We start from the raw sequence: 56,812 nt of genomic DNA on the forward strand, positions 1-56,812 counted from the left end.
AGCCCGGGTTGTCGAGCTCTTGAACCAACGCGGCAATGAACGCCTGGATGGTGTCTTCATTGCGTTTGAAGAAATGCCACTGGCCGGCCTTTTTGCTGATGATCAGGCCGGCGCGTTGCAAGGTGGCAAGGTGCGCAGACACGGTCGATTGCGAAAGCCCGGTGCGCTGATCGATTTGCCCGGCGCATACGCCATGCTCATGGCAATGTTGCTGGGACGGAAAAAACGCCTCGGGGGTCTTGAGCCACACGAGAATGTCGCGGCGGACCGGGTGGGCCAGGGCTTTGATGATTTCGTCGAGGTCGATGTTCAGGGTCATTTTGAGAGTGCTGCGGTGCGTCTCGGTAGCGAGAACCATATATCGTTGTATCGCGATGTACAAATATCCAGAGTGACTAAGTACGGCATAAATCGGTATATCGGGTTATGACGATATAGAGGTGACCCTGGCGCTAAACCGGCGTAGGCTTGCAGCCATGAACTACCTCGCACATCTTCATGTTGGCGGTCAGCGTCCAGCGCAACTGCTTGGCAGCCTGTACGGTGATTTCGTCAAAGGAACCCTGGCCGGGCGTTTTGCTCCGGAGCTGGAGGCTTCGATTCGCCTGCATCGACGCATCGATGTCTTTACTGACCAGCACCCTTTGATCAAGGCAGCATTGGCCCGGTTCACTGAAGGCAATCGGCGCTATGCCGGGATCGCGCTGGATGTGTTCTTCGACCATTGCCTGGCCCGCGATTGGGCTCAGTATGCCGATGAGTCGCTGGATGACTTTACCGGCAAGGTCTATGGTCTGTTGGCTGCCGAGCCCGACTTGCCAGAGCGGCTGGCGTTGGTGGCACCGCGCATGGCGGCGCAGGACTGGTTGGGGTCATACCGCGATTATGAGGTCGTTGAGGCGGCCTTGAGTGGCATCGCCCGGCGCCTGTCGCGGCCTGCGGGCCTTTACGAAGCCATGCGTGAGTTGCCTGGCTTGTACCGGCCCTTGAGCGCCGACTTCAAGACCTTCTACCCATACTTGCAGGCATTTGCTCAGGCCGCTTTGGCCGACGAGGCGGCGACGGTGACGTCTTCGCTGGTCGTACCGAACAGCGCGTGCTGAACCGCCTGTTGCGCCTGGTAGGCCAGGGCGGCACGTTCCTGGCCGCTACTGGCAATCGGCTTGAGCAGGTGAATATGCACGTCGCTCTGTGGGTTGGCGAACAGGCGGCGGATGTGTGACAGCAGGTCATCATCACCGATAAACGGCGCAATCGGATCGGGTTGGCCATCGCGGCGGTATTCAATGGCCACCGGCTGCAGAGCCACTTCAGCTTCTATGGCACTGGCCAGCAAACGACCATGGAAGGTGCGCAAGGCGCGGCCATCGGTGGTGGTGCCCTCCGGGAAAATCATCAGCGGGCTGCCTTGTTGCAGCAAGCCGCTCATCTGGCGTTGCACCAGGCGGCTGTCACCGGCGCCGCGGCGGATGAACAGGGTGCCGGCCTTGAGCGCCAGCCAGCCGGCGATGGGCCAGGTGCGTACCTCGGCCTTGGACAGAAACGACAGCGGGGTCAGTTGGCCCAGCAGTGGAATATCGGTCCATGACACGTGATTGCAGACCCACAGCATCGGCTCGCGGGGCAACTCACCGTGTACCGTCACGCGAAACGGCAGGGCGTTGCTCAGACGTGCCATGAACCAGCGGCTGCAGTTCTGCCGCAGACGCATGGAGCCGCCGAGCCTGAGGCGTTCGAGTGTCGCCACCAGCGTTGCCAGCAGCAGGCCGGCGCCGATCACCAGCAACACCCGGGCCACGCGCGCAAGGCTGCGCAGCCGGCTCATTACACGGCCGCCTTGAAATGGCGGGCGTAGCGCGGGCAGAGCTCATCGCGCTTGAGCAGGATGAACACGTCGGCCACCTGGAAATCCTGATCCCAGCATGGCTCGCCGCAGATCTTCGCGCCCAGCCGCATATAGGCCTTGAGCAAGGGCGGCATTTCGCAGATCACGTTGCCAGGTACATCCATGCTCGGCAGCGGGGTCTTGGGTTCGGCGCGCAGGTGTTCGGTGCACAGGTAGCGCTCGCGCAGCCGCTGCATGATCGCGTGGGCCTGTACGCCGCCGTCCTGCATCGGGATGCTGGCACACCCCATCAGGTAGCTGTAGCCGCCTTCGTTGAGCACTTCGGCCAGTTCGCTCCACAGCACGGCAATAGTGCCGCCGTTGCGGTAGGCCGGGTCGACACAGGTGCGCCCCAGTTCCAGGATCGGGCCTTGCAGATGGGCCAGGCCATGCAGGCTGAATTCTTCTTCGCTGTAGAAGCGTCCCAGCGTGCTGGCGGCTTTGTGATCCAGCAGGCGGGTGGTGGCCACCAGGCGCCCGGTGTTCAAGTCGCGTACGCCGATGTGCATGCAGTGGACATCATAGTCATCGACGTCCAGGCCCTGTTCAGCGCCTTTGAGCCGGGCGTTGAACTCTTCGCTGAATACGCTGAAGCGCAGTGCCTGGGCTTCGAGCAGGGCGCGTGGCCCGGCCAGGCGTTCGGCCTGCAGACGACGTTCGGAACTGTTGTCACGGATGCGGGCAATCTGGGTCATGCGAACTCTCCGGGAGCCAGCCATGCAAGGGGCCGGTCGACTGATTTGTCCAAGCGCATTGCTGTACTTGCAGGCTAGGGAGGTGCCGTGTCATGCCCGTGAAGATTTGGTGATGCTTGTGTTACGGCGCATTTCCTTGTCTTGACGAATCGGTTTTGTCATCAAAAGTTGCTAACGTCGCGCAAACCTCCAGTGGAACATTCCCTCATGGCAGCTCGCCTGGTCAGGCTCGGCCTGCTTCTTGTCTTGAATGTCGCCTGCGCTTTCAGCCATGCCGAGCAGTGGCCAGATGCGCAGTGGAGCCGCGCGCCTGTGGTGGCAACGCCGGCCCTTGGGGGGCTTGAAAGCTACGCGTTCCCTGCACGTGACGAGGTTGAGCGCAAAGGCGTGCGCAGCGATGCCTTACTGGTCATCCGTGACGGGCAGATCGTCTACGAACGTTATGCCGGGGTGACCGGCGTGAACACACCACACCTGACCTGGTCGGTGAGCAAGAGTGTGCTGGCCACCTTGCTGGGCGTGGCATTCGGTGAAGGCCGGTTGCGCTTGCAGGACCCTGTCGCAAGATTTTATCCGCCGTTCAAGGCGCACCCGGATGTCACCCTGGCCGACCTGCTGCATTGGTCATCGGGACTCGACTGGCAGGAAGACTACGAGTACGCGCCGCTCAACTCTTCGGTGGTGGCGATGCTCTACACCCGTGGCCGGCAAGACATGGCCGGTTTTACCGCCAGCCATGCCAAGGCCTGGGCGCCAGGTACTGCATGGCGCTACTCCAGTGGTGACAGCAATGTGCTGGCGGCAGCATTGAAGGGCATGGTCGGCGAGCAGGCTTACCCCGACTACCCGTGGACGGCGCTGTTCGAGCCGCTGGGCATTAGCAGTGCGGTGTGGGAGCGCGATGCCAGCGGCACCTTTGTCGGTTCGTCCTACCTGTACATGACCGCCCGCGACCTGGCCCGGATCGGCTTGCTGATGCAGCGGTCCGGGCGCTGGCAGCAGCGACAGTTGGTGCCTCAGGCCTGGGTCGATTTTGTCCTGGCGCCCTTCGCCGGTCATAACGCCGAGGCGGGCAGCGAAGTCATTGGCGGGCATTGGTGGCTCAACCGCACCGCGTCCGGTGCTGCCGGGCCGTGGCCACAGGCACCGGCTGATACCTTTGCCGCGCTGGGGCATTGGGGGCAGGCCTTGTATGTGATCCCCAGTGCCGGGCTGGTAGTGGTGCGTTATGGCGACGACCGGGACGGCAGCTATCAGCACGCTGAACTCTTGAACCATGTACTGGCCGCGTTTGGCCCGCAGGCCCGCCCATGAGCCGTCAGAAAAACCTGATCCGCCGCCATCCGTTATTGAGCATGGTGCTGCCGGTGCTGCCGGTGCTGATCGTGCTGGCGGTCTGGGCATGGCAGCATCGGGTCGCGCTCCAGGTGTTTCCCGACATCATCAGTGCCTACACTGCCAAGGAGTACTGTTCGTGCCGCTATGTCACGGGCAACCCTGCCCAATACTGTCGCAGCTATGTGAAACAGTACCTGCCCGCCACCTTGCAGGAAGATCAGGCAACCCGTACCGTGACCGCCAGTGGCCTGGGGCGTAGCAGTCGGGCCATGTGGCTGGGGCAGCGACAGGGCTGTCGTCTGCTGTAGTTCTGGTAGCGAACCGGGCGGTTTGCCTGTGGTCTGACAGGCACAGACAAGCCACCTCAAGGTGGCTGTCACTGCCTTTCTTTGCGGAGTCTGCATGCTCGAACGCCTTTGTCTTTTGCCCGCCCAGGCCAACGGGTATCCAGACAATGAATCCTTACGGTTGCCATTTACCGCAGGCCTCGATGCGCCGCGTTTCACGATGCCGGTGGGCGCCATGCTGATGTTCGCGGCGCACTGAGCATGGGCGGTGCGATTTTTCCGTGGCGCAAGGACAATCAGTTCGAACTGCTGATCGACGGTCCGGTATTTTTCCCACGCATGCTGGCCGCCATCGACAGCGCTGTGCAGCAGGTCGATCTGGAGTTGTATCTGGTCGAGGCGGGCGCGTGTGCCGAAACCGTGGTGCAGGCGCTGACGGCTGCCGCGCAGCGTGGGGTTATCGTTCGTTGTCTGTTCGATGGCTATGGTGCCCAGGCGTTTGGTAACGACTTGCGCCAGCGTCTGGAGAGTGCCGGGGTTATCCTGCGCTTCTACAACCCGATACGCTGGCAGCGTGGTTTGCGTAACTTCTACCGTGATCACCGCAAATTGCTGTTGGTCGACAAGCGCTTGGCGGTAGTCGGTGGTACCGGGGTCACTGATGAGTTCTGGGAGCCGCACAAACCGGTCAGCCAGTGGCATGAGGTGATGGTGCAGGTTCAGGGGCCGCTGGTGATCGACTGGCAGGCGTTGTTCGACCGGCAGTTTCACGTCAACGAACGGCGCACCGCCTGGCGACCCGAGCAGAATTTCGGCCTCACCCATTTACCCAGGGTACCGACCTCCGGGCAGGGCTTGGGGCGGGTGGCCTATGCCGATGCCCGCCAGCACCGTGACATTGTCCAGTCACTGGTCCGCGCCCTGCACAGCGGCCAGCGCCGTATCTGGCTGGCGACGCCGTATTTTCTACCGACCTGGCGCGTACGCCGGGCCTTGCGCAAGGCGGCGCTGCGTGGCGTGGACGTGCGCCTGTTGCTGACCGGGCCGCGCACTGATCATCCTTCGGTACGCTACGCAGGTCATCGTTACTACCCAAGACTGCTGCGCGCCGGGGTGAAAATCTTCGAGTACCAGCCGTGCTTCCTGCACCTGAAAATGGTGTTGATCGACGACTGGACCAGCATTGGCTCGTGCAACTTCGACCACTGGAACCTGCGCTTCAACCTGGAAGCCAATGTCGAAGCCATCGACCCGGTCCTCACCGCACAAGTCAGTGCCAGCTTCACCGCCGACTTTGCCAACAGCGCACAGGTCACCCTGGCTGACTGGAAATCCCGGCCACTGTGGCGGCGAGTCAAGCAGCGGGTCTGGGGCTGGCTGGACCGGCTGGTGGTCAATTTGCTGGACCGGCGTGGTTGAACCGAAGTTGCCTGATGAGCTATGCCGTTGCCATCGCCCACGTTTTTAGAGGTGGCGCGGGATCGCTCCTGCACGGCATTGCAGCCGGCAGGTCAATCAATTGAGCCTTCTCCCTCTCGGCATTGCCGATGGCCACCAGTTCACCGATCAAGACACGCCTGACCATGCGCATTGTCCCGAGTGGTCTAGCTGATCGCTTTTGGCAGCAACACCACCAGTGTTGCCAGCACTATCCTGTTGCTCGGCCACGCCCGATAACCTGACGGACCTGACCAGAAGGGAGAAGGGCTTGTCATCCCTGACACTTTTCCAGCACTGCGGCGCCAGTGTGCGGGCTGCCACGGCGCAGGTCTACTGACAGAAATGACAGGCCCTGACGGGCGGGCATAAAAAAGCCCGGCCATTTCTGGCCGGGCTCTACTCTGACGCAGTGCTTACTGCACCTCTACCGCCAGGCTGTCGCTGATCTTTTTCTGCCAGATCGCGGGACCGGTGATGTGCACCGACTCACCCTTGCTGTCCACCGCAACGGTGACCGGCATGTCCTTGACCTCGAACTCGTAGATCGCTTCCATGCCTAGCTCGGCGAAGGCAACCACTTTCGATTTGCGAATCGCCTGGGCCACCAGGTAAGCCGCGCCGCCGACCGCCATCAGGTAAACCGCTTTGTGATCCTTGATCGCGTCGATGGCAGCAGGGCCGCGCTCGGACTTGCCGATCATGCCCAGCAGGCCGGTCTGCTCAAGGATCTGACGGGTGAATTTGTCCATCCGCGTTGCGGTGGTCGGGCCAGCCGGGCCTACCACTTCTTCACGAACCGGGTCGACCGGACCGACGTAGTAAATGAAGCGACCCTTGAGGTCCACCGGCAGGCTTTCGCCCTTGTTGAGCATCTCGACCATGCGCTTGTGCGCGGCATCGCGGCCGGTGAGCATCTTGCCGTTGAGCAGCACGGTTTCGCCTGGCTGCCAGCTCTGTACTTCTTCCGGGGTCAGTGTGTCGAGGTTCACGCGGCGGGCCGACGGACCGGCTTCCCAGACGATTTCCGGGTAGGCGTCCAGCGACGGGGCTTCCAGTTCGGCCGGGCCGGAACCGTCGAGCACGAAGTGCGCGTGACGGGTGGCGGCGCAGTTGGGGATCATGCACACCGGCAGGGAAGCGGCGTGGGTCGGGTAGTCCATGATCTTGACGTCGAGCACGGTGGTCAGGCCGCCCAGCCCCTGGGCACCGATGCCCAACTGGTTGACCTTCTCGAACAGCTCCAGGCGGATCTCTTCGATGCGGTTCTGCGGGCCGCGGGCCTTGAGCTCGTGGATGTCGATGGATTCCATCAACACTTCCTTGGCCATCACTGCCGCTTTCTCTGCGGTGCCGCCGATGCCGATACCCAGCATGCCCGGTGGGCACCAGCCAGCACCCATGGTGGGTACGGTTTTCAGGACCCAGTCAACGATCGAGTCGGATGGGTTGAGCATGGCCATCTTCGACTTGTTTTCCGAGCCGCCGCCTTTGGCTGCAACGTCCACCTCGACGGTATTACCCGGCACGATGGAGTAATGAATGACCGCCGGAGTGTTGTCCTTGGTATTTTTGCGGCTACCGGCCGGGTCGGCCAGGATCGAGGCGCGCAGGACGTTTTCCGGCAGGTTGTAGGCGCGGCGTACGCCTTCGTTGATCATGTCGTCGACGCTCAGCGTCGCGCCATCCCAGCGCACGTCCATGCCCACGCGCACAAACACGGTCACGATACCGGTGTCCTGGCAGATCGGCCGGTGGCCGGTGGCGCACATGCGCGAGTTGATCAGGATCTGGGCAATGGAGTCGCGCGCTGCCGGAGACTCTTCACGCAGATAGGCTTCATGCATCGCCTGGATGAAGTCCACGGGATGGTAGTAGGAAATGAACTGCAGGGCGTCGGCAACGCTCTGTATCAGGTCGTCTTGCTTGATCACGGTCATGCAGCGCGCTCCTCTTCAGGGTCGGGAACATTGATTACGCTAATCGGCGTGGCGCTGGCGGCAGGTTAGAGCCGGTCCAGTGCGTTCGGGCTCACGTCGTAGCGGGCGCAAAAGGCGCGGCAGTATAACCCGCCCGGCCAGCCAACCTGTACAATCGCCGATATTTTTACCGGTGGTGTCAGGAATTCTCGATGCCCAATCTGCGAGTTGGTGAGCGGCGCTGGCCGGTCGATGTTGCCAGTAACCTGCTCGATGCACTGCATCAGGCCGGGATTGCCATTCCTTACAGTTGCCGGGCAGGCAGTTGCCATGCCTGCCTGGTGCGTTGCCTTGAAGGCGAGCCGCTGGATGCGCGCCCCGAGGCGCTGGCCGCCGCCAAACGAGAGCAGGGCTGGCGCCTGGCTTGTCAGTGTCGGGTGGTTGCCGACCTTGCCGTGGAAGTCTTCGACCCCTTGAAAGACGGCATGCCGGCGCAGGTCATCGGCTGTGACTGGCTCAGCGCCAACCTGTTGCGTCTGCGTCTGGAACCGCAGCGTATGCAACGCTATCGCGCCGGGCAGCATCAAGTGCTGTGGAGTGCCAACGGCATCGCTCGACCATACTCACTGGCCAGCCTGCCCGGCGAAGACCCCTTTCTCGAATTTCATATCGATTGCCGCCATCGCGGGGCTTTTTGTTCGGCTGCGCGTCAGTTGCAGCCTGGCGATCATCTGCGCCTGGGTGAGTTGCGCGGCGGCGCGTTGCACTATGACCTGGACTGGCAGGAGCGACCCCTATTGTTGCTGGCGGCTGGCAGTGGCCTCGGGCCGTTGTGGGGGGTGTTGCGCGAGGCCTTGCGTCAGCAGCACCAAGGCAGCATTCAGGTTATCCATCTGGCGCATGACAGCACCGAGCACTATCTGGCCGATGATTTGCGTCAGCTTGAGCAGCTGCATCCGCAGCTGCAGGTGCGGCTGGTCACTGCGGTCGACTTGCAGGCAGCGTTGGCTGAGCTGCGTTTGTTGGCGCGTCAGGCCGTGGCATTGGTCTGTGGCAGCGCCGTCAGTGCCGAGACCTTTGCCAAGAGTCTTTACCTGGCCGGGGTCGCCCGTAACCGGGTACTGACGGATGTGTTTCTGGGGGCGGGCGATACGGTGCGCTGAGTGCGCATGAAAAAGCCCCGGTCGCTCACGCGCCGGGGCTTTTTTCTACAACGTGCAGCCGTCTCAGACCAGCGGGTCGCCAACGTGCAGGATCTTCATGCCGTTGGTGCCACCGATGGTGTGGTAGCTGTCGCCCTTGGTCAGGATGACCCAGTCGCCTTGCTCGACCAGCCCGCGCTTGAGCAGCTCGTCTACCGCAGCCTGGCTGACCTGGCCTGGCGGCAGTGAAGCCGGATCGAACGGGATGGTGTACACGCCGCGGAACATGGCCGCACGGGCCTGAGTATCGCGGTGTGGAGAGAAGGCGAAGATCGGTACCGACGAGCGAATCCGCGACATGATCAGCGGGGTGTAGCCGCTTTCGGTCAGGGCGATGATCGCTTTTACGCCAGGGAAATGGTTGGCGGTGTACATCGCGGCCAGCGCAATGCTCTCGTCGCAACGGGTGAAGGTTTCGCCGATGCGGTGCTTGGAGCTTTTGCCGGTTGGGTGACGTTCAGCACCCAGGCAGATACGTGCCATGGCCTGGACGGCTTCGACCGGGTAGGAGCCGGCGGCACTTTCTGCCGACAGCATTACCGCGTCGGTGTAGTCGAGCACGGCGTTGGCCACGTCGGAGACTTCGGCGCGGGTCGGCATCGGGCTGGTGATCATCGACTCCATCATTTGCGTGGCGACGATCACAGCCTTGTTGTGGGTGCGCGCATGGGCAATGATTTTCTTCTGCACGCCAACCAGTTCGGCGTCGCCGATTTCCACGCCCAGGTCGCCACGGGCAACCATGACTGCATCGCTGGCGCGAATCAGTGCATCGAGGGTTTCATCGTTGGCAACGGCTTCGGCGCGTTCGATCTTGGCCACCAGCCAGGCAGTGCCGCCGGCTTCATCGCGCAGCTGACGAGCGTATTCCATGTCTGAGGCGTCACGCGGGAACGACACGGCCAGGTAGTCCAGGTCCATCTCGGCGGCCAGCTTGATGTCACGCTTGTCTTTGTCGGTCAGGGCCGGCGCAGTCAGACCGCCACCGAGGCGGTTGATGCCTTTATGGTCCGAAAGCGGGCCGCCGACCTGTACGGTGCAGTGCAGATCAGTGGCGGTCTGGGTATCGACACGCATGACCACGCGGCCGTCGTCCAGCAGCAGTACGTCACCCACGCCACAGTCTTTGACCAGGTCCGGGTAGTCGATACCGACGATTTCCTGGTTGCCATCGGTCAGCGGGTGAGCGGTGGAGAAAGTGAACTTGTCACCGACCTTGAGCTCGATACGCTTGTCGGTAAATTTGGCGATACGAATCTTCGGACCTTGCAGGTCGCCCAGCAGTGCGACGAAGCGGCCGTGTCTGGCAGCGATCTCGCGGATCAGCTTGGCGCGAGCCTTGTGCTCGTCCGGGGTGCCATGGGAGAAGTTGAGGCGGGCAACATCCAGACCCGAGAGGATCAGTTGCTCGATGACTTCCGGCGAGTTACTCGCAGGGCCCAGTGTGGCGACGATTTTGGTACGGCGAACGGTCATGCACAAACTCCTTGATTGAAGCGCAGCGAGAGGCTACTCCTCTCTGGACCTGTAGTCATTGTTCCTTTGCACTACCTTGCTGTCATCAGACAGGGCAATCGTCTGACAGCTGGTTGATCAGGCGGGCTGAAGAAATTTGCATTGCCGCCGATATCAGGCACAGAACAGGAGATGACCCATGCGTATCTTGATGATTATCGTGTTGCTGGCCGCCGTCAGTGGTTGTACCCGTTGGGCGATGAACTCCAACCTCAACAGTGCTTACCGCGCCTATGACCGTGGCGACTGCGACAGTGCGCTGTTGTCCTTGTCCAAGGTGGATCGACAAAGCCGGGCGCGCCGTTATGTGCAGCCTGAGGTGTCGATGCTGCGTGGCCAGTGTCTGGAAAAACAAAAACTGTATGTCGATGCCGCGCAGACCTATCTGTTCATCATCAACCAGTATCCGGGCAACGAATATGCGTTCCGTGCCAGGGCGCGGCTCGATACGCTGGCGCAACTGGGCCACTACCCGCAACGTGAGCCGGCGAAAACTTTTCCTGCTTCACGCTAGTTACACCCGATTGGATGATTGGTACTGTAATCGGGTGGATCTAAATATAAATTGCGCTAGTCTGTGTGTTAACGGAGTGAAAGGGCTGAAAAGCCCTGCATCCAGGGATTTTCATGCAGCGGGCCGGGGCACTCGTGCAGCGTTTACAACGTCATCATGAATGCCACCCGTGGTCATTGAAGGGGCTGCCATGCTTAAGGACAGAAGAATAGAACGGCACGAGCTGCAGTATTTTCTCCAGGTGTTCAATCGGTATACCGATCGACCCATGGGGTGTCTGGGCAACGTCTCCGAAGATGGATTGATGCTCATCAGCGATTTGCCGATGCTGGTGGGCGGGCGCTTCGACCTGCGTCTGAAAGTGCCGTCGGGCAACGACGGCTTTCGAATGGTCGATGTCAGTGCGACGTGCCAGTGGTGTCACGAGGACGTGACGCCGGGTTGTTATGACTCGGGGTTTCATATCCAGGAAGCGCCGCAGGAGTACTTCGATCTGATGCACAGCCTGCAGCATTATTTCAGCTTCTATCCTCTGGAAGCTTCAGCCTGATCGACAGCAGGCATGGGAGTGCGGCGTTATAGAACGCCGCCTTTCTTCAATCCCAGATAGCGGTTTATCAAATGCGCGCCGAGTTCTTCGGGGCGTACATCGATCACGGGTATCCCTAGCGCTTCGAGACGCTCGTGCAGGCTATTGCGAGCGTTGAGAAAGTCGACCGCACCACAGTAGGCCAGCGCCTGATCGTAGCGCTCGACCTGTTCTTCACGCAGGCGGTCCAGCACACTTTCGCGCAGGCTGGCGATCAGCACCCGGTGACGTTGGCCCAGTTGCCGTACGGCGCACAGCAGTTGTTCATCATCTTCATCGTGCAGGTTGGTGACCAGAATCACCAGGGCACGGCGTTTCTGCCTGCTCAATAGCTGCTGTACAGCGGCGTTGTAGTCAGCGGGGCGCCGGGTACTCTGCAGGTCGAACAGCGCGTTGAGCAACAGGTTCAACTGGCGCTGGCCCTTGCCGGGCGGCAGGTGGCGTTGCTGTTCGCCGGCAAAGGTCGACAGGCCGACTGCGTCGCCATGGCGCAGGGCGATGTGGCTGAGGAGCAGGCAGGCATTGAGGCCGTGATCGAAGTGCGCCAGCTCATCGTCCTGGCTGCGCATGCGCCGTCCGCAATCGAGCATCAGCATGATCTGCTGATCGCGCTCGTCCTGATATTCGCGGGCTATCGGTGTGCGATGCCGGGCAGTGGCTTTCCAGTCGATCTGCCGCAGGCTGTCGCCTTCACGAAACTCCCGTAACTGATGAAATTCCTGGCCCAGGCCACGGCGTTGCAATTGGCGCACACCGATCTGACTCAACCAGTTTTCGATACCCTGCAGCGGTCCGTCATAAAGACGGGCAAAGTCGGGATAGACCTTGACGGGGTCAGGCAGGGCCAGGTAACGGCGGCTTTCCCAGAGCCGCAGCGGGCTGTGCAGGATCACCTCGCAGCGTTCGAAGTTGAAGCGCCCGCGTTGCAGCGGACGCAAACGCCAGTTCAGGCGTGCCGTCTGCTGAGGGGGCAAGTTCAGGTTTTGTGGCAGGTGTTCAAATTCCAGCCCGTCCGGTACATGGTCGAAGATGCGCAGTTGCATGACTGTGCCGGCGTCGTGTTGCACCTCCAGTTGCACGTCGCTCCAGCGCCGCAGCGCCAGGCTGGCGGGCATATGCCGCTGCAGCCGCGGGGAGGGCAGGCGCGCAACCCGTACGGCGTCGAGCAAGGCGATGCCAAGCAGCGCCAGCAAGGTCGCCCAGTAGAGGGTGATGGCGAGTTCGGGAACCCTGATCGCCAGCGCAGACAGTATGCCCGGCACCAGAGCCAGGCTTGCCAGCAGGGCAAGCGCGCCCAACAGGCGCAGCGCAGGTCGCAGTCGCTGGGTCATAGACGCGGAGCCGGGACCTGATCGAATATCTGGCGCAGAACCTGATCCACCGACAAGCCTTCCATGTCCAGTTCCGGAGCCAGGCGTACCCGGTGGCGCAGCACTGCCATGGCGCAGCTCTTGATGTCATCGGGGGTCACGAACTCACCGCCGCGCAGCAAGGCTCTGGCGCGTCCACCGCGTACCAGTGCGATGGAAGCACGGGGGCCGGCGCCCAGCGTCAGGCCTGCCCAGTTACGGGTTGCCCGGGCCAGCCGAACGGCGTATTCGAGCACTTGCTCATCGACTGGCAGTTCGCTGGCAACCTGTTGCAGCGTCTGCACTTCGTGGGGTTGCATCACCACCAGCAGAGGTTGTACGTCGAGCATGTCGGCGCGGCTTGAGCGGGTCACCTGGCGAACCATCTCGACCTCTTCATGGGCCTGTGGGTAGTCCATGTGCAGCTTGAGCATGAAGCGATCCAGCTCGGCTTCCGGCAACGGGTAGGTGCCTTCCTGTTCGATCGGATTCTGGGTGGCCAGTACCATGAAGGGCTGCGGGATAGGCAGGGTCTTGCCTTCCAGGGTGACTTGCCCCTCCTGCATGGCCTCAAGCAGCGCCGCCTGGGTCTTGGCCGGTGCACGGTTGATTTCGTCGGCCAGCAGCATATGGGTGAACAGCGGACCCTTGCGCAGTTTGAATTGTTCGCTCTGCAGGTCGTACACCGCGTGCCCGGTGACGTCACTGGGCATCAGATCCGGGGTGAACTGGATCCGGGCGAACTCGCCGCCAAGACAGCGCGCCAGCGCCCGTACCAGCAGGGTCTTGCCCAGTCCGGGAACGCCCTCGATCAGTACGTGGCCGCCACCGATCAGGGCGGTGAGTACGTCGTCGATCATGCTGTTCTGGCCAATCAGGGCTTTTTGCAGTTCACGACGCAAGGTCTGCGCCCGCTGGCTCGCCTGTTGGCGTTCAGCCGCTTGGGAAGAGGCCTGCAGCGGTGGCTTGTCAAGGTTTTCAACGGGATCAGACGGTGCGCTGTTGGACTCGCTCATAGGGCATTCCTGAGAGTTTGCAGATGGGCTACCTGACGGGTGAAGTCGGCGCTGGACAGGCGTTGCGCCGGACGCGGGCGCATCGCCAGGCTTATGGCACTGGTTGACTGGCGGCTGAGCCTGGCGAGAACCTGCCACTGTTCGGTGACAACCAGCGTCTCGAAGCCGGGGTGACGTTGACGGGCACGACGCAGGATGTCTTGTTGCAGGTTTTTCAGCAGCGCCTGTTGCCCGCGATGCCTCAGCAGGAAGTCGGCGCTGGCACGCAGGTGTTCGACCAGTTGCCGACGACCGGCAGGTGCCGGCCATTGCAGCGGCCCCTCACGCATTGCCACCCGCCATACGGCGAGCGCCAGCAGCAAGGCCAGGGTCACTATCGCCAGTGGAAAGTGACGCAGCAGCAAGCTCAGCAACGTATCGTGCCGGGCCTGGGCGATCAGCGTCACGCTGCTGTCCTGGGTCAGGTACCAGAGTAGCCAGGCGTTGTCGTATTCACCGATGCTGTGGTTGGTCCACAATTGTGAATCGGTAAGTACTGTGACCAGGCCGGCGCCATGCTCCAGTTGCAGCATGTGGGTGGCATTGGCACTGTTGGCCCAGTAGGCGGCCAGGTCTTGCGGGTCTTCCAGATGATAGGCCGGGTCGAAGCTCATGTAGGCCGGGGCATCTTCGTTTTCAAGATACAGCCGGGTCAGGTGTGGCCAGGGCGTCTTGGCCGGTGTGGGGCGCGCCATCGGAACGGCCGGTGTGCTGCCTGAATCCTCCGCTTGTGTCTTGGGCAGGTCGCGGGTCAATGACTGGCGAATCTGCAGACGGTCAAGCAGCAGGTCGCCGCTGCGTTGTTGCTGCTCGTCCCACAGTTGTTCGGCGACCACTACCAGATGACCACCTGCATCGGCCCAGGCCAGCAACGGGTCGACCTGCTCGGGCGTCATGCGCGAGCGATCATCGAGAATCAGCAGGGTCTGGCGCTGCGTTGTGGGTTCGGGCAGCTCGGTCCAGGTATCGGCTGAGCGAACCGTTATCGAGCGCTGGAGCAAGAACTGTTCGGCTGCCAGATAGGGGTTGGTCCTGGCTTCTGGCGACGGGCCGCGATCGATGGTTTCCTCGTAAGGTTCCAGCTGCCTGATGAACAGTACGATCACCACTGCCAGCACAACCGAGACCAGCAAGCCCGGCATTAGATAGCCGCGCTTCATGGGCGTGCTCCGGTCTCGAACAGGCTGCGCCAGCGTTCACACAGCTCGGGCAGTACATGCGCGGCGGGCAGCCGATGACCATAGGCAAGATTTTGCCAGTGCCCGGTCAGTTCATGGCTGAAGTCGCTCAGGGCCGGTTTGTTGAGGCTGGCGATGCGCTGCAGCGCCTGTTGTTCGGTATCGGCGCTTTTTAATGGCAGTTGGTAATCAGTGATCAAACGACTGAGCAAGGCCCGGTAAAGCAGGCTCAGAGCCTCACGAGGTTGGTCTGGCCAGAGCGCCAGGACAGTGCCTGCGATGTCGTCGGGTAAACTCTGGGCGCTGACTTGCAGACCGAATAACTGCGCCGGGGGATGGGCAGTGACTGGTTTGTCTCTGCCGGGTGAGGCGATGAACAACCGCAGCCACTGACGGTAGCGCCAGATCATCAGGCCCAGCAGGCCGATGGCCAGGCTCCACAGCAGGATCTCGAACAGATGGGCGAGTACGTTGGCGCCTTTGAGCAGGTGGTTTAGCCAGTCGAACCATGTTGATGGTGCTTGTCCCGCGGTGGGCGGTTGTTCCTGCGCCTCTGGAAGCCGCCAGCCGGTTACGGTTTCTGGGTTCTTGAAGGGCGGCTTCTCCAGCAGGTCAGTGATCGCCGCATGTGATTGCTGGCTGTTAAGCGGCTGGTGCGTCAGGCGCGTGCTCTGGGGCGAGGGCTGTACGGATTCCGGGGCAGGCGAGGCGTAGGCCCAACCGCTGTGCGGTAGCGCGCCCAGCAGCAATAATGCGCCGACCACCAGAGTTGCAGCGCTACCGGCCAGACGCTGGCGCAGGCGTTTGAACACCAATTCGATATCCCAGGCTTCCAGCCGGGTACGGCGGTTGAGGTAGAGCATGAAACCACAAGACACGTAGACCGGCCCCCAGGCGATCAGGGCCACTGCGTACAAGAGGTTGAGCAAATGATCGACCCACAGTAGCTGGTCATCGCTGCCCAATATCAGTAGCCAGCTCCAGTCGACATCCATCTGCCGAGGCATGAAGACATAGACCAGCATGATTGCTGCGGTGTACAGGACCAGCTCCAGGTGCGCGCCTGCCAGGGTCAGGCAACGCGCGGCACGGGTGTCTGCCTGACACAGCACCGCCAGACGCAGGCGACGTGCTTGGCCGCTCAGCCCTTCGAGTTGCTGGACCGGCAAGGTGAAACTGCGCAGCAGGCTCAGGCGGCGCCAGAGCAGGCTTGGCAGCAGCTCGCGCTTGAGCAGACCGGGCCAGGCCTTGAGTGCTTGCTTGAGGGTCGGCGTTGCGCCAAACAGGGCGCGTGACAGGATCCATAGTGGCAGTCGTTCGTAAAGCGGCTTGAACCACCAGAACAGCGCGATGACCACGCTGGGGTAATCCCATAGCACAAGGCTCAATACGCCAAGAATCGGCAGGGTGACCAATGCCCAGGACAGCATCAGCAGGCTCCGATGCCGGCCGGCCAGCAGGACACCCAGATCCAGGGCTTCCCAGGCCGGGCGCGGGCGGATGGCGATACTGGCGTCAGTCAGGCGCATGGGCGTTTTTTCCGGCAAGTAACAGCCAGACGGCCACCAGGCTCCACAGGATCCCCCCCGCCAGGTACTTGATCCATGGCGCAGGCCAGCTCATCGATGACCAGTAGGCTTCGATGAAGGCAGCGATCAGCAGCATGAACATGACCCCGCCCATCATTTGCACGCTTTGCCGGGCTGCGTTACGCAATGCCAGGGCGCGGGTCATGCGTCCCGGTGCCAGCAGTGCCCAGCCGAGTTTGAGGCCTGCTGCGCCAGCGATGACAATGGCGGTCAGTTCGAAGGCGCCATGGCCCGCGACGAATGGCCAGAAGGTCTGACCGTAGCCGATCTGGGTCAGGTGACCGGCCACTGCGCCGATCAGCAAACCGTTATAGACCAGGAAGAACAGGCTGCCCAGGCCGAGCAGCAAGCCGCTGGCGTAGGTCTGAAACGCGATGCCGATGTTGTTCATGATGTAGTAACCGAACATCACCCAGTCCTCGCCGGAGCCGCGTTCTGCCGGCACGCCGATGCGCCTTGAGCCCGGGTCGTACATGCCCTGCATCTGGTGCACCTGCTCCGGAGCGAGCACGCTGTAGACCATTGCAGGAACGGCATGCACGAGCAGGCCCATGCCCAGCAGGCAGGCGAAAAACAGCAGGGCCGAGACCGCCACAAACCGCCACTCGGCCCTGACCCTGCGGGGGAAACCTGCCAGTACGAAGGTCAGCATCGTCATCAACTGATTGCTGCGATGCCGGTACAGCTGCTGATGGCCACGCAATGCCAATTGCTGCAGCGAGTCGACCAGATAACTGCTGTAGCCACGCTCTCTGGCCAATGCGAGATGCTGGCAGATGCGTCGGTAATCCAGGCTGAAGGTCTCGCTGGCCGTGATGGTGCGAGCGTTTTTTTCGAGCAGGGTCAGACGCGTGGCGAAACGCTGCCAGTCGGCCTGATGAAGGTTTTCAAACAGGCTTTGTTTCATGGCGCCCCCAGCAGGCCACGGGCTATGCCGTTGATCCGGCTCGCCGCCTGCCCGGGCGCAACTTGCAGCGGCTCGGCCAGCAAGCCGGCCAGCTCTCGGGTTCGCGAGTCCGACAGCTCGCCCTGGCGCTCGGCAAAATCGAGGATGGCACGTTGTTCGGCCAGTTGCAGAGCGAACGGTGCAATAGCAGGCGGCGCATCGGGCAGCACCGGAGGTTGGCGCAGTGGTTCGTTATAGACCACCAGTGTGGCTGCTGCCAGGTCGCCCAAGCGTTTGAAGTGTGGGTGATTGAGGCATGCGAGGGCGCCTGCGGCATACCCGAAAGGCAGCATGTCGACCATGCGCAACAGATTACGGATCAGCGATGAGGTCCAGCCGACCGGTGTGCCATCGTCGTGAATGACTCGCAAGGCCATCATTTGCTTGCCCGGGGTGCGACCCTGATTGAGCACTTCGAACAACACCGGATACCACCAGTTGATCAGGAACAAGCCAATGGCCGACAGTCCCATGCCCAAATCACCGAACAGACTCAGGGCACCATAGCCGGTCAGTAGCAGCAGACCACGCAGCAACAGGTCGATGCTGAACGCCAGGGCACGCACTGTCAGGCCTGCCGGACGTAACAGCAAATCGATGCCTTCTGGCGTTTCAATCCCGAGCCGGGTGTCCAGAGGTGCTGCCTGCCTTGGCGAAACTGGAAACATGATGTGCGGTACTTGAGAGTAAAAGGAGAGGGGGGATTATGCTGCTGCCTTGCAAGGGGGTGTCTAAAAAACCGGGCGATTCCCACATGCAGTGAACCTATCCTGACTGGCTTATCGAGGCAATGGGAATACGTCGATAGACAATGCAGGATATGTCCGTGTTCATTGTTGAATTTGGCAAATTAGCCATTTACGTGTTGATAGCCCTACACTTTATCGGTCTACCGTTCAGGAATAACCCGTGAATCCCAGCATCTTCTGGCACGACTACGAAACCACCGGCATCAACCCGCGCAGTGACCGACCGTTGCAGATGGCCGGGATCCGCACCGATGCCGAACTCAACGAAATCGGCGCTCCGGTCAATCTGTACTGCCAACCGAGCGACGATATCCTGCCGCATCCTGCGGCCTGCCTGGTCACAGGGATCACTCCGCAACGTCTGGCAGAGAAGGGCTTGTGCGAGGCCGACTTCATGACTCGTGTGCATGCCGAGCTGGCGCAGCCAGGTACTTGTGGTGCGGGTTACAACACGTTGCGTTTCGATGATGAAGTTACCCGTTACAGCTTGTATCGCAATTTCTTTGATCCTTATGGTCGGGAATGGCAGAGCGGTAACAGCCGTTGGGATTTGATTGATGTTGTACGCGCTGCCTGTGCATTGCGCCCGCAAGGCATTGTCTGGCCTGAAGAAGAAGGGCGCATCACGCTCAAACTCGAACGCTTGACCGCTGCCAATGGTATTGAGCATGGTCAGGCTCACGATGCGTTGTCCGATGTGCGCGCCACTATTGCGCTTGCGCGGCTGATCCGTGAGCGTCAGCCAAAACTTTATGACTATCTGTTTACACTGCGCAGTAAGCAAAAGGTTCAAGAGCAGATTCGGTTGCTGCAACCTGTTGTGCATATATCCGGGCGTTTTTCGGCAGCCCGACACTATCTGGGGGTGGTGCTGCCTCTTGCCTGGCACCCGCACAATCGCAATGCGCTGATTGTCTGCGACCTGCACCTGGATCATTCGCCACTGCTGGCACTCGATGCCGATACGCTGCGCGAGCGGCTGTACAAGCGTCGTGAAGAGTTGGCGCAGGGAGAACTACCGGTTCCGCTGAAACTTGTGCATATAAATCGCTGTCCGGTGCTCGCACCGCTAAGTGTGTTGCGTGAAGAAGACCAGCAACGTTTGCAACTGGACATGACGCTGATTCGTGAACGGGCCACGGCATTGGTGCAGGAGCAGGAACTTTGGCAGCCGCGTTTGCAAAACCTCTATGGGCGTGAAGAATTCGCGGCTCATCAAGATCCCGAGCAGCAGCTGTATGACGGTTTTATTGGTGACCGTGATCGAAGACTGTGTGAGCAAGTGCGTGAGGCCGAGCCGCAGCAATTGGCGCAACCGGTCTGGCCTTTTGATGACGCGCGTTTGCCGGAGCTGTTGTTTCGCTACCGGGCGCGTAACTTTGCCGAAACCCTGAATGCGCAGGAGCAGCAACGCTGGCTGGAGTTTTGCCAGGCACGTCTGACACGCCCGGAGTTCGGCGCTCCCAACACGCTGCAAAGCTTTACCAAGGCGCTGATCGAGTTGTCGCTCAATGCCAGGCCTGAGCAGTTGAAGGTATTGAGTCAGTGGCAGGATTATGTGCAGGTATTGCGAGGCCGGCTGGGGATCTGAAACGGCTCGGCCTGGAGGCGGTGCTTGCCTGAAGCCCGCTGTGAAGTTGAGGGCGCGGGTGAGTTTTCGTACATGCCTTGTAGGCTTATCAACAAAAGAGCGACCCTTAAGCTGTCAGCATATTGAACGTGTCATGATGTTTTTAAAAAGCAGGTAATAAAAAACGCCAGCGAGCTGGCGTTTTGCACTACAAGACGGTGATTAACCCAGCAGGGTCGACCAGCTTTCGACTTCGTCGCCGCCCCACTTGGCTTTCCACTCTTTCAGCGTTTTGTGGTTGCCGCCTTTGGTTTCGATCACTTCGCCATTGTGCGGGTTCTTGTACTGCTTGACTTTACGAGCGCGTTTGGTGCCGGTGGTTTTCACCACGCCACGAGGTGCCTTGTTAACTTTGGCATCCGGATCAAGCAGGGAAATGATGTCACGCAGGGATTTCTGGTACTCGCCCATGAGGGTGCGCAGTTTGCCTTCAAACTCCAGCTCGGCCTGCAATTTGTCATCTTGGGACAGATTTTTCAAACGGGCTTGCAGTTCTTTGATGGCTTCTTCAGTAGCGCGGTATTCGTTGATCAGCGACATGGGGTATACCTATGTTGGGAGGGGCGTCAGGGCTGCAGTCAGGTAATAATAGTCAGTGGACTTGAGCAAGTAAACATCAAATAGTTGTTTTGTCTGAAATAGCAGGTGATATACCGATTTCCTACAGAAAGCGAGAAACTAGGCGGCGGCCTAATTGACCTGAAAAGATGTTGCTTTAAGCAGTATTGACGCGAGCCTGTGGCGGCTGAGGGCGGCAGAAATACCCGGCATCTTGTTGCATTAGTCTGCACCGCTCCTGCCGTGCCGAGGCTCTTTTAAGAATCCTTCATGAGTCCCTGAATGCACGGCTTCAGTGCACGAAAAGTACCGGTTAAATGGCGTTGTTTTCAGTGCTGGCAGAGTCTCGATGCAATGATGGCAAGGTGCAATTTGCGGCCGAAGGCCTTTTGCTATCCCTGGCGGTGTTTACATGACGTCATTACTGCAGTTTTGCCGCGTAGCGGCTAGAATGGCCGCCTTTTTTACGTAGTCTGGAGTTTTGCCCATGCGCACTTTTCGCCTGGTGAGTGCTTGCCCGGACCGGGTCGGCATCGTTGCCAAGGTCAGTAACTTTCTGGCGTCCTACAACGGATGGATTACCGAGTCGAGTCACCACTCTGACAGTCTCAGTGGCTGGTTCTTCATGCGCCACGAAATTCGTGCCGACAGTCTGCCGCTGGACCTGGAAGGCTTGCGTGCAGCGTTTGCACCCATTGCCGAAGAGTTCTCGATGGAGTGGCGAATTACTGACTCGGCCCAGAAAAAGCGTGTGGTGCTGATGGCCAGCCGTGAGTCTCACTGCCTGGCGGACCTGCTGCATCGCTGGCACAGCGATGAACTGGACTGCGAGATCGCCTGTGTGATTTCCAACCATCAGGACCTGCGTGGCATGGTCGAGTGGCACGGCATTCCTTATCATCACGTACCTGTGGACCCGGCCAACAAGCAGCCAGCCTTCGCAGAGGTTTCTCGTCTGGTCGGTGAGTATCAGGCTAACGTCGTGGTCCTGGCCCGCTACATGCAAATCCTTCCGCCACAGCTGTGTCAGGAGTACGCCAACCAGGTGATCAACATTCACCACAGCTTCCTGCCATCGTTCGTGGGCGCCAAACCGTACCACCAGGCGGCGATGCGTGGCGTGAAACTGATTGGCGCCACTTGCCACTATGTAACCGAAGAGCTGGATGCCGGCCCTATCATCGAACAGGACGTGGTGCGTATCAGCCACCGTGAAAACATCGAGACGCTGGTGCGTCTGGGGCGTGATGTTGAGAAGCTGGTGCTGGCTCGCGGTTTGCGTGCTCACTTGGAAGACCGGGTGATGGTGCACGACAACAAGACCGTGATCTTCGACTGATTGCCGGTAACTCCTCCAGGCTCTGGCGGGTGGTGACTGATCGGTTTAAGGTCTGTCTTCCACTGCCGGAGCCAGGACATGAGCGATCCTCTGAATAAAGCCACTGCAAGCCCGCCCCCGGTGATCGGCGAAGGTTGCCTGAGTCGTTATGATCCCGATGCCTTGAGCCCCGAGGATGGCGCTGATTTTTCGGCAGCCGCCCAATTGTGGCGTCAGTTGCAAGAGGTTTCCAACGCCGCTGACAACGAGCCTCATTGCGATACCGAAGCCGATATCTGAGCACTCAGCCAGACGTATTTGGTCTGCGCTACACGACCTTGCTCAAGCAGTCTCTGCAGCGCTGCGAGCCAATATCGCCTTGCCAGCTCGTGATGCATGTCCACCGGATGCAGGCCCAGGCGAATGACCTGAGCCTGGCGCCACTGCGTTTCCTGCCAACGATTGAACACCCATGAAGCCCCGCGCCGCCAAGCGCTGCGGGCACTCCATACCAGGCCCGGAGCCCGCAGCGCAGTGAAGTCTGGCAGGCGGTATAAGTGGTGCGGGCTGCTGGTGTAGCTCAGCGGTCGCTCGCGCAATGCCAGGCGAGTACCGGGGCTCATCAGCCAGGCCGGCGCCACGAATCCGTGCAGCGGCCATGCATGGCGCTGAAAAACGGCAATCCCGGCATCCAGGCGCATCAATGCCTGATCGTGCGATAACGAGTAGAACTCGCCCTCGCGGGTGTAAACCCGTCGCATCAGAAAATCAGCCGCATGGCGTGGTGGCGGGCCGGTATCGCAATGCTGATAACCGTGCAAAACCAATTCATCCCCGCGCGCCAGTCGCGTGTCGAGAAAATCAAGCAGTGCCGGGTCGTTGTCCAGAGGATTACGCTGATGAAAGTCCGGCACCACCAGCCAGGTCATCGCAACGCTGCCCAGTGCATCCACCGCCGCCACGAAAGGCAGGTAGCTGCGCCAGGTGCACGGCGCAACATCGTGCAGCACCAGCAGCAGGACTGATTGCTCAGCCATTGGCTGTCACTGGCAGATGGCTGCCCAGCACGGCCTGGTAGTGCTCAAGCAATCCGGCAACGACCCTGTCCCAGTTGTAATGTGCTTCGACATGCTGCCGGGCAATCTGCCCCACAGCCCTGACATCGTGTTCAAACAGCTCGCGTACCGCACTGGCCATGGCCTTGGGCTGATTGGCTGCGCACAGCAGGCCACATTCACCAGGGACGATCTCGCTGAACGCCCCGGCGTCGACGGCGACCACCGCAATGCCACTGGCCATGGCTTCGAGTATCACCAGGCCGAAGGTTTCCTGATCACCGGCATGCAACAGCGCGTCGGCACTGGCCAGCCACTGCGCGACCTCGGTTGCCTTGCAGAAGCGGCCGATTACCGAGACGTTGTCCGGCACTTGGGTCGGCATGTGCGAGCCTATCAGCAGCAAGTGGTAGCGCGGCCCGAGGTGTTTCATGCAGTGCAATAGAACATTGATGTTCTTCTCCCGGGAGCCGCGGCCGGCAAACACCAATAGCCGGGTATCCGGGTGCAAGCCCAGGCGTTGCCTCAGATCAGGGTTACGTCGGGTGGGGGCGAAGATCTGTAGATCAACACCCAGCGGTTGCACATGGACCTGTTCAAGGCCCATGCCGATCAGTTTGCTGGCCATGACCTGGCTGGGCGCCAGAATTCGGTCGAAGTTGCCATACAGCTTGCTGATGTAAGCCTGGGCGCTGCTGTTGATCCACTGGCCCATCCGGTTGCTGATTAGCAGAGGCAGATCGGAGTGATAAAAACCGATCACCGGCACATCGAGCTGACGCCGTGCATCCAGCGCGGCCCAGGCGGTCAGGTAAGGATCGCCGACCTCAATCAGATCCGGTTTGAGATTGTGCAGCATGGTTCGCCAGGGGCTGACCCGCAGTGGAAAGCGATAACCGTTGCCAAACGGTAATGGGGTTGCCGGAACCTGATGCACGCCGTCGTTGTGGCTGGAGCGCGCGCCAGGAATCAACAGGCTGTGTTGCACGCCTGGATAGTGTTGCAAACGCCGGTGTTTGGCATCCAGATAAGTGCGCACGCCACCGCTGGCCGGTGCGTAGAACATCGTCATGTCGGCGATATGCACGTGAGGGACTCCTCAGGTGAGTGGACCTCTCTTGCTGACCACCGGCAACTGCGGTTGTTCGTGACGACCGGCTACCGCCCGCCGGATGGCAGCCATCAGCCTCGAAGAGATGACGTAACGGGTCAATACTTGAGCAGATCCTGAACAAGAGGGGTGAAGTCATGCCCGATACTGTGCAACTGGTGCTGGGCGCAGATCCGTACGGACAACCGGTCGGTCAGGATCTGCGTCTGGCCAATCGACACGGGCTGATCGCTGGCGCGACCGGCACTGGCAAGACCGTCACTTTGCAGCGTCTGAGCGAAGCCTTCAGTGATGCCGGGGTGGCGGTGTTCGCCGCTGATATCAAGGGCGATCTGTGCGGCCTGGGCGCTGCTGGCAATGCGCAAGGCAAAGTGGCTGAGCGCATTGCCGGCATGCCCTGGCTGGGGCATCGGCCGCAAGGCTATCCTTTGGTACTTTGGGATATCGATGGCAAGTCTGGCCATCCACTGCGTACCACCCTCAGCGAAATGGGACCGTTGTTGCTCGGCAACCTGCTGGCGTTGACCGACAGTCAGCAGTCGGCGCTGTATGCCGCTTTCAAGGTCGCCGACCGGGAAGGTTTGTTGTTGCTGGATCTCAAGGACCTCAAGGCGCTGCTCAATCATCTGCGCGAGCACCCGAACCTGCTGGGCGAAGACGCGGCATTACTGACCGCGCCCTCCAGCCAGGCATTACAGCGCCGTCTGGCAGGGCTTGAGCAGCAGGGCGCCGAGGCGCTGTTTGGTGAACCGGCGTTACAGTTGCAGGACATTCTGCAGCCGGCCAGTGATGGTCGCGGGCGTATTCATTTGCTCGACGCCAGCCGCCTGGTGCACGAGGCACCGAAGGTCTATGCGACCTTTCTGCTCTGGCTGTTGGCCGAGTTGTTCGAGCAATTGCCCGAGCGCGGTGATGCCGATAAACCGGTGCTGGCGTTGTTCTTTGACGAGGCGCATCTGTTGTTTGGCAATACACCGCTGGCGCTGCAGCAGCGGCTGGAGCAGGTGGTGCGATTGATCCGCTCCAAAGGTGTCGGGGTGTATTTCGTCACTCAGTCGCCCGGTGACTTGCCGGATGCGATTCTTGCTCAGTTGGGGTTGCGCATCCAGCATGGCCTGCGGGCTTTCACCGCCAAAGAACAACGCGCCTTGCGCGCCGTGGCTGAAGGTTTCAGGCCTAACCCGCAGTTCAACAGCCTGTCGGTACTGACGGAGCTGGGCATTGGTGAAGCACTGGTCGGTACGCTGCAGAGCAAGGGCACCCCAGCCATGGTACAGCGAGTATTGATTGCCCCGCCGCAGTCACGCATCGGTCCGCTTAATGAGTCTGAGCGAGCGGCATGGGTGCGCCAGTCTCCTTTGGCCGGGCACTATGACCAGGCATTTGATCGCGAGTCTGCCTATGAGCGGCTGGCGGTGCGCAGCGTGGCCGCGCCTGCTGGCGAACCGCCTGAGCCAACGGCATCGTCAGGTGCGGATGACTTCGGTGACAAGGCCGGGGCTTTTCTCGGCGGTCTGGCGGGCAGGGCAATGAAAAACGCCATGCGTCAGGCCGCCAATCAGTTGGGCCGTCAGTTGTTGCGTGGGGTTATGGGGTCATTGCTGGGCGCCAGCAAGAAGCGCCGCTGACAGCCTGACAGGCCCCCAGGCAGAACCTGGGGGCCTTGTGCGTCAGACCAGCGTCTTGGACGCCAGCCAGAACAGGCCGGCGGAAAGGGCGATGGTCGCTGGCAGGGTCAGGACCCAGGCCAGCAGGATGGTACGCACGGTGCTGGACTGCAGACCGCTGCGGTTGGCAACCATGGTACCGGCCACACCCGAAGACAGAATGTGGGTAGTGGAGACTGGCAGGCTGAAGATGTTAGCCAGGCCAATAGCCGTTGCGGTCGTGATCTGGGCCGACATGCCTTGGGCATAGGTCATGCCCTGACGGCCGATTTTCTCGCCGATGGTCAGAACGACCCGTTTCCAGCCGACCATGGTGCCGATACCCAGCGCCAGGGCGACCGCCAGAATCACCCAGAACGGGGCGTATTCGGTGGTCGCAGTCAGGTCCTTGCGCAACTTGGCGAGGTCGGATTTCTCGCGGGCGGCCAGATCAGGCAGCTTGCTGACCTTGCGCGCAGTATCGTCCAGGCACAGCAAGTAACGGCGTACTTCGATACGGTCTTCAGCGCTCAGTGCCCGGTAGTCGGTCACCCCCTGAAGCTTGGCCAGCAGCGCATCAATGGTCGGTTCGGTCTGTTTGGGGTCGCATGCCGCGCTGGAAGGCAGGTCGCCTTTGTCGGTCTTGCCCATGGCGAGGAACTCGCCCAGAGTGGCATTGTTGCGCTGGTAGAACTGGCTCAGATGCAGGGTGGCGTCGCGGGTGCGCTCAATCTGATAAGTGGTGCTGTTCTGGTCGAGCACAAACTGTGCTGGCACGATACCGATCAGCACCAGCATGATCAGGCCGATGCCTTTCTGGCCATCGTTGGAGCCATGCACGAAGCTTACCGCCATGGCGGAAATCACCAGCACCAGGCGATTCCAGAACGGCGGGTGTTTCTTGTCGTCGAGTTCGCGGCGCTGCTCCGGGGTCTTGTGCATTTTCGACAGCGGGCGCCACCACTTCAGTACAAGCAGCACAAGGCCGGCAGCCAGAAAACCACCCAGCGGCGAGAACACCAGAGACATGCCGATATCGGCTGCCTTCTGCCAGTTGACGCCTTCGCTCACCGGGATGCCGTTGATCAGTGCATTGGCAAGGCCGACGCCGAGAATCGAACCGATCAGGGTATGCGAGCTGGAAGCCGGGATACCGAAGTACCAGGTGCCGAGGTTCCAGGCGATGGCGGCGGTCAGCAATGAAAAGACCATCGCCAGCCCGTGGCCGGTGTTGACGTTGATCAGCAACTCCACCGGCAGCAGGTGAACAATCGCATAGGCCACACCGACCCCGCCGAGCAATACCCCCAGGAAGTTGAAGACGCCGGAGGCGAAGACCGCCAGATGCGGTGGCATGGCCTTGGTGTAAATGACTGTCGCTACCGCATTGGCGGTGTCATGAAAGCCATTGATGAACTCGAACGATAGGACGAATGCCAGGGCGAGCAGCAGACTCACAAGCACCCAGGGATCAAGCCCGCTGAATAAATCGATCATGTAGGTTTTCTGATGCGTTCTGAAGGGGGCGAGATTATGACAGAAAAAATACACTTCGACGCACCGACTGCTGGTCGGTATCGATCAGATCTGTTTCGCGGTCATGACATCGCCGGTCCAGCAGGACAGTGGCAAGCATCAGAAAAGCGCCGGTTGGCTTACAACAGCCGGACGATCACTGCTCTTCTTTCAGTTCTTTTTCCATGCGTTGCAGTTCTTGCTTGAACGCCTGGTCCTGAACCGTGGCTCTTTTACGCCAGGGTTTGCGTTCCGGGTCCGGTTGTGCGGCGTAGGTAGTGACTTCGCCGCCATAAACCTCCTTGAATCGTTGTTCCTGGCGCTCAAGTTCCGCGCGCATTTCATCTTTAGTCACGATGTTACCTAGTCAAGTCAAATGAACTCTGGTGCAAACGTCAGGCATCGGGAATGTGCACTCGTTCAGTGTCCTTACAGGGCGATTGGCCAAGGGTATTGAACCATCGAGGCCCATTGGACACTTTGAACGTCATGCCACATTCGGTGGCTGGCGGCTACGGGCACCAGAAAAAAACATCTGTCGTAGCGACATGGGTATTTGCGCATCCGCGGGGCGGTTGCCGGGCTGGCTTGTGTCGGATCAACGCAACAGGGAATTGCGTGGCACATCGAAAAGGCGCTCAGGCCCTGAATGACACGATGGGCACCGTCACGGCACAAGGTATTGCCAACCAGATGAAAGCTACTATCTCCAAGAAGTCTGCGGACGTCAACTACAGGCACTGTCGTTTTCAGGATGCTTTGTTAGTGTTCGGCCTATTGAAGTTTATAGCGAACGCATCATGAAAGAACTTTCATGGCATCGAAGGTTGCAGTGAGCTTGCAAAAGAGGCAGAGCGCGGCGCAGTGAAGGGCAGCAGAGGGCAAATAAAAACGGCCTTGCTTCGTGGACAAGGCCGTTGCCTAGGACTTCTCAGTGGGTACCTGACCAGGATTTCCAAGAAGCCACTTCATGGCAGGCCTAAAGGTATAAGTATATTTGTCATGGGTCAATTGCGATTATCGGCCACTTGTTCGATAATCGGACGGTCTGACCTGTGCCCATCTGTAGTGTCCAGGCCTGAAACCGTTGATATACAAGGCCTGCAAGGGTAAGTCCGAGGTGTTGTCATGAATGAAGAACTGCGCAATTCTTTTGTCTCGCTGGCACCTCCGATCGTGGCTTCACCTGCGCGACGTATTCAGGCGCTGACCGGCGATCCTGATTTCATGACCTCGCTGGCTCGCGGCCTGGCGGTCATTCATGCCTTTCAAGAGCGCAAGCGTCACCTGACCATTGCCCAGATCAGTCACCGTACCGAGATCCCGCGTGCGGCAGTCAGGCGTTGTCTGCACACGCTGATCAAGCTCGGCTACGCAACGACGGACGGTCGCACTTACTCGCTGTTGCCTAAAGTCCTGACGCTGGGGCATGCCTACCTGTCGTCCACCCCGCTGGCGGTGTCTTCGCAACCTTATCTGGACCGCATGAGCGATCAGTTGCATGAGGCCTGCAATATGGCCACGCTGGAGGGCGAGGACATTTTGTATATCGCCCGCTCGGCGACCACTCAGCGCTTGATCTCGGTAGACCTCTCGGTGGGTGGGCGACTGCCGGCCTATTGCACGTCCATGGGGCGGATTCTGCTGGCGGCACTCGACGACGTGTCGCTGCGCGAATACCTCGACCATGTCGACCTGCAACCCAAAACCAGCCGGACCATCCGTACTGTTGAAGCGCTTTATGAATGCCTGCAGCAGGTTCGTCAGCAAGGCTGGTGCATTGTCGATCAGGAACTGGAGCAAGGCCTGCGCTCGATCGCCGTGCCGGTGTATGACGCTTCCGGCCAGGTACTGGCGGCACTGAACGTCAGCACCAGTGCCGCGCGAGTGGCGCGTAGCGAACTGGAACAGCGCTTTTTACCGATCATGCTCGACGCCAGCCGGGAACTGAGCGCGCAGATTTTTACCTGATTCGGTCAATCAAATTCGTTCGATTATCGAACGAATAATCGATTATCGGATTGTTTGCCTGGGTGCCTCGCGCATAACCTCATGTCCATCGCGGCGCGAATCAACGCGCCGATCATTGAACGTGATGTTTGGGTTCGGGAGCGCCTCATGGCTGAAATCATGTCTTTACGCGATGCGGTGAAACAACTGGTCAACGATGGCGACACCGTTGCGCTGGAAGGTTTCACTCATCTGATCCCCTCGGCAGCGGGCCACGAAATCATTCGCCAGGGCAAGCGTGAGCTGACCCTGGTGCGGATGACTCCCGACCTGATCTACGATCAGTTGATCGGTGCCGGTTGCGTCAAGCGCCTGGTGTTTTCCTGGGGCGGTAACCCTGGGGTCGGTTCGCTGCACCGCCTGCGTGATGCCGTCGAAAAACAGTGGCCGCGGCCGTTGGAACTTGAAGAGCACAGTCATGCCGACCTGGCCAACGCTTACGTCGCCGGCGCATCGGGGCTGCCGTTCGCGGTACTGCGCGCCTACGCCGGTTCCGACCTGCCCAAAGTTAACCCGTTGATCAAGACAGTCACCTGTCCGTTCACCGGTGAAGTGCTGGCCGCCGTGCCGTCGGTGCGTCCGGACGTCACCGTGATCCATGCGCAAAAGGCCGACCGCAAAGGCAACGTGTTGGTCTGGGGTATTCTCGGTTCGCAGAAGGAGGCGGCCCTGGCGGCCAAGCGCTGCATCGTCACCGTCGAGGAGATCGTCGACGACCTGCAGGCGCCGATGAACGCCTGCGTGCTGCCAACCTGGGCGCTGAGTGCGGTCTGCCTGGTACCCGGCGGTGCGCATCCGTCCTACGCCCACGGCTACTACGAGCGTGACAACCGCTTCTATCAGGACTGGGACCCGATCGCCCGTGACCGTGAGACGTTCCAGGCCTGGATTGACCAATACATCCATGGCACAGCGGATTTCAGTGAATTTCAACGCAAGCTGGCCAGCGCCGCGGAGGCAAAGCAATGACTTACTCGACCAGTGAAATGATGACCATTGCCGCCGCGCGTCGTCTCAATAACGGCAGCGTATGCTTCGTGGGCATCGGCCTGCCGTCCAAAGCCGCCAACCTGGCGCGCCTGACTTCCAGCCCTGATGTGGTGTTGATCTACGAGTCAGGCCCGATTGGCGCCAAGCCGAGCGTGCTGCCGCTGTCGATCGGCGACGGTGAACTGGCCGAAACGGCTGACACCGTGGTGTCGACCAGTGAAATTTTCCGCTACTGGCTGCAAGGTGGCCGGGTCGACGTGGGGTTCCTTGGCGCGGCGCAGGTCGACCGCTTCGGCAATATCAACACCACGGTGGTCGGTGACTACCACGCGCCGAAAGTTCGCTTGCCGGGCGCAGGCGGTGCGCCGGAGATCGCAGGTTCTGCCAAGTCGGTGCTGATCATCCTCAAGCAGTCACCGCGCTCGTTCGTCGAACGTCTGGATTTCATCACCTCCGTAGGCCATGGCGAAGGCGGCGACTCGCGCAAGCGTCTGGGTCTGCCAGGTGCCGGCCCGGTGGGGATCATCACCGACCTGTGCATCATGGAGCCGGAGCAGGGCAGCAACGAGTTCGTGGTTACTACCCTGCATCCAGGTGTAACCCGTGAGCAGGTGGTTGCAGCCACTGGCTGGCCGGTGCGCTTTGCTGAAAACGTAACGGTGTCTGGCGAGCCGACCGAGGTTGAACTGGCCGCCCTGCGTGACCTGGAAGCCCGGACCGCGGCTGCTCATGGTCAAGTGGCAGGAGAAGCCTGATGCGTGATGTATTCATCTGCGATGCCATCCGCACGCCGATTGGCCGCTTCGGTGGCGGGCTGGCCGGCGTACGCGCTGACGATCTGGCAGCCGTTCCGATCAAGGCGTTGATCGAGCGTAATCAGTCGGTCAACTGGCAGGAGGTCGACGAAGTGTTTTTCGGCTGCGCCAACCAGGCCGGCGAAGACAACCGCAACGTGGCGCGCATGGCAGCGTTGCTGGCCGGCCTGCCGCCAAGCATTCCTGGGGTGACCCTCAATCGCCTGTGCGCATCCGGTATGGATGCTATCGGTACCGCTTTTCGGGCCATCGCTGCCGGTGAAATGGAGCTGGTGATTGCCGGTGGTGTGGAATCGATGTCCCGTGCGCCATTCGTAATGGGCAAGGCCGATGCGGCCTATTCGCGAGGCATGAAGCTGGAAGACACCACCATTGGCTGGCGCTTCATCAACCCGTTGATGAAGGCCCAGTACGGTGTCGATGCGATGCCGGAAACCGCCGATAACGTGGCTGACGATTACAACATTTCCCGCGCCGACCAAGACGCTTTTGCCTTGCGCAGCCAGCAACGTACGGCTGCGGCGCAGGCGGCAGGTTACTTTGCCGAGGAAATAGTGCCGGTACGCATTGCCCACAAAAAGGGCGAGACCATTGTCGACACCGATGAACACCCGCGTGCCGAAACCACGCTGGAGGCGCTGGCCCGGCTCAAGCCGGTCAACGGTCCGGACAAGACCGTCACCGCCGGTAATGCTTCAGGGGTCAACGACGGTGCAGCGGCGTTGATCCTGGCGTCCGCCGAAGCGGTCAAGAAACATGGCCTGACCCCGCGTGCGCGGATTCTCGGTATGGCCAGTGCTGGTGTCGAACCCCGGGTCATGGGGATCGGCCCGGTACCTGCGGTGCGCAAACTGGTCGAGCGTCTGGGCATTGCGGTGACTGACTTTGACGTCATCGAACTGAACGAAGCCTTTGCCAGCCAGGGCCTGGCGGTGCTGCGCGAGCTGGGTCTGGCTGACGATGCGGCGCAGGTCAACCCTAACGGCGGCGCCATCGCCCTGGGCCATCCGTTGGGCATGAGTGGCGCGCGTCTGGTGCTGACGGCCTTGCATCATCTGGAAAAGACCGGTGGCCGCAAAGGTCTGGCGACCATGTGTGTCGGCGTGGGCCAAGGCTTGGCACTGGCCATCGAGCGCTGAGTTTCACGTTTCACCCGGCAATCCTCCAGATCCGGCCCTGGCTCCACGAACAGGCAGGCTCCGGGGCTGGCGGATTGCCCTTTCTGCTGAACTCCTCCTTCCTCAACGCAGGCTCTGGCCTGCGCTTTTTCCCGCCGGGATAGCTGCTCGCATTGAACTTTAGGTTCGATGAATGTGACCAATTGTTTCAGGGGTAGCCTCGTCTGCTCAGGGATGACGCTGCCGATATCACACGGGGAGACCAGCCAATGGCAACCACCATGCATTACACCGGCGAAGAGCGCCGCAAACGAATCTTCGCTATCGTGGGGGCCTCTTCGGGCAACCTGGTCGAATGGTTCGACTTCTATATCTACGCTTTTTGCGCCATCTACTTTGCGCCGGCGTTCTTTCCCTCCGACGACCCTACCGTGCAGTTGCTCAATACCGCTGGTGTCTTCGCTGCCGGATTTCTGATGCGGCCGATTGGCGGCTGGCTGTTTGGCCGGGTCGCCGACAAGCACGGGCGCAAGAACTCCATGCTGATTTCGGTGAGCATGATGTGTGCAGGCTCGCTGGTGATCGCCTGTTTGCCGACCTATGCCTCCATCGGCGCCTGGGCACCGGCCTTGCTATTGGTCGCGCGCCTGATCCAGGGATTGTCGGTCGGTGGTGAATACGGCACCACTGCAACTTACATGAGTGAAGTGGCCCTGCGCGGGCAGCGCGGCTTCTTTGCCTCGTTCCAGTACGTGACGCTGATTGGCGGTCAGTTGCTGGCGGTGCTGACGGTGGTCATTCTTCAGCAGTTTCTCAGCACCGAGGAACTGCGTGCCTACGGCTGGCGGATTCCGTTCGTGATCGGTGCCTGTGCGGCAGTCATTGCGCTGTTGCTGCGCCGCAGCCTGAACGAAACCACTACCGCCGAAAGCCGCGATGACAAAGACGCCGGCAGCGTGGCTGCGTTGTTCAAACACCATAAAGCAGCGTTTATCACGGTATTGGGTTACACCGCCGGTGGTTCGCTGATTTTCTATACCTTCACCACTTACATGCAGAAGTACTTGGTCAACACCGGTGGAATGGAGCCCAAGACCGCCAGCTTCATCATGACCGGGGTGCTGTTTTTGTACATGTGCATGCAGCCGCTGTTTGGCATGCTGGCCGATCGTATTGGCCGACGTAACTCGATGCTGTGGTTCGGCGCGTTGGGGACTCTGTGCACGCTGCCGATTCTGACCGCGCTGAAAAGCGTCGAAAGCCCGTTCATGGCGTTCGTGTTGATTACCCTGGCGTTGGCCATTGTCAGTTTCTATACGTCGATCAGCGGCCTGGTCAAAGCGGAGATGTTCCCGCCTCAGGTACGTGCGCTGGGTGTTGGCCTGGCTTATGCCGTGGCCAATGCAGTGTTTGGTGGCTCGGCGGAATATGTGGCGCTGAACTTCAAGAGCCAGGGGGTGGAAAACTACTTCTACTGGTATGTGACGATCATGATGGCCGTGGCGTTTCTGTTCAGCCTGCGGCTGCCGAAACAGCCGGCCTATTTGCATCATGATCATTGATTTGCAGTGCGCTGTGGCGTGAGCGATCCGGTGCATGCCTTCAGAAAAAACAAACCCGCCATAAAAGGCGGGTTTGTTTTCACCATATGCGCGAGAAGCCTCGGGGTTTAGCCCGAGGTCGAGAGCGCGGACGCCGTAGGCGTCCTGGTTGGGAGTCTGCTGTTCTTCGATGTATTGGCGCAGGATTTCAATCGGCGCACCGCCGCAGCTAGAGGCGAGGTAGGATGGCGACCAGAGGACACCCCTTCGCTTGAGCCAGGCCCCGAACTGCTTACGCAGCAGTCTGGATGATACCCTCTGAGTGAAGCCACCCGATTCGACAACGCCACCCATAGCTTGAAAGACCAAACCATAATTCATGCCATGACCCACACCAAGACCCTTAAGCTCCGAATCAAAGACAAGCACGCGAAAACGCTGCTTGCGATGGCGCGCGAGGTCAATCTGGTGTGGAACTACTGCAATGAAACGAGTCATCGCGCCATCCGGGAACGCCACCAGTGGCTCTCCGGTTTCGACCTGCAAAAGATGACCAATGGATTAAGCAAATGCGACGGCGTGCAGATCGGCTCGCCAACCGTGCAGCAGGTTTGCGAGGACTACGCCAAGGCCCGTAAGCAGTTCAAGCGTTCCAGGCTCAATTGGCGGGTGTCCAGCAGGAGCAGCCCCAAATACAGCCTGGGCTGGATTCCCTTCAAGGCGCGTGCCTTGCAATACAAGAATGGTCAGATTCAGTTCGCCGGGTTCAGGTTTGGCCTGTGGGACAGCTACGGTTTAAGCCAGTACGCCCTGCGGGCCGGAAGTTTCAGTGAAGATTCCAGAGGGCGCTGGTACCTCAATATCTGCGTGCAGGTTGAGAGCAAGCCGCGCATCGGCACTGCTGCAGTTGGCATCGACCTGGGCCTTAAAGCGGCGGCGACAACGTCTGAGGGCCAGGTGCTGGTCGGGCGCCAATACCGCACCTTGGAGCAGAAGTTAGGCATCGCTCAGCGTGCTGGCAAGAGGGCGCGTGTTCGCGCCCTCCATGCCAGGATCAGGAACCGGCGCAAAGATGCGCAACACAAGTTCTCAACCGCTCTGGTTGAGCGTTGCGCCGCCATTTTCGTTGGCGATGTAGCCAGCGCAAAACTCGTCAAGACTCAAATGGCCAAATCCACGCTTGATGCAGGATGGGGCCAACTCAAGACAATGCTGGAGCAGAAATGCCAACGGGCAGGCGTTGTTTTTGAGGTTGTAGCCGAGCGCTATACCACCCAGACCTGCTCGTGCTGTGGAAGCATTTCCACCAGCAGTCCGAAAGGTAGAGCTGGTTTGCGAATAAGAGAATGGACCTGCGTGTGCTGCGGTACAGCCCACGACCGCGATGTAAACGCGGCCCTGAACATTCTCGCGGCGGGGCATCGCCGTCTAGCGGTAGGAATCCCCGCTCTTTAGGGCGGGGAGGATGTCAAAAACAGAAACTCAGAACAACTGCACCGAAGGTTTTTCCTTGGCCAGCGGCTGAATCTGCCCGCTGTTCTCGTACCAGCCGCCACCGAGCGCCTTGTACAGATTGACCTCACTGGTCAGCTGCGACAGACGATCAGTAATCAGCGTCTGCTGGGCACTGAACAACGAACGCTGTGAGTCCAGGAACGTCAGGTTGCTGTCGATCCCGATCCGGTAGCGACGTTCTGCGAGACGATAGTAGTCCTGACTGGCAGCCACGTAGTCGCGCTGCGCCTGCAACTGCTCGTCATAGGTCTTGCGTGCTGCCAGGCCATCGGACACTTCCTGGAACGCCGTCTGGATCGCCTTCTCATAGTTGGCAACGTTGATCTCTTTCTGGATTTTCGAGTAATCCAGGCTGGCCCGCAGGTTGCCAGCGTTGAAGATCGGCAGGTTGATACTCGGCTGGAACAACCAGGTACCCGAACCACCCTTGAACAGCCCCGACAGATCAGGGCTGATTGATCCGGCATTGGCGGTCAGGCTGATGCTTGGGAAGAACGCTGCACGGGCTGCACCGATATTGGCGTTGGCCGCCTTGAGGTTATGCTCGGCCTGGAGAATATCCGGGCGGCGTTGCAGCAGATCCGATGGCAGGCCGGCCGGCATTTCGCTGAGCAGGTCGGCACTCAATGGCTGGGCTTCAGGCAGGTTGGCCGGCAGGCCGGTGCCCAACAGCAGGGTCAGGTTGTTCTGATCCTGGGCAACCAGACGCTGATACTGGGCCAGCCGTGCCTTGGCGCTTTCGACCGAAGTACGTGCCTGGCTCAGGTCCAGCGCCGAGGCCACACCCACTTCGTTGCTACGGCTGGTCAGCCGCAGGCTTTCCTCATAGGTCTTGAGGGTGTCCTGGGTCAGCTTGAGCAGTTCCTTGTCGGCCTGCCAGGTCAGGTAAGCGTTGGCAACGCTGGCGACCAGGCTGATCTGGGTCGAGCGTCGCGCTTCTTCGCTGGCGAAGTAGGTCTGCAAGGCCTGTTCACTGAGGCTGCGCACCCGACCGAACAGGTCCAGCTCATAGGCGCTGACGCCCAGGGTGGCCGAATAGCTGCTGGTGATGCTCGACTGGCCGGTGCTGGACATGTCGGCCGGCATGCGCTGGCGACTGCCGCTGCCGGTGGCCGAGACCGCCGGGAACAGGTCAGAACGCTGAATGCGGTACTGCGCGCGATAAGCATCGATGTTCAACGCCGCGACGCGCAGGTCGCGGTTGTTTTCCAGCGAGGTCTGGATCAGTTGCTGCAACGCAGGGTCGCGGAAGAACTGCCGCCAGCCTTGTTCGGCTGCTGCCATGTTGGCCGCTTCGGCCGGCCCATAAGCCGGACCTTGCGGGTATTGCGCGGCCACCGGAGCGGCCGGCTGCTGATATTCGGGAATCAGCGAGCAGCCGCCGAGAATGAACGCGGTGACTGCCAGAGAGATCAGGGACTTGCTCATTGGCCAGCCTCATGCTGTGGAATGTTTTTCTGTTTGCTCTTGAACAGCCCCGAAATCGAGACAAAGAACAGCGGCACCCAGAAGATCGCCAGAACGACGGCGGTAATCATACCGCCAATTACGCCAGTACCAATCGAATGCTGGCTACCCGAGCCTGCGCCGCTGGCAATGACCAGTGGTACAACACCAAGAATAAACGCCATCGAAGTCATGATGATCGGGCGCAAACGCATCCGGCAGGCTTCGATTGTAGCCTCTACCAGGCCTTTGCCCTGTTCGTGCAGTTCCTTGGCGAACTCGACGATCAGAATGGCGTTCTTCGCTGCCAGACCCACTGTCACCAATAGCCCGACCTGGAAGAACACGTCATTGGACAAGCCGCGCAAGCTGGTTGCCATCAGTGCACCGATAACCCCCAGCGGTACGACCAGCATGACTGCAATCGGGATCGACCAGCTCTCATACAGGGCCGCCAGGCAGAGGAATACGACCAGCAGCGACAGGGCGTAGAGGGCCGGCGCCTGAGAGCCGGACAAGCGTTCTTCGTACGACAGGCCGGTCCAGGAGATACCGATGCCCGCAGGCAGATCCTTGGCCAGCCGCTCGATCTCGGCCATGGCCTGGCCGGTACTGTAGCCCGGTGCCGGAGTACCCAGTACTTCCTCGGCAGGTACACCGTTGTAACGCGACAGTTTTGGCGAACCAAACACCCACTCGCCGCTGCTGAACGCCGAGAACGGCACCATTTGCCCGGAGCCATTACGCACGTACCACTTGTTCAGGTCTTCAGGGTTCATGCGCGCATCGGCATTACCCTGCAGGTAAACCTTCTTGACCCGGCCACGATCAATGAAGTCGTTTACGTAGCTACTACCGAAAGCAATCGACAGGGTGCTGTTAATGTCCGCCAGGCTGATGCCCAAGGCGCGGGCGCGCTCGTCATCAATGCTGAGCTGATATTGCGGCTCATCGTTCAGGCCGTTGGGGCGTACACCCGCGAGGATCTTGCTTTGCGCTGCTGCCCCGAGCAACTGATTGCGTGCCTGCATGAGTTTGTCATGGCCGACACCGCCCTGGTCCTGCAGGTAGACGTCGAAACCGGTGGCGTTACCCAGTTCCAGTACCGAAGGCGGGACCACTGCGAACACCATTGCATCGCGCAGGGTAAAGAAGTAGCCCTGTGCACGCTTGGCCAGCTCGAACACGCTGTTGTGCGCGCCTTCGCGCTCACCCCACGGTTTGAGCAATACGAAGGCGATACCCGAGTTCTGGCCCCGGCCTGCAAAGTTGAAGCCGTTGACGGTAAACACCGACTGTACCGAATCGGATTCCTTGCTCAGCAAGTGCTCACGCATGGTGTCCATGACCTGCTGGGTGCGCTCGGCAGTGGAACCGGCCGGGGTCTGCACCTGCACGAACATCACGCCCTGGTCTTCCTCTGGCAGGAACGCGGCCGGGATGCGGTTGAACATCCAGACCATGCCGACGCAGATCAGGACGTAGCCCAGGTAGGCTGGCCACTTGTGCTTGAGCATCCCGGCCACGCCGCGCTCGTAACCGTGAACGCCACGGTCGAAGGTGCGGTTGAACCAGCCGAAAAACCCGCGTTTCTCCAGATCGTGGGAGTGGTCGATAGGTTTGAGCATGGTGGCGCACAGCGCCGGGGTGAAGATCAGTGCCACGATCACCGACAGGGCCATGGCCGAGACGATGGTGATCGAGAACTGCTTATAGATGACCCCGGTAGAACCACCGAAGAACGCCATGGGCAGCAGTACTGCCGACAGCACCAGGGCAATACCTACCAGCGCGCCCTGAATCTGCTCCATGGAGCGGATCGTCGCATCGCGTGGTGACAGTTTATCTTCGATCATCACCCGTTCGACGTTTTCCACCACAACGATGGCATCGTCCACCAGCAAGCCGATGGCCAGTACCATACCGAACATGGTCAGGGTGTTGATGGTGAAGCCGAATGCCGCGAGGATACCGAAGGTGCCCAGCAGTACCACCGGCACAGTCAGGGTGGTAATCACCGTGGCGCGGAAGTTCTGCAGGAACAGGTACATCACCAGGAACACCAGCACCACCGCCTCAAGCAGGGTGTGGACTACGCCGGAGATCGACTCGCTGACCACCGGGGTGGTGTCATACGGGAATACGACCTTCATGCTCGGCGGAAAGAACGGCTCCAGCGAGCTCACGGTCGCACGAATCGCTTTGGCCGTGTCCAGGGCGTTGGCACCCGGTGCCAGTTTGATCGCCAGACCAGAAGCCGGTTTACCGTTGAACTGCGAGTCGACGCTATAGTTCTGTGCACCCAGGCCCACGGTCGCGACATCTTTCAAGCGTACTTGAGAGCCGTCGGTGTTGACCTTGAGCAGGATGTTTTCAAATTGCTCGGCAGTCTGCAGCCGGGTCTTGCCAATAATGGTCGCGTTGAGTTGCTGGCCCTGAACGGCTGGCAGGCCGCCCAACTGGCCGGAAGCAACCTGGACGTTCTGGGCACTGACCGCTGTCCTGACATCATCCGGGGTCAACTGAAAGTTGTTCAGCTTGGCCGGGTCGAGCCAGATCCGCATCGCATACTGGGCACCGAATACCTGGAAGTCGCCTACCCCTGAGGTCCGCGAAATAGGGTCCTGCATGTTGGAGACGATGTAGTTGGCCAGGTCTTCCTTGGTCAGGCTGCCGTCTTCAGATACCAGACCGATCACCATCAGGAAGTTTTTCACGGCCTTGGTAACGCGAATACCCTGTTGCTGCACTTCCTGCGGCAACAGAGGCGTGGCCAGGTTCAGCTTGTTCTGCACCTGAACCTGGGCGGTGTCAGGGTTGGTGCCTTGTTCGAAGGTCACGGTAATGGTCATGCTGCCGTCGGAGGTACTTTCCGAACTCACATAACGCAGGTTGTCGATGCCGTTGAGCTGCTGCTCAATGACCTGAACCACCGTATCCTGGACCGTCTGCGCCGAGGCACCCGGATAGGTGACCTGAATGGCGATGGCTGGCGGGGCGATGCTCGGGTACTGGTTGATCGGCAGCTTGAGAATCGACAGGCCGCCCACCAGCATGATCACCAAGGCGATCACCCAGGCAAAAATAGGGCGATCAATAAAGAATTTCGACATGGGTTACTCCCCTTGGCTGCCAGCGGCTTTGTCAGTGGCCGCAGCAGGTGCCGGGTTGGCGCCTTTGACGTTGGTCGCTTCGGATACTTTGACTTCGGCACCAGGCTTGACGTACTGCAGGCCCTCGGTGATTACCCGGTCACCTTCGCTCAGGCCTTTTTCGATCAGCCACTTGTCGCCCACGGTGCGGTTGGCCACCAGGGTGCGCAGCTCGACCTTGTTGTCCTTATTGACGACCAGTGCGGTCGGCGTGCCTTTTTGGTCGCGGGTCACGCCCTGCTGCGGCGCGAGAATGGCCTTGGCGTTAGTGCCAGCCTGTAACTGGGCGTGGACGAACATGCCCGGCAGCAGACGATGCTCAGGGTTGGGGAACACCGCACGCAGGGTGACCGAGCCGGTACCCTGGTCGACCGACACCTCGGAAAACTCAAGCGTGCCTTCCTGCGGGTAGGCGCTGTTGTCTTCCAGGGTCAGCTTGACCTTGGCGGCATTGCTGCCGACTTTCTGCAACTTGCCGCTTTCCAGATCCGAACGCAGCTTGAGCATTTCGGCGGAGGACTGCACTACATCCACATAAATCGGGTCGAGCTGCTGGATGGTCGCCATGGCTTCGGTTTGCGCGTTGCTGACCAGCGCACCTTCAGTCACCGAAGAGCGACCGATACGGCCGGAGATTGGCGCCAGGACCTTGGTGTAGCGCAGGTTGATCTCGGCGGTTTGCAGCGACGCCTGGGCTTCGCGGCTGGTGGCCACGGCCTGGTCGTATTCCTGGCGGCTGACGGCTTGCTCGTTGACCAGCAATTTGTAGCGGTCGGCCAGCGATTTGGCCGATTGCAGGGTGGCACGGGCGCTGTTGGCCGTGGCCTCGTACATGGCCGGATCAATCTGATAAAGCTGCTGGCCAGCCTTGACGTCGCCGCCCTCGGTGAACAGACGCTTGAGAATGATGCCGTTGACCTGTGGGCGTACTTCGGCCACCCGGAACGCGGTGGTGCGGCCTGGCAGCTCGGTGGTCAGGGTGTAGGGCTGTGCTTTGAGGGTAACAACGCCGACCTGAGGAGTCTGAGCGGGCGGAGCCGCTTCTTCCTTCTTGCTACAACCGCTGAGCAGTGTTGCCAGGGCGACGGCAGTGACCAGAACGGGAACAGCTGGCTTGAATTGCATGAAGATCCTCGGGGGCCGAAAGCCTTGATTGCTCAAGAAAGTAAAGGTGTAAAAAAATTTTGCAGCTAGATACGTAGCATGCTAATAAATATACTTACATTCACGGCTGTTTGTAAACAACCTGCCACTACGCTTCATGAAGCTGTAATCGCGATCGGGACAAGGCGTAACAAAGGCCGCCCGAGCACATCTCCAGGCCACGTGCAGCAAGGGCTGGAGCATTTTTAGAGGTTTTATGCCATGGTTCGTCGTACCAAAGAGGAAGCCCAAGTTACTCGCGCCCAGATTCTCGAGGCCGCCGAACAGGCGTTCTATGAGCGCGGCGTAGCGCGTACCACCCTGGCCGATATCGCCACCCTGGCCGGTGTGACGCGCGGTGCCATCTACTGGCATTTCACCAACAAGGCCGAACTGGTACAGGCCATGCTCGACAGCTTGCACGAGCCTCTTGAAGAAATGTCCCAGGCCAGTCTGAGCGAGGACGAGACCGACCCGTTGGGTTGCATGAAAAAGCTGCTGATTCATTTGTTTCGCCAAGTTTCCAGAGACCCTAAAACCCGGCGCATCAATGAGATCCTTTTCCATAAGTGCGAGTTCACCGATGAAATGTGCGACTTCCGCCGTCAGCGACGTGATAACGCTTTGTGGTGTAACGAACGTATCGGTCTTTCATTAAGCAATGCCGTGCGCAAGGGCCAGCTCCCGGCGGAACTGGACATCGACAAAGCCGCCATCGGCCTGCATGCCTTTGTCGATGGCATCCTTGCCCAGTGGTTACTGATACCTGAAGGTTTCTCGCTGGACCAGCAGGCTGAGCAATGGGTCGATGTGTGCATGGACATGCTGCGCTTCAGCCCCGCATTGCGTATTCCTACGGTAGCCCCGGCAGTATTATCGGCCGGTTAACGGTTATAGCCGCTGTTGGCCAGCCTGTCATGGCAGATAGATGTCATTCGCGGCCACGCAGCATCTGATTGGGCATGGCCAGTGCGGCGGCCAGGCCCAGCAGGGCGATTGCCGCACTGACCATCAGCAGTTGCCGGAAGGTCACCGCCAGCTCGGCCCGCAAAGCTTCAAGGGCCGACCCGCTACTGGCGTTAAGGCTGTCGAGCAGGGCATTACCCGACTGTCCCTCGCCACCCAGGCTGCCAGCCCCCATATGTCCGAGCCCGGTATCCTGCAGCATGGCCAGCAGCAGTGCCGACATCAATGCCACGCCCAGTGCCCCGCCCAATGAGCGGAACAAGTTGCTGGTGCTGGTCGCCACCCCGATATCCTTGGCCTGCACGGCGTTCTGGCTACCCACCAGCGAGGTGGGGAACTGCATGCCGGTGGCGATGCCGGTCAGGACCATGAACAGGCTGGTCAGCAGTACATCCTGCGGTGCACTGAAGGCCATGCCCATGATCGTCAGTGGCATCAGCAAGGCGCCACTGACAATCAGCGGTTTGTAGCGGCCGCTCAAGGAGGTATGACGCCCGGCACAGTAGGCGCCCAACGGCATGCCCATGGCCAGCGGCAGCAAATGCAGCGCTGCGCTGTCGGCGCCTGAGCCGGTCAGCGTCTGATAGCGCAGCGGCATCAGGACGCTGAGGGAGATCGACTGGAAACTGGCAAAAAATACGGTGATCCAGCACAGCACTGCGCTGCGGCTGGCGAACAGATGCATCGGCAGCACCGGCTCGATGGCTTTGCGTTCGTAAGCAATGAACAGCGCCAGGCTCAGCAAGGCTATGCCGAGCAACCACTGCACCGGGCGGTCGTTCAACGCATGGCCCTGGCCGATCTGGGTGATGCCCAGTAACAGCGCGCTGAGGCCGATGATCATCAACATGCTGCCCAGATAATCGATCACCGGTTTGCGCTGCGGTGTTGGCAGACCCCTGAGGGTGCGCCGGGCGACCAGCCAGGCGGCGATGCCCAGCGGCAGGTTGATGAGAAACACCCAGCGCCACGACAGATACTCAGTCATTAGCCCGCCCAATACCGGGCCTGCGACGCTGGCCAAGGCGTACATACTGCTGAAATAACCCTGATAACGGCCGCGTTCACGAGGCGGGATTATGTCACCGATGATTGCCTGACTGACCGATACCATGCCGCCGGCGCCTATACCTTGCAGCACCCGGGCCAGCACCAGTTGTTCCATATTTTGCGCCAGTGCGCAAAACAACGAGGCGAGGGTGAACAGCGCAAGGCCGGTAAGCATCAGGCGCCTGCGCCCATAGAGGTCGCCCAGCTTGCCGTAGATCGGCACGGCTACGGTCATGGCCACCAGATAACCCGAGATCACCCAGGCCAGTAGCTCGACATCGTGCAATTGGCTGGAAATGGCAGGCAACGAAACCGCAACGATGGTTTGATCCAGCGCACTGAGAAAGATCGCCAGCATCAGGGCGAACAGAATGCTGCGAATTCCCGGCGTGGTTGCGGGTGTCGATGGGCTAGGGCAGGTCACGGCAAAACCTGAAGGCTGTTGTGCCATCAGTCTATTGCGTTAGCTTGCTAATCGATAGCCCTGCGAAGTACTACTCGGGTCGTCATCGCAATACCACGAGTGAAGCATTTGCCGGGGCGCAGTGGCCGAACATACAGACCACGCTATGTGGCGACAGGCGCGCCAGTTCGATGCGGTAGGCGCCTGCTGCGTAGAGGGCGACGACGGCGACAAGACCCACTGCAGCCAGGCATTTTCTTGTTGTGACTCTCATAAGGCACCCCTTGGATCAACCGTGGAGTAGAGGAAGAGTTACTTAGAGTCTAGGTCATGCTGGCAAACCTGCTGGCACCGCAGGTTAGAATTGCGGCCCGATTTTCAGGACAGGCAAAAGATCCATGGCACGCAAGGTTTTCGAGTATTACGAAGCGGTCACCGCGATGATCCCGACCCAAGGCGGCTATCAGGCCGCAATCGCTGTCAAATCGCTGGAGGGCGGCGGTGCGCCGCGTTTTCATGCGGTGTTGCCGGGACAGCTGTTCAAGACTGCTGATGACGCTGACCAGGCTGCCAGCGACGAGCTGGAGCGCTTGCTCGACGTGGATGCTGACGCCGACTTGGTGTGGCGTCAGGTTTCCTGAGTCCCGGCTCAGACCACCGGGCGGTTCATTTTGAACAACGCTTCAGGGCCCAGTTGGAAGTAGTCCGCCGGTCCACCGCCACGCAAAATCGGCTCGGCGGCAGCCGTGTCATAAATGCCGTCCTTGAGTAGCCAGCTGGCGATATGGACGGCCACCACCTCGCCGAGAATCAGCCAACTGGGCACCGGCTCCTGATCTGCACGTTTGAGCTGGATTATTTGTGTCACCTTGCATTCGAATGACACCGGCGTCTCTTTGACTCTGGGCGTCGAGATCACCTGTGAAGGCAGGGGCGTCAGGCCGGCGAGACGAAATTCGTCGACCTCGGCCGGTACTGCTGCGCAGCTCTGATTCATGGCCTCGGCCAGTGAGCGTGTGGCCAGGTTCCAGACGAACTCACCGGTCTGTTCGATGTTGTTCAGGCTGTCTTTGCGGCCCACGCTGCTGAAGCCGATGATCGGCGGAGTGTAGTTGAAGGCATTGAAGAAGCTGTATGGCGCCAGGTTCAGAACCCCCTGGGCATCCTTAGAAGAAATCCAGCCGATGGGCCGAGGGCCGACGATGGCGTTGAACGGGTCGTGCGGCAGGCCATGGCCTTTAGCGGGTTCGTAAGAGTAAATCTCGTCTGACATGGCGGTTTTCCTTGCTGCCGGAGGACTGGTAAAGCCTATGGATTATCGCCTCACAGAGCCTGTCGAGGACAGGCACCGTGTTGGTATAAGCGTGCCCGATACTGTAGTACCGCAGAGTTTCATCAGTTCAGTTCTCGTGAAAGCCCGAAGCCAAAAAAAATGCCAGTCAGGGGGCTGACTGGCATACAAGGAGCATCAAGGGAGGAGGATGAAGCGATGAAGCAAATCAGATCAGGCGGTTAGCACCGACACGGTCAGCGCCATCGGCGGCCAGGCGGTTGGCGCCTACGTGGTCAGCACCGTCGGAGGTCAGGCGGTTGGCGCCTACGTGGTCGGCACCGTCGGAGGTGAGGCGGTTGGCGCCTACGTGGTCAGCACCGTCGGAGGTGAGGCGGTTGGCGCCTACGTGGTCAGCACCGTCGGAGGTCAGGCGGTTGGCGCCCACGTGGTCGGCACCGTCAGCAGCCAGGCCTTGATCGGCGCTGCTATTGGTGTCCAGAACTGGCTGGCGGTTAGGGCCAACGTTGTCCGAGCCATCGGCTGCGATGTAGTCAGCGCTCAGAGGTTGTTGAACGGCATCAGTCACCGGCAGGGCGAAAGCGCTGGTAGCCATTACGGAGAAAGCGATGCTGGCAAACAGAGTGGTCTTTTTCATGATGGTAGCTCCAATTCGGGAAGTCGGTTCGGGTTCAGTTGTGTTCCCGGTATGGAGGCCATGTTACGTGTCCAAGGATTATTAAGAAGTTAATAGGGTTGTTAGCGATCATTGCTGAAAATGATAGTTGGCCTCGATGCCCGGTTTTCGGGCCTTGTACAAGAAATCGAACGCTTGACGTGCATTTTTCGGGATATCTCACGGGAAAGCGCCTTGACAAATCAAGAAGCACTATTAAATCAAGGCCTGCGGGTTCAGGGCCGGCTCGTGCAGTGGCTGCTCGCTGAACGAAAAAGGGGCAGCCCACGCTGGTGGACTGCCCCCTGATATCACTGTGACGCTAGATCAGTCGGTCTCGATCCGCGAGTGCTTACGGGTGTCCTTCATAAAGATGTACACCAGCAGCGAGCAGGAAATGCACGCAGTGACGTACCAGTAGTAGCCGCTTTCCATACCGATGCTCTTGAACCACAGGGCGATGAATTCGGCAGTGCCGCCAAACAGCGAGACGGTCAGGGCGTAAGGCAGGCCGACACCCAGGGCACGGATTTCGGCAGGGAACAGCTCAGCCTTGACCACGGCATTGATCGAGGTATAGCCACTGACGATGATCAGTGCGCCCATGATCAGGAAGAACGCGCCCCACCAGGTCTGGATGGTCTGCAGTGTGGTGAGGATGGGTACGGTGCACAGAGTCCCCAGTACGCCGAAGGCGATCAGGATTGGACGGCGGCCGATCTTGTCGGACAGCGCGCCGACCAGCGGCTGCAGACACATGAACAGGAACAGCGTCGCGGCCGAGATCATGGTCGAGTCGCTTTTGCTCATGCCTACGGTGTTGGCCAGGTACTTCTGCATGTAGGTGGTGTAGGTGTAGAACGCCAGGGTGCCGCCCATGGTCAGGCCGACCACGGTCGCCAGCTCTTTGGGATGACGCATCAGGGTGCGCATCAGGCTTTCCTTGGGTTCCTGTTTCTTCGCCTTGGTGAACGACTCGGTTTCTTCCATGCCGCGACGCAGGTACAGAGCTACCACCGCACACAGGGCACCGATGATGAACGGAATACGCCAGCCCCAGGAGTACAGCTGTTCCTCGGTCAGCGTCTGTTGCAGAACGATCAATACAGCCAGGGCGATGAGCTGGCCGGAAATCAGGGTCACATACTGGAAGCTGGAGAAGAACCCGCGACGCTCCTTGGTCGCCATCTCGCTGAGGTAGGTGGCCGAGGTGCCGTACTCGCCCCCGACCGACAGGCCTTGAAGCAGACGGGCGATGATCAACAGGATCGGCGCACCGATGCCGATGGTTTCATAACTTGGGGTCAGGGCAATGACCAGTGAGCCGAAGCACATCAGGATGACCGAGGCCATCAGTGCGGCCTTGCGGCCTTTGCGGTCAGCGTAGAGGCCCATCAGCCAACCGCCGATCGGGCGCATCAGGAAGCCTACGGCGAAGATCGCGGCGGTGTTGAGCAACTGTGCGGTCGTGTCGCCAGCAGGGAAAAAAGCCTTGGCAAAATACAGCGAAAAGGCCGCATAGACATACCAGTCGTACCATTCGACCATGTTGCCTACTGAACCACTGAAAATCGACTTCAGGCGCGAGGAGGTGGTTTTTTCGGAGGCAGAGGTGCCAGCCGACTCTGAGAGGGAGTTGGGGAGGGCCATAGTGATCCTTGTCCGGTCATTGTTTTTAGAAAGCCGTCGTGCAGCCTTATGACCCTTTTGCAGAACCTGTGCCACATAGAAAAAGCCCGGAATAGAGCCGTTATGGCAGTCCGGATAAGCAAGAATCCGCTTATTGGCCGGCCAGCCATAAGCGGATTCTTGCTTATAAAAGCCTCAGCGACGGTGACGCTGCACGCAGCTATGCAGTCGTGCGCTGAGCTCTTCAACCCGGTAGGGCTTTGGCAACAAGTCAAAGCGCTCAGCCTGCTCATGGCTGACGTCGACAAACTCGGTGCTGTAACCGGTGGTGAGGATTACCGGCAGGTCTGGCCATTGGCGATGGATCTGTGCGCAGAGTTCGAGGCCGCTCATGCCGGGCATGGCGATATCGGAAAACACCACATGGAAATGTTCCGGGCGATTCTTCAGCTCCTGCAAGGCTTCACGGGCGCCAGGCACCCATAAGACTTTGAAGCCGGACTGTTCAAGCATGGCCGAAGTGTAGGTGCCGATCTCCGGGTTGTCCTCGACCATCAGCACCTGCAAACCACTTTCGCCAGCCGTGACGGTGGCCGGTTGGCGTGGGCGAGGCTGCGGGGCCTGGCGGGCACTGGGCAGGTAAAGCGTGAAGCGACTGCCATGGCCCAGCTCGCTGTCGACCACCACTTCGCCGCCAGACTGCTTGGCGAAGCCGAACACCTGTGACAGGCCAAGACCGGTGCCTTGGCCGGCGGCCTTGGTGGTGTAGAAGGGCTCGAAGATCAGGCTGAGTTGATCTGCAGCAATCCCGGCACCGGTGTCGGTCAGCGTGATGGTCACGTAATCGCCTTCGGCCAGGTCGGGTAATGGCGAGTCAGTCCGTGCATGCAGCCGTTCGACCTGAATCGTCAGTTGGCCCACGCCGGCCATGGCGTCGCGGGCATTGACCACCATGTTGACCAGCGCTGTGTCGAACTGGCTCTGATCGGCATAGATATAACAAGGTTCGGCGGGCAGCTCGATAGACACCTGAATGCGTGAACCGGTCAGGGTGTCCATCATTTCGCCAATGCGCGACACACATTCGTTGATGTCGAAGACTTCCGGCTGCAGCGCTTGACGGCGGGCGAAAGCCAGTAACTGGCCGGTCAGCCGGGCGGCGCGATCCACGGTACTGGAAATGGCCTGGACATACTTGACCCGCTTGGCTGGCGAAAGCTGCGACGATTTCAACAGGTCGGTACAGGACTTGATAATGGTCAGCAGATTGTTGAAGTCATGGGCCACGCCACCGGTCAACTGGCCGATGGCTTCGAGCTTCTGAGCCTGGCGCAAGGCTTCCTCGGAGATGCGCAAGGCCTCGCCTGCTTCTTCCTGATTCTGGATATCCCGGCCCACGGCATGGATGAATTGCTGGTCGGGTACGGCCGTCCAGGCAATGGTGCGATAAGCGCCATCGGCGCGCCGGTAGCGGTTCTTGAAGTCGGAAATGCTCTGCCCGCTCATGAGCTGAGCCATAGCCTCACGGGTGCCGGGCTGATCCTCAGGGTGCACAAGCGTCATAAAGTCGCTGCCCAGCAGTTGCTCTGGACTCCAGTTCAGCGCCGTATTCCAGGCAGGGTTGAGCGCATGGATGGTGCCGTCAAAGCGCGCGACCAGCATCAGGTCGGTAGACAGGCGCCAGATCCTGTCGTGCTCACGGGTGCGCTCCTGCACTTGCTGCTCAAGGGATTCATTAAGGGTGCGCAGCGCTTCTTCAGCTTCATACAAGGGCGTCATGTCACGTGAGACGCTGAGGATTTTTTCTGGCTTGCCGTCTCTGCCAAACACCGGGCTGACTTGTACGTGCCACCACTTCTCGCTGCCGCCCATGGTGCGGGCCAATCCACTGAAGCTGGAACTCTGGCCATTGCGCGCGGTGCTGATTGCCCGATGCACATCTGCCTGGCCCTGACCTTCCCAGAAATCCGGCCATGGGCAACCGCGGATGGCATTGAAGTCGCTGACCTCCATCAACCGCTGGCCACCTTCGTTCATGTAGCTCAGCCGTCCATCGAGGTCCATGAGTTTGATGCAATCATTGAGGCTGGCCAGCACCCTCTGCGAGAAGGCCAACTCTTCCTGCAGGCGAGTCTGGGCCTGGCGTTGTGCCGTTACGTCATGCACCACACAGAAGGCGCCGAGAACCTGGCCATCATCATCGGCAATTGGCGAGCAGGACAGTGACCAGCAACCGGGTACGGGGGAGTGGATCTGCAGCAATTCGCAACGGCTGGCCTGGCCAGTCAGGCTCTGGGCAATGAGCGGTTCGAGGTTGCCCCACGGCAGTTGGGGCAGCGCTGCGGCGGGATGGCCCAGGGCCTGTTGCGCGGTCAGGCCCAGCAGCGCGCAGCCAGCATCATTGGCCAGCAGCAGATGCTGTGCGCCCCAGAACAGCAGCATCGGTTGTGGCGAGCAGAGGATCAGGTTCAGGCTGGCGGGCAGGGCAGGCGGCCAGTGTTCCTTTGGCCCCAGCGTGCTGGCGCTCCAGTCATGTTCGCGGATAAAACGTCCGGCAGATGCATTCGCCATGGAGCTATTCAGGGAGGTGGTCACGGCAGGCACAGTCTCGAATCCAGCGCTATTGGCAGCAAGGCATTATCAGGTAACGGATAGTGGCATTATGCTTTGTCATTGGCTGTTGCCGCGACTGAAGGTGCCTTAAAGAAACATATCGCGCACCAGCCCATGCCTCTGCATCTTCTCGTTCAGAGTACGCCGCGGCAGTTGTAGTTCATTGAGCACCGCCTTGATGTCGCCTTTATGCCGGCTCAAGGCAGCACGCAGGCACTGGGCCTCAAAGGCCTCCTGCTGGTCGGCAAGCGATTGTGCTACCGCTTCGCTTGGTTGTGGATTGAGCCCCAGCGTTTCGCGCTCGGCGGCGTTGGCCAGTTCGCGGACATTGCCTGGCCAGTCGTGGCTGAGCAGGTTACCAAGCTGCTGGCCGCTGAGTTGCGGTGCCGGGCGGCTCAGCCGTTCGGCTGCGCTCTGGGCGAAATGATTGAACAACAGGGCGATGTCTTCGCGGCGTTCACGCAAGGGCGGCAGGCGCAGCTCGGCGACGTTCAGGCGATAGGCCAGGTCCTCGCGAAAACGTCCGGCCCGTGCCTCTTCAAGCAAGTCTGGCTTGGTTGCGGCGATGATCCGCACATCCACGGCAATGTTCTGGTTCGAGCCCAGACGTTGCAGTTGTCGGTCTTGCAGAACCCGCAGCAACTTGGCTTGTTGCGCCAGCGGCATGCTTTCGATCTCATCGAGAAACAGCGTACCGCCATGGGCATATTCGAGGCGGCCTATGCGTTTACCCTGGGCGCCGGTAAATGCACCGCTTTCGTGGCCGAACAGTTCGGCCTCGAACAGGTGCTCCGGAATGGCAGCGCAGTTCAGAGCGACGAACGGTTGAGCTGCCCGCGAGCCAAAGTCGTGCAGGCAGCGGGCGACCAGTTCCTTGCCGCTGCCTGTTTCGCCACGGATCAGCACATTGACCGGCATGTCGGCCAGTTCCAGCACTTGGCGGCGCAACGTCTGCAGCCCTGGCGAGACGCCCAGCAGCGTGGCTTCAAGCTGAGCCCGGGCGTCGGCCTGTCCGTGCAGGCGGCGATTTTCGAGGACCAGTTGGCGTTTTTCCAACGCGCGGCGCAGGGTGTCGAGCAAGGCCTGAGGGCTGAAGGGCTTTTCCAGAAAATCGTAGGCGCCGTTACGCATGGCTTCCACCGCCATGGGGACATCACCGTGGCCAGTGAGCAGAATCACTGGCAAGTCCTTGTCTATCGCGCGCAGGCGTGACAACAACTCAAGGCCGTCCATGCCGGGCATGCGCACATCGCTGAGCACCACACCTGGAAAGTGTTCCGGTAACTGGGCCAGGCATTCTTCGCCGCGTGGGTGCAGGCGCACTTCAAATCCTGAAAGCGTCAACCAGGGCTCGATGGCCTGGCGAATCGCGGCTTCATCATCCACGACAATCACTGAGTTGAGACTCATGGCTCCGACTCCAGAAAGTCATTGGGCAGGCTGAAACTGAACATGGCACCGCCAGCGACATTGCGCGCGCTCAGCTGCCCGCCCAGGCTGTGAATAATGGCGTAAGACACCGCCAGACCCAGACCCAGGCCGTCACCGACAGGCTTGGTCGTGAAAAACGGATCGAACAGGCTGGACAGGTGCGCGCTGTCGATCCCGGTCCCGGTGTCGGTCACACTCAGTTGCCATTGCTCACCGACCGCTTCGATCTTTACTTCCAGGCGCTTGCGTGGCCGCTCGCGCATGGCATCGAGCGCGTTGCGTAGCAGGTTGATCAACACTTGCTCGAGGCGAATGGCATCCCCACGTACCCAGGCCGGTCGAGCCAGATGCAGGACGCATTCGATCTGTTCTTCGCGCAGGCGGGTGTCGAGCAGCAGCAGTGCCTGATCGACCACATGGGCCAGGTCCAGGCGTTCGCGTAGCCCGTCCGGGCTTTTGCGGGCAAAGGTTTTCAAGTGCCCGGTCAAGGCGGCCATACGGGTCAGTTGCTGATCGAGCAGCGCCAGCGCCTGATTGGCATCCTCGATACGACCCTGGTCAAGCAGCAGGCGCAACGTTGCCAGTTGCATGCGCTGGGCGGTCAGCGGCTGGTTGATTTCGTGGGCCAACGCCGCCGACATCTGCCCCAGTGCGGCGAGCTTGGTCGATTGCACAAGACCTTCCTGGGCCGTGCGCAGGTCACGGGTACGCTCTTGCACCAGTTGCTCCAGTTCATCGCGGCTACGCTCACGCAGGCGTGCCATGCGCCAGCGCTGGGAGAGGAACAGGCACAGGAACACCAGCGTCAGCCACAGCCCGGCGGCGGCCAGTGCGGCATTGCGCACATCTTCATTGGCGGCTTCAGGCTTGCGCAGCAGGTGCAGGGTCCAGTTTTCATCCGGCAGGCTCATGGACTGCCAGAGATAATCGGCCGTACCTGATGGTGCTTCGACCCGGCTCAGGTGGCTATTGGGGCCGAAGCGCTGCAACACGCGGCTGCGCAGTGGCGACAAGGGTTTTTTGTCGTACTGACGGGTGCTGAGCAATTCGGCGCGGTCTTCGACAGAAATCGGCAGCAGCTCGCGGTAGCGCCATTCAGGCTGGTTGGCCAGAAACGCAATGCCTTTGGTGTCGCTGACCATCAACAGGTCAGTGGTATTGAGTGCCCATTCGCGTTCCAGACTCGGGAACTCCAGCTTGACCACCATGGCGCCAATGAATTCGCCGTGGTCGTCGAGCACCGCGTTGGACAGGAAGTAACCCGGAATGCCGGTGGTCACACCAACGGCATAGAAACGGCCCACGCCTTTGGCGCGGGCTTGTGAAAAGTACGGACGAAAGCCGTAGTTGTTGCCGACGTAGCTCTGTGGCGTGCGCCAGTTACTGGCGCCGACTGCAACGCCATGGCGGTCCATCAGTTCAAGTGTCGATGAGTGGGCGGCGCCGTTGATGCTTTCCAGCTTGCGGTTGAGTTCGGCTTGCGCCTGCTCGCTGAGCGGACCACTGACGGCTGCCCGGATCTCGCTGTCCAGCGCCAGCACCGCCGGCAGGGCGCGATAGCGCTCGATCAGCGTGTGCAGGGTATTGGCATACAACGACAGTTGCAGGTTGGCGCGGCGGGCCTCTTCGCTCAAAACATGCTGCTGCGCCTGGTGCATTGCCAGCCCCGCGCACAGCACCGCGCCGCTGACGATGATCAGAACATAGGTGAGCAGGCGCAGGGTACGCTGGGTAGAGGTCATGGACGGACTGCCTTGGCAAGGAACACTGGCAGCCAGGCCGCCAGTGTTTCGTCAAACGTCTTACAGCAGGGTGAAGCTGGCCTCTTTGACGTCGGCCGAATCCAGGCCGATCATCACTTTGAATTCACCGGCTTCGGCAGCGTACTTGAGTTTCTGGTCGTAGAACTTCAGGTCGTTTTCGCTCAACGTGAAGGTCACGACTTTTTCTTCGCCCGGCTCCAGGCTGACTTTCTCGAACCCCTTGAGCGCCTTGACCGGCTGGCTGACCGAAGCGGCGACGTCATGCAGGTACAGTTGCACGACGGTGGCGCCGGCGACCTTGCCGGTGTTTTTCAGGGTCACGCTGGCAGTCAGCTTGTCCTGACGCTTGAGCGTGGCGGTGGACAACTTGACGTCAGACAGCTCAAAGCGGGTGTAGCTCAAGCCGTAGCCGAACGGGAACAGCGGGCCCTGGGTCTGCTCCTCGAAGTACTGCGAGGTGTAGTTGCCCGGGTGGCCCGGCGTGTACGGACGGCCGGTGTTCAGGTGCGCGTAATACATCGGTAATTGACCCACCGAACGCGGGAAGGTCATCGGCAGTTTACCGGATGGGTTGTAGTCACCGAACAGCACGTCGGCAATCGCGTTGCCGCCTTCGGTGCCGGAGAACCAGGTCTCCAGCATCGCGTCAGCCTGCTGCAGCTCTTCACCCAGCGCCAGCGGGCGGCCGTTCATCAACACCAGCACCAGCGGTTTGCCGGTTGCCTTGAGCGCCTTGATCAGGTCGCGTTGCTTGCCAGGGATGTACAGCGTGCTGCGGCTGGCTGACTCATGGGACATGCCGCGTGATTCACCGACCACCGCGACAATCACATCGGACTGCTCGGCAACCTTGACCGCTTCGTCGATCATTTCCTGGGCCGGACGCGGGTCGACTTCGATTTCTTTTTCGATGAAGTTCAGGTAATCGAGAACATACTCTTTGTCACTGACGTTGGCGCCACGTGCGTAAACCAGCTTGGCCTCGTCACCCACAGCGTTGCTCAGGCCTTCGTAGATCGTGACCGACTGGTGGGGGCGACCGGCCGCCGACCAACTGCCGAGCATGTCGAGTTTGCTTTGCGCCAGGCTGCCGATCACGGCAATGGTGCCCTGCTTTTTGAGTGGCAGCGTGTCGTTCTGGTTCTTCAGCAGAACCATGGTCTTGCGCGCCACATCGCGGGCTTCGGCGCGGTGCAGGCGGTCGTCCGAGTAGGTGTCGGCAGGGTCGTCAGCGGCGTTGCCAATGCGCCGGTACGGGTCAGCGAACAGTCCCATGTCGTACTTGGCACCCAGCACTTCACGCACTGCGTTGTCGATTTCCTTGATCGAGACTTCGCCGTCCTTGACCAGGCCTGGCAAGTGCTCGCCGTAGGCCTCATCGTTCATGCTCAGGTCGACACCGGCCTTGATCGCCAGCTTGGCCGCTTCACGCTCGTCCTTGGCCACACCGTGCTTGATCAGCTCGCCGATTGCGCCATGGTCGCTGATGGTCACGCCCTTGAAGCCCCAGTCCTTGCGCAGCAGGTCTTGCATCAGCCACAGGTTGGCGCTGGAGGGCACGCCATTGATCGAGTTCAGGGCAACCATCACGCCACCGGCGCCGGCATCGAGACCGGCGCGATACGGCGGCAGGTAGTCCTGGTACATGCGCGTCGGGCTCATGTCCACGGTGTTGTAGTCGCGGCCGCCTTCAACGGCGCCATACAGGGCGAAGTGCTTGACCGCTGCCATGATGCTGGTCTTTTCAGCCGGGTCCTTGCTCTGGAATGAGCGGACCATCACCTCGGAAATCTTCGACACCAGGTGGGTATCTTCACCGAAACCTTCAGAGCTGCGGCCCCAGCGCGCGTCGCGGGAAATATCGACCATTGGCGCAAAGGTCATGTCGATGCCGTCGGCGGCAGCTTCCTTGGCCGAAATACGCCCGCTCAGGGCGATGGCGTCCATGTCCCAGCTGGCCGCCATACCCAGGCTGATCGGGAAAATGGTGCGATGGCCGTGGACCACGTCATAGGCAAAGAACATCGGAATTTTCAGCCGGCTCTTGGCCACTGCTGCTTCCTGCAGCGGGCGGTTTTCCGCGCGGGTGATCGAGTTGAACGTGCTGCCAATGCGGCCGGCGGCAATTTCCTTGAGAATCTTCGGCTGCGGCATCTCTTTGCTGATGCTGATCAGCCGCAGTTGACCGATTTTTTCATCCAGGGTCATTTGCTTCATCAGGTCATTGATGAAAGCATTCTTGGCTTGCAAAGGTGTTTGCTGCGAAGCTCTGGCCGGTGTAGCTGCCAGCGCCGTTTGACTGGTCAGAGCGACCGCCAGACCTATTAGGCACAACTTGTTCATGAATGATTTCTCAAGGCTTTTGCCGACAACTTGCATTGAATACCAGGCTTGCAGGTGGGGAATCTGAACCTTTGGCGTTATTGTCCGGACAGAGTGCAGGGTAGTCGTTGGGCTAATTGTTGCATCATGCTTCGCATAGACAACGGTTTTTGCCTGATACTCCGTGGTAGGCGCCAGATTATGCCGGGGAACTTGCCGTTTGGCTAAGGCACGTCGTTTCATGAAACGTAAAAATTACAAGAGGAGACCCGCCAGGATGCATCCAGAGGGTGACGCAAGTACCTCGAAACTGTGCTGCAAAGCGGCAAGCGGCCCTGCACTGGTATACGATGTCCGGCTATGCGGGTCGTGTGTGCGGGTGAAGCCTTGAAGTTTGTGCTGGGATGGGTGCTGTGGTGCTGCATGTGCAGCCAGGTGGTACGGGCCGATGAGCCCGCTTTGTTGTTTCCGCCGCTGACCGGTCGGGTGGTGGATGCTGCGCAGTTGCTTGACATGCCGACCACCGCACGGTTGTCGCAGATGTTCCAGGAGCATGAACAGGCGACCGGCGAACAGATCGTGGTGGTCACCCTGGTCGATCTGCAAGGCGCGACAATCGAAGAGTATGGCGTGCGCCTGGCCAAAACCTGGTCGGTCGGCCAGAAGGGTAAACACAATGGTGTCCTGCTGATCGTCTCGCGGGACAACCGCAAGGTCCGCATCGAGGCCGGCAGTGATCTGCGCGACCAGCTCAGTGATGCCCAGTCGGCGCTGATCATCAATATGCTGGTGACTCCCCAGTTCCGTGAGGGCAATTTTGCCACTGGCATCGAGCTAGGCTCGCAGGCCATCGTCACGGCATTGGGCGGGCATGTGCCGGACGGGCCTGAGCCCGTTTCCGACAATCTTTATCCAGGGCAGCCTGCCAGCACCTTATGGCCGGCATTGCTGGCATTGGCAGCGCTGGTGCTGATGATGTCGACCTGCGCCATGACCAATCTGGGCCGACGCATGCGTTTGAAAGGCAGCAGTGCGGCAACCCGGCATGATGACGATCAGGGGTTTGGCGGCGGTGGTGCCTCCGGCAACTGGTGAGTGTGACTCTGAAAGAGGGATACATGGCTTTACTCAGTGAGGATGAACAGCGGCAGGTCGCCGAGGCGATTGCCCGCGTTGAACAGCGCACCGATGCCGAACTGGTCACCGTGCTGGCGGCCAAGGCTGATGATTACGCTTATGTGCCGTTGATATGGGCCGGAGCCATGGCGCTACTGGGGCCGGGTGTCTTCAACTACGTCACTGACTGGTTCAACGCCAGCCAGTTGGTGCTGGCCCAATTGGTCACATTTCTGCTGGTCGCGCTGGTGTGCCGTATTCCCCTGGTCACCAGCCGTCTGGTACCGTCTTCAGTGCGCCGCTGGCGGGCAGGTAATCTGGCCCGCCGGCAGTTTCTTGAACAGAACCTGCATACCGCGCCGGGCGGCACAGGGATTCTGCTGTTTGTCTGTGAAGCCGAGCGTTATGTCGAAATTCTCGTCGACCATGGCATTTCCAGTCGTCTCAACGACCAGACCTGGAAAGCCATGATCAACGTCTTTACCCAGCAGATACGCAACGGCCAGAATCTGAATGGGTTTCTAGGCTGTATCCATGCCTGTGGCGAGCTGCTGGCCGATCATGTTCCGCGCACGCGTGCACACGCCGAGAGTGCCCGGCGTGTGGTGGTTCTGGTCTGATCGCAGGTACTTGGCCGGCGGTTAAAACTGCCTTGTACTGGCTGCCTCGCCTAGGCTTTTTAACGGCCTGTTAGAGTTCGCGTTGTATGCTGATGAGCTTGTTCAGGTAAGAAATCAGCTCTTGCAGTTGTTGCTGGATCAGG

General features: G+C 60.2%; 50 protein-coding genes and 1 pseudogene (2 of these 51 cut by a window edge). 22 read left to right on the forward strand and 29 right to left on the reverse strand.

The annotated features are described in order from the left end of the window. Positions 1–313, reverse strand: partial view of an ArsR/SmtB family transcription factor gene (locus tag NJC40_RS11975; RefSeq protein WP_253139513.1) — the 5' portion only. The gene continues 2 nt to the left of window position 1, outside the view; only the first 313 of its 315 coding nucleotides appear in the window; it begins with the start codon at positions 311–313; the stop codon is cut by the window's left edge — 1 of its three bases falls inside, at position 1. 163 nt (positions 314–476) lie between these two features. Between NJC40_RS11975 and NJC40_RS11980 the strand changes: the two genes are divergently transcribed. Next, entirely contained in the window at positions 477–1,103 is a 627-nt protein-coding gene (locus NJC40_RS11980) for an acyl carrier protein phosphodiesterase (RefSeq protein WP_045488143.1), read from the forward strand. On the opposite strand, the gene NJC40_RS11985 is transcribed toward NJC40_RS11980, so the two are convergent. Together NJC40_RS11985 and olsB are read right to left on the reverse strand one after the other, a co-directional pair. Next, positions 1,034–1,825, reverse strand: a complete 792-nt coding sequence (locus NJC40_RS11985) for a lysophospholipid acyltransferase family protein (RefSeq protein ID WP_045488146.1) — start codon at positions 1,823–1,825, stop codon at positions 1,034–1,036. The two genes, NJC40_RS11980 and NJC40_RS11985, sit on opposite strands and share 70 nt — an antisense overlap. Then, entirely contained in the window at positions 1,825–2,580 is a 756-nt protein-coding gene (gene olsB, locus NJC40_RS11990) for an L-ornithine N(alpha)-acyltransferase (protein WP_045488149.1), read from the reverse strand. Before olsB ends, NJC40_RS11985 begins: the two co-directional genes overlap by 1 nt. A 207-nt stretch (positions 2,581–2,787) precedes the next feature. Here olsB and NJC40_RS11995 point away from each other — a divergent pair, with 207 nt between their 5' ends. The 4 genes from NJC40_RS11995 (at position 2,788) to NJC40_RS12010 (ending at position 5,624) form a co-directional block, all read left to right on the forward strand. Continuing rightward, positions 2,788–3,894, forward strand: coding sequence for a serine hydrolase domain-containing protein (locus tag NJC40_RS11995; protein ID WP_045488152.1), 1,107 nt, complete (start codon positions 2,788–2,790; stop codon positions 3,892–3,894). Further along, a complete protein-coding gene (locus tag NJC40_RS12000) occupies positions 3,891–4,226 on the forward strand; it encodes an amidase (protein ID WP_253139250.1) in 336 nt (111 codons plus the stop codon). The genes NJC40_RS11995 and NJC40_RS12000 overlap by 4 nt, the downstream gene beginning before the upstream one ends. Before the next feature lie 94 nt (positions 4,227–4,320). Next, entirely contained in the window at positions 4,321–4,464 is a 144-nt protein-coding gene (locus NJC40_RS12005; RefSeq protein WP_158497587.1) for a hypothetical protein, read from the forward strand. A gap of 2 nt (positions 4,465–4,466) precedes the next feature. Next, positions 4,467–5,624, forward strand: a complete 1,158-nt coding sequence (locus NJC40_RS12010) for a phospholipase D-like domain-containing protein (protein WP_253139248.1) — start codon at positions 4,467–4,469, stop codon at positions 5,622–5,624. Positions 5,625–6,058: 434 nt separating this feature from the next. Here NJC40_RS12010 and NJC40_RS12015 read toward each other — a convergent pair whose 3' ends face one another. After that, positions 6,059–7,582 carry a fumarate hydratase gene (locus tag NJC40_RS12015; RefSeq protein ID WP_253113185.1) on the reverse strand — a complete coding sequence of 508 codons (1,524 nt, stop codon included), beginning with the start codon at positions 7,580–7,582 and terminating at the stop codon, positions 6,059–6,061. Positions 7,583–7,773: 191 nt separating this feature from the next. On the opposite strand from NJC40_RS12015, the gene NJC40_RS12020 reads away from it, so the two are divergent. After that, positions 7,774–8,724, forward strand: coding sequence for an iron-sulfur-binding ferredoxin reductase (locus NJC40_RS12020; RefSeq protein WP_253139245.1), 951 nt, complete (start codon positions 7,774–7,776; stop codon positions 8,722–8,724). Positions 8,725–8,787: 63 nt separating this feature from the next. On the opposite strand, the gene pyk is transcribed toward NJC40_RS12020, so the two are convergent. Further along, the gene (gene pyk / locus NJC40_RS12025; protein ID WP_253139242.1) at positions 8,788–10,239 is read right to left on the reverse strand and encodes a pyruvate kinase; all 1,452 of its coding nucleotides are present in this window, start codon (positions 10,237–10,239) and stop codon (positions 8,788–8,790) included. A 178-nt stretch (positions 10,240–10,417) separates the two neighbouring features. Between pyk and NJC40_RS12030 the strand changes: the two genes are divergently transcribed. Both NJC40_RS12030 and NJC40_RS12035 read left to right on the forward strand, forming a co-directional pair. After that, the gene (locus tag NJC40_RS12030; protein WP_045488169.1) at positions 10,418–10,792 is read left to right on the forward strand and encodes a tetratricopeptide repeat protein; all 375 of its coding nucleotides are present in this window, start codon (positions 10,418–10,420) and stop codon (positions 10,790–10,792) included. 190 nt (positions 10,793–10,982) lie between these two features. Further along, the gene (locus NJC40_RS12035; RefSeq protein WP_045494355.1) at positions 10,983–11,342 is read left to right on the forward strand and encodes a PilZ domain-containing protein; all 360 of its coding nucleotides are present in this window, start codon (positions 10,983–10,985) and stop codon (positions 11,340–11,342) included. Between the two features lie 26 nt (positions 11,343–11,368). On the opposite strand, the gene NJC40_RS12040 is transcribed toward NJC40_RS12035, so the two are convergent. Genes NJC40_RS12040 through NJC40_RS12065 form a run of 6 tightly spaced genes read right to left on the reverse strand, consistent with a single transcriptional unit; the run spans position 11,369 to position 18,166 of the window. Next, positions 11,369–12,700: a DUF58 domain-containing protein gene (locus NJC40_RS12040; RefSeq protein ID WP_253139511.1), complete on the reverse strand. Its 1,332-nt coding sequence runs from the start codon at positions 12,698–12,700 to the stop codon at positions 11,369–11,371. An 8-nt stretch (positions 12,701–12,708) separates the two neighbouring features. After that, positions 12,709–13,746, reverse strand: coding sequence for an AAA family ATPase (locus tag NJC40_RS12045; RefSeq protein ID WP_045488172.1), 1,038 nt, complete (start codon positions 13,744–13,746; stop codon positions 12,709–12,711). Next, positions 13,743–14,945, reverse strand: a complete 1,203-nt coding sequence (locus tag NJC40_RS12050; RefSeq protein ID WP_253139239.1) for a DUF4350 domain-containing protein — start codon at positions 14,943–14,945, stop codon at positions 13,743–13,745. Before NJC40_RS12050 ends, NJC40_RS12045 begins: the two co-directional genes overlap by 4 nt. Beyond that, positions 14,942–16,492 (reverse strand): DUF4129 domain-containing protein, encoded by a 1,551-nt coding sequence (locus NJC40_RS12055; RefSeq protein WP_253139236.1) that lies wholly within the window; start codon positions 16,490–16,492, stop codon positions 14,942–14,944. Before NJC40_RS12055 ends, NJC40_RS12050 begins: the two co-directional genes overlap by 4 nt. After that, positions 16,479–17,459: a stage II sporulation protein M gene (locus NJC40_RS12060; protein WP_253139233.1), complete on the reverse strand. Its 981-nt coding sequence runs from the start codon at positions 17,457–17,459 to the stop codon at positions 16,479–16,481. The genes NJC40_RS12055 and NJC40_RS12060 overlap by 14 nt, the downstream gene beginning before the upstream one ends. Next, positions 17,456–18,166: an RDD family protein gene (locus NJC40_RS12065; protein WP_045488183.1), complete on the reverse strand. Its 711-nt coding sequence runs from the start codon at positions 18,164–18,166 to the stop codon at positions 17,456–17,458. Before NJC40_RS12065 ends, NJC40_RS12060 begins: the two co-directional genes overlap by 4 nt. A gap of 241 nt (positions 18,167–18,407) precedes the next feature. Here NJC40_RS12065 and sbcB point away from each other — a divergent pair, with 241 nt between their 5' ends. After that, positions 18,408–19,838 carry an exodeoxyribonuclease I gene (sbcB, locus tag NJC40_RS12070; RefSeq protein ID WP_253139231.1) on the forward strand — a complete coding sequence of 477 codons (1,431 nt, stop codon included), beginning with the start codon at positions 18,408–18,410 and terminating at the stop codon, positions 19,836–19,838. A 201-nt stretch (positions 19,839–20,039) separates the two neighbouring features. Here the strand turns inward: sbcB and mvaT are convergent, their stop codons facing one another. Further along, on the reverse strand, positions 20,040–20,417 hold the full coding sequence (mvaT, locus tag NJC40_RS12075; protein WP_045488190.1) for a histone-like nucleoid-structuring protein MvaT: 378 nt from the start codon (positions 20,415–20,417) through the stop codon (positions 20,040–20,042). Positions 20,418–20,922: 505 nt separating this feature from the next. On the opposite strand from mvaT, the gene purU reads away from it, so the two are divergent. Together purU and NJC40_RS12085 are read left to right on the forward strand one after the other, a co-directional pair. Then, on the forward strand, positions 20,923–21,774 hold the full coding sequence (purU, locus tag NJC40_RS12080) for a formyltetrahydrofolate deformylase (protein WP_253139227.1): 852 nt from the start codon (positions 20,923–20,925) through the stop codon (positions 21,772–21,774). A gap of 78 nt (positions 21,775–21,852) precedes the next feature. Then, the gene (locus NJC40_RS12085) at positions 21,853–22,053 is read left to right on the forward strand and encodes a hypothetical protein (protein WP_045488195.1); all 201 of its coding nucleotides are present in this window, start codon (positions 21,853–21,855) and stop codon (positions 22,051–22,053) included. Here NJC40_RS12085 and gpgD read toward each other — a convergent pair. Further along, complete coding sequence (gpgD, locus tag NJC40_RS12090) at positions 22,026–22,790, reverse strand: N-acetylglucosaminyl phosphatidylglycerol deacetylase (protein WP_253139224.1); 765 nt, start codon at positions 22,788–22,790, stop codon at positions 22,026–22,028. The genes NJC40_RS12085 and gpgD overlap by 28 nt on opposite strands. Next, the gene (gpgS, locus tag NJC40_RS12095; RefSeq protein WP_253139508.1) at positions 22,783–23,880 is read right to left on the reverse strand and encodes an N-acetylglucosaminyl phosphatidylglycerol synthase; all 1,098 of its coding nucleotides are present in this window, start codon (positions 23,878–23,880) and stop codon (positions 22,783–22,785) included. The genes gpgD and gpgS overlap by 8 nt, the downstream gene beginning before the upstream one ends. A gap of 176 nt (positions 23,881–24,056) precedes the next feature. Here gpgS and NJC40_RS12100 point away from each other — a divergent pair, with 176 nt between their 5' ends. Further along, positions 24,057–25,547 (forward strand): helicase HerA-like domain-containing protein, encoded by a 1,491-nt coding sequence (locus NJC40_RS12100; RefSeq protein ID WP_253139222.1) that lies wholly within the window; start codon positions 24,057–24,059, stop codon positions 25,545–25,547. A 42-nt stretch (positions 25,548–25,589) separates the two neighbouring features. Here NJC40_RS12100 and NJC40_RS12105 read toward each other — a convergent pair whose 3' ends face one another. Then, complete coding sequence (locus tag NJC40_RS12105; protein WP_045488204.1) at positions 25,590–27,062, reverse strand: inorganic phosphate transporter; 1,473 nt, start codon at positions 27,060–27,062, stop codon at positions 25,590–25,592. A gap of 175 nt (positions 27,063–27,237) precedes the next feature. After that, entirely contained in the window at positions 27,238–27,435 is a 198-nt protein-coding gene (locus NJC40_RS12110) for a hypothetical protein (protein ID WP_045488206.1), read from the reverse strand. 773 nt (positions 27,436–28,208) lie between these two features. Here NJC40_RS12110 and pcaR point away from each other — a divergent pair. From pcaR to NJC40_RS12135, 5 genes are all read left to right on the forward strand, one after another. After that, the gene (gene pcaR / locus NJC40_RS12115) at positions 28,209–29,051 is read left to right on the forward strand and encodes a pca regulon transcriptional regulator PcaR (RefSeq protein ID WP_045488209.1); all 843 of its coding nucleotides are present in this window, start codon (positions 28,209–28,211) and stop codon (positions 29,049–29,051) included. A 147-nt stretch (positions 29,052–29,198) separates the two neighbouring features. Then, positions 29,199–30,059 carry a CoA transferase subunit A gene (locus tag NJC40_RS12120; protein WP_253113228.1) on the forward strand — a complete coding sequence of 287 codons (861 nt, stop codon included), beginning with the start codon at positions 29,199–29,201 and terminating at the stop codon, positions 30,057–30,059. Further along, the gene (locus NJC40_RS12125; protein WP_045488215.1) at positions 30,056–30,835 is read left to right on the forward strand and encodes a CoA-transferase subunit beta; all 780 of its coding nucleotides are present in this window, start codon (positions 30,056–30,058) and stop codon (positions 30,833–30,835) included. The genes NJC40_RS12120 and NJC40_RS12125 overlap by 4 nt, the downstream gene beginning before the upstream one ends. After that, a complete protein-coding gene (gene pcaF, locus NJC40_RS12130) occupies positions 30,832–32,034 on the forward strand; it encodes a 3-oxoadipyl-CoA thiolase (protein ID WP_173426718.1) in 1,203 nt (400 codons plus the stop codon). The genes NJC40_RS12125 and pcaF overlap by 4 nt, the downstream gene beginning before the upstream one ends. Before the next feature lie 248 nt (positions 32,035–32,282). After that, complete coding sequence (locus NJC40_RS12135) at positions 32,283–33,575, forward strand: MFS family transporter (protein ID WP_045488221.1); 1,293 nt, start codon at positions 32,283–32,285, stop codon at positions 33,573–33,575. A gap of 147 nt (positions 33,576–33,722) precedes the next feature. On the opposite strand, the pseudogene NJC40_RS12140 reads toward NJC40_RS12135, so the two are convergent. Beyond that, positions 33,723–33,904: pseudogene (locus NJC40_RS12140) on the reverse strand (IS200/IS605 family transposase); the annotation flags it as partial. A 34-nt stretch (positions 33,905–33,938) separates the two neighbouring features. On the opposite strand from NJC40_RS12140, the gene NJC40_RS12145 reads away from it, so the two are divergent. Next, positions 33,939–35,009 (forward strand): RNA-guided endonuclease InsQ/TnpB family protein, encoded by a 1,071-nt coding sequence (locus tag NJC40_RS12145; RefSeq protein ID WP_253139506.1) that lies wholly within the window; start codon positions 33,939–33,941, stop codon positions 35,007–35,009. Positions 35,010–35,036: 27 nt separating this feature from the next. Here NJC40_RS12145 and adeC read toward each other — a convergent pair whose 3' ends face one another. Genes adeC through NJC40_RS12160 form a run of 3 tightly spaced genes read right to left on the reverse strand, consistent with a single transcriptional unit; the run spans position 35,037 to position 40,792 of the window. Beyond that, the gene (adeC, locus tag NJC40_RS12150) at positions 35,037–36,497 is read right to left on the reverse strand and encodes an AdeC/AdeK/OprM family multidrug efflux complex outer membrane factor (RefSeq protein ID WP_045488224.1); all 1,461 of its coding nucleotides are present in this window, start codon (positions 36,495–36,497) and stop codon (positions 35,037–35,039) included. Next, entirely contained in the window at positions 36,494–39,628 is a 3,135-nt protein-coding gene (locus NJC40_RS12155) for an efflux RND transporter permease subunit (protein WP_253139218.1), read from the reverse strand. The genes adeC and NJC40_RS12155 overlap by 4 nt, the downstream gene beginning before the upstream one ends. Before the next feature lie 3 nt (positions 39,629–39,631). After that, a complete protein-coding gene (locus tag NJC40_RS12160; RefSeq protein WP_045488228.1) occupies positions 39,632–40,792 on the reverse strand; it encodes an efflux RND transporter periplasmic adaptor subunit in 1,161 nt (386 codons plus the stop codon). Positions 40,793–41,032: 240 nt separating this feature from the next. Between NJC40_RS12160 and NJC40_RS12165 the strand changes: the two genes are divergently transcribed. After that, positions 41,033–41,698 (forward strand): TetR family transcriptional regulator, encoded by a 666-nt coding sequence (locus NJC40_RS12165; protein WP_253139215.1) that lies wholly within the window; start codon positions 41,033–41,035, stop codon positions 41,696–41,698. A gap of 43 nt (positions 41,699–41,741) precedes the next feature. On the opposite strand, the gene NJC40_RS12170 is transcribed toward NJC40_RS12165, so the two are convergent. After that, a complete protein-coding gene (locus NJC40_RS12170) occupies positions 41,742–43,277 on the reverse strand; it encodes an MDR family MFS transporter (protein ID WP_290447561.1) in 1,536 nt (511 codons plus the stop codon). Between the two features lie 350 nt (positions 43,278–43,627). Here NJC40_RS12170 and NJC40_RS12175 point away from each other — a divergent pair, with 350 nt between their 5' ends. Next, the gene (locus NJC40_RS12175) at positions 43,628–43,870 is read left to right on the forward strand and encodes a hypothetical protein (protein ID WP_045488234.1); all 243 of its coding nucleotides are present in this window, start codon (positions 43,628–43,630) and stop codon (positions 43,868–43,870) included. 8 nt (positions 43,871–43,878) lie between these two features. Here the strand turns inward: NJC40_RS12175 and NJC40_RS12180 are convergent, their stop codons facing one another. The 7 genes from NJC40_RS12180 to bglX form a co-directional block, all read right to left on the reverse strand. Next, a complete protein-coding gene (locus NJC40_RS12180) occupies positions 43,879–44,502 on the reverse strand; it encodes a flavin reductase family protein (protein WP_253139212.1) in 624 nt (207 codons plus the stop codon). A gap of 226 nt (positions 44,503–44,728) precedes the next feature. Next, complete coding sequence (locus tag NJC40_RS12185; RefSeq protein ID WP_253139209.1) at positions 44,729–45,157, reverse strand: hypothetical protein; 429 nt, start codon at positions 45,155–45,157, stop codon at positions 44,729–44,731. A 345-nt stretch (positions 45,158–45,502) separates the two neighbouring features. Beyond that, a complete protein-coding gene (locus NJC40_RS12190) occupies positions 45,503–46,825 on the reverse strand; it encodes an MFS transporter (RefSeq protein ID WP_045488242.1) in 1,323 nt (440 codons plus the stop codon). A gap of 174 nt (positions 46,826–46,999) precedes the next feature. Further along, positions 47,000–49,375, reverse strand: a complete 2,376-nt coding sequence (locus tag NJC40_RS12195; RefSeq protein ID WP_045488245.1) for a hybrid sensor histidine kinase/response regulator — start codon at positions 49,373–49,375, stop codon at positions 47,000–47,002. A gap of 129 nt (positions 49,376–49,504) precedes the next feature. Continuing rightward, complete coding sequence (locus NJC40_RS12200; RefSeq protein WP_045488248.1) at positions 49,505–50,827, reverse strand: sigma-54-dependent transcriptional regulator; 1,323 nt, start codon at positions 50,825–50,827, stop codon at positions 49,505–49,507. Further along, positions 50,824–52,590 carry a sensor histidine kinase gene (locus NJC40_RS12205; protein WP_045488251.1) on the reverse strand — a complete coding sequence of 589 codons (1,767 nt, stop codon included), beginning with the start codon at positions 52,588–52,590 and terminating at the stop codon, positions 50,824–50,826. The genes NJC40_RS12200 and NJC40_RS12205 overlap by 4 nt, the downstream gene beginning before the upstream one ends. 60 nt (positions 52,591–52,650) lie before the next feature. Further along, the gene (gene bglX / locus NJC40_RS12210; protein ID WP_253139206.1) at positions 52,651–54,954 is read right to left on the reverse strand and encodes a beta-glucosidase BglX; all 2,304 of its coding nucleotides are present in this window, start codon (positions 54,952–54,954) and stop codon (positions 52,651–52,653) included. 402 nt (positions 54,955–55,356) lie between these two features. On the opposite strand from bglX, the gene NJC40_RS12215 reads away from it, so the two are divergent. Together NJC40_RS12215 and NJC40_RS12220 are read left to right on the forward strand one after the other, a co-directional pair. Then, positions 55,357–56,028, forward strand: coding sequence for a TPM domain-containing protein (locus NJC40_RS12215; RefSeq protein ID WP_492180564.1), 672 nt, complete (start codon positions 55,357–55,359; stop codon positions 56,026–56,028). A gap of 23 nt (positions 56,029–56,051) precedes the next feature. Next, positions 56,052–56,669: a TPM domain-containing protein gene (locus NJC40_RS12220; RefSeq protein ID WP_253139200.1), complete on the forward strand. Its 618-nt coding sequence runs from the start codon at positions 56,052–56,054 to the stop codon at positions 56,667–56,669. A 70-nt stretch (positions 56,670–56,739) separates the two neighbouring features. On the opposite strand, the gene NJC40_RS12225 is transcribed toward NJC40_RS12220, so the two are convergent. After that, a protein-coding gene (locus NJC40_RS12225; protein WP_253139197.1) for an alpha-xenorhabdolysin family binary toxin subunit B crosses the window boundary here: on the reverse strand, positions 56,740–56,812 show its final stretch. Its footprint extends 932 nt past the window's final position; the window shows 73 of its 1,005 coding nt (coding positions 933–1,005); its start codon lies beyond the right edge, outside the window; the stop codon is at positions 56,740–56,742.

The sequence above is a fragment of the Pseudomonas sp. 21LCFQ02 genome, assembly GCF_024129895.2.
In the GTDB taxonomy this organism is placed as follows: domain Bacteria; phylum Pseudomonadota; class Gammaproteobacteria; order Pseudomonadales; family Pseudomonadaceae; genus Aquipseudomonas.

Excerpts from the sequence above, each read along its gene's own strand:
- NJC40_RS11980 (WP_045488143.1), top strand. The coding sequence starts at position 477 with ATGAACTACCTCGCACATCTTCATGTTGGCGGTCAGCGTCCAGCGCAA.
- NJC40_RS11985 (WP_045488146.1), bottom strand. The coding sequence starts at position 1,825 with ATGAGCCGGCTGCGCAGCCTTGCGCGCGTGGCCCGGGTGTTGCTGGTG.
- olsB (WP_045488149.1), bottom strand. The coding sequence starts at position 2,580 with ATGACCCAGATTGCCCGCATCCGTGACAACAGTTCCGAACGTCGTCTG.
- NJC40_RS11995 (WP_045488152.1), top strand. The coding sequence starts at position 2,788 with ATGGCAGCTCGCCTGGTCAGGCTCGGCCTGCTTCTTGTCTTGAATGTC.
- NJC40_RS12000 (WP_253139250.1), top strand. The coding sequence starts at position 3,891 with ATGAGCCGTCAGAAAAACCTGATCCGCCGCCATCCGTTATTGAGCATG.
- NJC40_RS12005 (WP_158497587.1), top strand. The coding sequence starts at position 4,321 with ATGCTCGAACGCCTTTGTCTTTTGCCCGCCCAGGCCAACGGGTATCCA.
- NJC40_RS12010 (WP_253139248.1), top strand. The coding sequence starts at position 4,467 with ATGGGCGGTGCGATTTTTCCGTGGCGCAAGGACAATCAGTTCGAACTG.
- NJC40_RS12015 (WP_253113185.1), bottom strand. The coding sequence starts at position 7,582 with ATGACCGTGATCAAGCAAGACGACCTGATACAGAGCGTTGCCGACGCC.
- NJC40_RS12020 (WP_253139245.1), top strand. The coding sequence starts at position 7,774 with ATGCCCAATCTGCGAGTTGGTGAGCGGCGCTGGCCGGTCGATGTTGCC.
- pyk (WP_253139242.1), bottom strand. The coding sequence starts at position 10,239 with ATGACCGTTCGCCGTACCAAAATCGTCGCCACACTGGGCCCTGCGAGT.
- NJC40_RS12030 (WP_045488169.1), top strand. The coding sequence starts at position 10,418 with ATGCGTATCTTGATGATTATCGTGTTGCTGGCCGCCGTCAGTGGTTGT.
- NJC40_RS12035 (WP_045494355.1), top strand. The coding sequence starts at position 10,983 with ATGCTTAAGGACAGAAGAATAGAACGGCACGAGCTGCAGTATTTTCTC.
- NJC40_RS12045 (WP_045488172.1), bottom strand. The coding sequence starts at position 13,746 with ATGAGCGAGTCCAACAGCGCACCGTCTGATCCCGTTGAAAACCTTGAC.
- NJC40_RS12050 (WP_253139239.1), bottom strand. The coding sequence starts at position 14,945 with ATGAAGCGCGGCTATCTAATGCCGGGCTTGCTGGTCTCGGTTGTGCTG.
- NJC40_RS12055 (WP_253139236.1), bottom strand. The coding sequence starts at position 16,492 with ATGCGCCTGACTGACGCCAGTATCGCCATCCGCCCGCGCCCGGCCTGG.
- NJC40_RS12060 (WP_253139233.1), bottom strand. The coding sequence starts at position 17,459 with ATGAAACAAAGCCTGTTTGAAAACCTTCATCAGGCCGACTGGCAGCGT.
- NJC40_RS12065 (WP_045488183.1), bottom strand. The coding sequence starts at position 18,166 with ATGTTTCCAGTTTCGCCAAGGCAGGCAGCACCTCTGGACACCCGGCTC.
- mvaT (WP_045488190.1), bottom strand. The coding sequence starts at position 20,417 with ATGTCGCTGATCAACGAATACCGCGCTACTGAAGAAGCCATCAAAGAA.
- purU (WP_253139227.1), top strand. The coding sequence starts at position 20,923 with ATGCGCACTTTTCGCCTGGTGAGTGCTTGCCCGGACCGGGTCGGCATC.
- NJC40_RS12085 (WP_045488195.1), top strand. The coding sequence starts at position 21,853 with ATGAGCGATCCTCTGAATAAAGCCACTGCAAGCCCGCCCCCGGTGATC.
- gpgD (WP_253139224.1), bottom strand. The coding sequence starts at position 22,790 with ATGGCTGAGCAATCAGTCCTGCTGCTGGTGCTGCACGATGTTGCGCCG.
- gpgS (WP_253139508.1), bottom strand. The coding sequence starts at position 23,880 with ATGACGATGTTCTACGCACCGGCCAGCGGTGGCGTGCGCACTTATCTG.
- NJC40_RS12100 (WP_253139222.1), top strand. The coding sequence starts at position 24,057 with ATGCCCGATACTGTGCAACTGGTGCTGGGCGCAGATCCGTACGGACAA.
- NJC40_RS12105 (WP_045488204.1), bottom strand. The coding sequence starts at position 27,062 with ATGATCGATTTATTCAGCGGGCTTGATCCCTGGGTGCTTGTGAGTCTG.
- pcaR (WP_045488209.1), top strand. The coding sequence starts at position 28,209 with ATGAATGAAGAACTGCGCAATTCTTTTGTCTCGCTGGCACCTCCGATC.
- NJC40_RS12120 (WP_253113228.1), top strand. The coding sequence starts at position 29,199 with ATGGCTGAAATCATGTCTTTACGCGATGCGGTGAAACAACTGGTCAAC.
- NJC40_RS12125 (WP_045488215.1), top strand. The coding sequence starts at position 30,056 with ATGACTTACTCGACCAGTGAAATGATGACCATTGCCGCCGCGCGTCGT.
- NJC40_RS12135 (WP_045488221.1), top strand. The coding sequence starts at position 32,283 with ATGGCAACCACCATGCATTACACCGGCGAAGAGCGCCGCAAACGAATC.
- NJC40_RS12145 (WP_253139506.1), top strand. The coding sequence starts at position 33,939 with ATGACCCACACCAAGACCCTTAAGCTCCGAATCAAAGACAAGCACGCG.
- adeC (WP_045488224.1), bottom strand. The coding sequence starts at position 36,497 with ATGAGCAAGTCCCTGATCTCTCTGGCAGTCACCGCGTTCATTCTCGGC.
- NJC40_RS12155 (WP_253139218.1), bottom strand. The coding sequence starts at position 39,628 with ATGTCGAAATTCTTTATTGATCGCCCTATTTTTGCCTGGGTGATCGCC.
- NJC40_RS12160 (WP_045488228.1), bottom strand. The coding sequence starts at position 40,792 with ATGCAATTCAAGCCAGCTGTTCCCGTTCTGGTCACTGCCGTCGCCCTG.
- NJC40_RS12165 (WP_253139215.1), top strand. The coding sequence starts at position 41,033 with ATGGTTCGTCGTACCAAAGAGGAAGCCCAAGTTACTCGCGCCCAGATT.
- NJC40_RS12170 (WP_290447561.1), bottom strand. The coding sequence starts at position 43,277 with ATGGCACAACAGCCTTCAGGTTTTGCCGTGACCTGCCCTAGCCCATCG.
- NJC40_RS12175 (WP_045488234.1), top strand. The coding sequence starts at position 43,628 with ATGGCACGCAAGGTTTTCGAGTATTACGAAGCGGTCACCGCGATGATC.
- NJC40_RS12180 (WP_253139212.1), bottom strand. The coding sequence starts at position 44,502 with ATGTCAGACGAGATTTACTCTTACGAACCCGCTAAAGGCCATGGCCTG.
- NJC40_RS12185 (WP_253139209.1), bottom strand. The coding sequence starts at position 45,157 with ATGAAAAAGACCACTCTGTTTGCCAGCATCGCTTTCTCCGTAATGGCT.
- NJC40_RS12190 (WP_045488242.1), bottom strand. The coding sequence starts at position 46,825 with ATGGCCCTCCCCAACTCCCTCTCAGAGTCGGCTGGCACCTCTGCCTCC.
- NJC40_RS12195 (WP_045488245.1), bottom strand. The coding sequence starts at position 49,375 with ATGGCGAATGCATCTGCCGGACGTTTTATCCGCGAACATGACTGGAGC.
- NJC40_RS12200 (WP_045488248.1), bottom strand. The coding sequence starts at position 50,827 with ATGAGTCTCAACTCAGTGATTGTCGTGGATGATGAAGCCGCGATTCGC.
- NJC40_RS12205 (WP_045488251.1), bottom strand. The coding sequence starts at position 52,590 with ATGACCTCTACCCAGCGTACCCTGCGCCTGCTCACCTATGTTCTGATC.
- bglX (WP_253139206.1), bottom strand. The coding sequence starts at position 54,954 with ATGAACAAGTTGTGCCTAATAGGTCTGGCGGTCGCTCTGACCAGTCAA.
- NJC40_RS12215 (WP_492180564.1), top strand. The coding sequence starts at position 55,357 with ATGTGCAGCCAGGTGGTACGGGCCGATGAGCCCGCTTTGTTGTTTCCG.
- NJC40_RS12220 (WP_253139200.1), top strand. The coding sequence starts at position 56,052 with ATGGCTTTACTCAGTGAGGATGAACAGCGGCAGGTCGCCGAGGCGATT.